The organism is Micromonospora noduli (assembly GCF_003264475.1).
In the GTDB taxonomy this organism is placed as follows: domain Bacteria; phylum Actinomycetota; class Actinomycetes; order Mycobacteriales; family Micromonosporaceae; genus Micromonospora; species Micromonospora noduli.
The window spans coordinates 56659-114329 of record NZ_PYAC01000005.1 but is presented as its reverse complement, the minus strand read 5'-3'; the positions used below and the strand labels follow the sequence as shown (position 1 = coordinate 114329).

The following is a 57671-nucleotide window of genomic DNA, read 5'->3' as shown; positions in this document are numbered from 1 at the left end:
CAGGCCGTGCACGGCGGAGAGTACGTGGTCGACGCCGGCCTGGTCAGCCAGAGCTGAGCCTTCGCCGCCCGTCCGAGATGTTTCGGGCGGGCGGCGATCCGGACAGATGGCAGCGGCTGCCGATCGCCGTGCCGTCCAGACGGCTCCCATCGACGCCGAGTTCGGCACCTGGCGCCGGGAGCCGACGTAGATATCCTCTTCAGGTGCTGGCCCGCGTGAAGATCGTTGACACGGGTCCGGCACTGCGAAGGGACTATCGACATGCCCCGTGTGGTACCGGCGGTCATCCGCGCCCTCGACGTCCTCGAACTGTTCCTGGACTGCCCCCAGCTGTCGGCCCGCCAGGTGATGGAGCGACTCGACCTGCCGCGCACGACTGTCCACGAGTTGCTCGTGACGCTCGAGGCTCGCGCGTACCTGATCTCCATACCGGGTCAGCCTGTGCAGTATCGGCTCGGCATGCCGCTGTTCCAGCTGGGCGCGGCGTTCGCGGGTCGGCTTGATCTGGTACGCGAGGCGCAGGGCGTCGCGCGGGACATGGCCGCCGCGTGCGACGAGGCGGTTCATGTGGCGGTGCTCGACGGCGCCGATGTCATCTATCTCGTCAAGTTCGACAGCACCCACCCCGTTCGGATGGTTTCCGGGGTCGGGCTGCGGCTGCCCGCTCACTGCACGGCCGTCGGCAAGGTACTGCTGTCGGCTCTCGGCCAGGCGGACCTGGACGCCGTCCTGCTGAAGGGCCCTCTGCCGGGCATGACGCCGGACAGCATCACCGACCCGGATCTTCTTCGTGAGCATCTGAACCGTGTCCGGGTGGAGGGTGTCGCTGTCGACATCGGTGAGTCGGACACCGCGATGCGCTGTGTCGCTGCGGGGATCCGGGACCATACCGGCACCATCATCGCTGGGATGAGTCTGTCCGCACCGATCATTCGTTGGACGCCTCAGGTGCAGGTGGAGTGGACCGGGCTGGTTCGCGAGGGAGCGGCTGTGCTGTCGACTCGAATGGGTTACCGGGCGCAACCTCGGTAGGCACCCTCCCGCTTTCGGTCGAAACAACATCGAAACATTGACATCGCTCATGGCACTGCCCTAGCGTCGCGACCACTCGATACGGTATATCGAACCTAGTTCGAAATCTCGAACGGCGGTGGTCCTGTGACCCGACCGAACTGGAACGCCAGCGCTGCTGCCTCGACCCGGTCGCCGATCGCCCCACCTCGTCGCGCTACCCGGAGAGCGCCATCCGACATGTCTCGGGTGGCTTCGACGAAGCGCGCGTGAGCGGACGTCCCACGATGACGGGCGGGCCCGCTCACCAGCGCAGGAACCCACGAAGGCACTGATCTCGACGGGCGTCCCTCGGTGGTCGCCGGCAGAAACCAACTGCAACACAACCATCGCGGTGTTCGCCGGCTAGGCCTTCGGCGTGCAGCCGCGCGCGGGAAAAAGGAGGCGGGTGTCCATGGAGGACAAGTCGGGGTGGTCACGGCGCGGCTTTCTGGGGATGGGGGTGGGGGTGCTCGGCGCGGCCGGTCTGGCCGCGTGTGGGGACGGTTCCGAATCGCCCACCAGAGTGCAGGCGGAAGTTCCGCAGGAGCTGATCGACGGCGCGGCGGCGATGAAGGGCTCCTCGATGGGCATGCTGTCGCAGAAGCTGTACTCGACGACTGCGAACGAAGCCCTCGACAGCTCGATCAGGAAGTTCGCCGACACCACCGGAACGAAGATCGAGAACAGTCTGGTCCAGGCCGACGCCGGTGACGTGGTGGCCAAGATCGACGCGGAGGTCAAGGGCGGGGTGGCCCGTGACCTGGCGTTCATGACCGACTCGCGGTTCGTCGCGCAGTTCCAGGCGCTGGGCGACCTGGAGGACGTGACGGACGTCGTCAAGGCGCTGACCGCCAAGTACGGCGAACCCTGCGCAGAGGCCAAGAACTTCTGCGTCTTCGACGGCAAGTGGTTCGCCATCCCGTACCACTTCATCGGGATCGGGTCGTTCCTGCGCAAGGACTGGATGCAGGACAAGGGCATCTCCCCCAAGGACATCTACAGCTGGGAGGAGCTGCGGGACCTGTGCCTGGAGATCTCCGATCCGGCCAAGCGCCGGTTCGGCTGGGGCATGACGGTGAACCGGTCCGGTGACGGCAACGGAATGATCGAGGCGCTGATCAACGCCTACGGCGGGTCGATCGCCGCGAACGACGGCCGGAAGGTCACCTTCAACTCACCGGAAACGGTGCAGGCGGTGACATTCCTCGGCGACATCTACACCAACCCCAAGTACAAGCGGATGTTGCCGCCGGGAATCGCCAGCTGGACCGACACCAGCAACAACGAGAACTGGCTCGCCGGGATCCTCGGTTACACCCGCAACCAGTTCAGCGTCTACGCGGACTCCAGGACCAAGAAGAACCCGGTGCACGCGAACACCCACGTGTTCTCCGACTGCATCGGACCGGCGACCGACAACCCGCTGCTGCTCGGCCAGTCGCAGGGCTTCGTCGTCTTCAAGGGCGCCAAGAACCCCGCGCTCGCCAAGCTCCTGGCCCAGTACCTGGTCAGCGCGCCCGCGCTGCTCGGGGTCGCGAAGGAAGCACCCGGCCTGGTGATGCCCGCCTGGGAGAAGGTCTGGGACGCCGACCCGTTCTTCACCAGCGGCGACCCGGCGTTCCCCATGCTGCGCAAGATCACCGAATTGAAGCTGCCGCTGAACACGAAGAACGGCCTGGCCTTCCCGCAGAAGGCCAGCGCGGGCCAGCAGGCGGTGGGGTCGGCCTACGTCCTCACCGACATGATGCAGCAGGTCGTCCAGGGAACGGCGCCGGCGCAGGCCGTGACGGCCGCCCACGCGAAGATGGTGCAGATCTTCAACCAGCAGGGGCTGCCGCAGTGAGCTCGGTCCGTCCTGCGCGGGTCCCGACGGCGAGGAAATCCCCGCCGTCGGGACCTGGCTCCCTCACCGCGGTCCAACGGCGGCTGGGTCGTGACTGGCGACTCGCGGCACTGTTCCTGGCGCCGATGGCCGTGCTGGTCGGCGGGCTCGTTCTCGTGCCGATCGCCCGATCGATCATCACCAGCACCACCGAACGGCACGGGCAGGACAGCGTCTTCGTCGGCCTGGACAACTACCTCGCGCTCGTCGGCGACGACCAGTTCCACACCGGCGTGGTGAACTCGTTCGTCTTCACCGCGTACGCCGAGGTTTTCAAGGTCGTGCTGGGGTTGGCCGCGGCCCTGCTGCTGCACCATCGCCGCCGCGGGCGGGCCGTGCTGGCCGGGTTGCTCCTGGTGCCGTGGGTGGTGCCGACGGTGGTGACGGCGTTCAGCTGGCGTGCGCTACTCGACCCGATCTTCGGCAGCGTCAACACGCTGCTCACCGCCACCGGAATCGGGCCGCTGCTGGCCAGCGCCCACCTGGTCGACAGCTGGCCCGCGGGCTGGCTGTCCGACCCGTCGCTGGCCATGCCCTCGGTGATCCTCGTCAACGTCTGGAAGGGAGTGCCGTTCTTCACCGTGTGTTTCCTTGCGGGGTTGAAGGCCATCCCGGCGGACCTCTACGAGGCGGCGACCATCGACGGCGCCTCGGCGTGGCAGCGGTTCAGAAGCGTGACGCTGCCCGGACTACGCCACGTGATCACCGTGACGGTGACCCTGTCGTCGATCTGGACGTTCAACAACTTCGACCTCGTCTGGTTGCTGACGCAGGGCGGCCCGGGCGACGTGACAGCGCCGTACGTGCTCATCGCCTACTCGAAGGCCATCCTGCAGCTCCAGTACGGCGCGGGCGCGGCGGTCACGCTCGTCATGCTGCCGATCATCGGCGGGCTGGTGTTCGTCCTGGTCCGGTTGTTGCGCCAGGACACCAACATCAAACTGCCCCGGCGACGCCGGGCGGCGCGGTGGATCGGGACACAGCGGTGGGCCGCGACGGCGCGGAAGGCGCTGCCGTGGGTCGTCGCCGCGCTGGTCACCGGCCTGCTGGCCTGGGCGTCACCGCAGATCTTCTGGAAGGCGGCGGTGGTCCTCGGTGTGATTCTGCTGATCGCGGCGGGGGTCGGCCGGGTGGTCTCGACCCTCCAGTCCCGAGGTGGTCGCCGTTCGTCGTCAGCGGTGTCGGGCCTGGGTTCGTGGGCCGCGCTGGCCGGCCTGCTCTTCTTCGTGCTGGGCCCGCTGTACTGGATCGCCGTCACTGCCTTCAAGTCCGAGGGCCAGGTCGTCATGCGTACCGACGACCTGTGGCCGACGCCGTGGACGCTTGAGCAGTTCGGCGCCCTGTTCGACAACCAGCCGTTCGGCCGCTGGTATCTGAACACCCTGCTGGTGTCCGCGGCGTCGACAGCTGTGGCACTGGTCTGCGCCGCCCTGGCGGGGTACGCGCTGGCCCGGCTGCGGTTCCGCGGGGCGCAGGGCTTCACCGTCACTGTGCTGCTCACCTACGTGATGCCGGGCGCGCTGCTGTTCATCCCGCTGTACCAGATGCTCATCGGCGCCCGGCTCACCGACTCGTTGTGGTCCCTGGTGGTGACGTACCCGACCTTCACGCTGCCGTTCGCCACCTGGCTGCTGGTGGGGTACTTCTCGTCGATCCCCATCGAGTTGGAGGAGGCCGCGCTGGTCGACGGTTGCAGCCGGATCCAGGCGTTCGGCCGGGTGGTGCTGCCGCTGGCCAAGCCAGGGCTGCTGGCGGTCGCGCTCTTCACCCTGACCAACGCCTGGAACGAGTTCCTCTTCGCCTTCGTGTTCATCACGAAGGACGAGTACAAGACGCTCCCGGTGGGGATGCAATCGATGATCGCCGGAGACGTCGTGCCGCAAGGACAACTCGCCGCGGCGTCGCTGCTCGTCAGCATCCCCGTGGTGATCATGTACGCCCTCGGGCAGCGCTTCCTGACCGAGGGGCTCACCGCGGGCGCGGTGAAGGGCTGATCGGGGCCGTTAAAACGATGGCCCCACCGGCAACGCGTTCCAGCCGCCGCATCTCGATCAGCGCTGCTCTCTCGAGATGCGGCGGCGGACCGGACCATCCGCTAGTCGGTGCTGACGAGTAGGGCGCCACTCACGGTGTCCACATACCAGCGCTGGTACTGCTCCAGCCGCCACCCGCGTTGCCGAACGAGCCAGTCGAAGTTGCGGACGTCCTGAGCCAACCAGAGGATGTCGGCCACCTGCTCGACGTCCAGGTCAGGGCGAAGGCCGCCCGTGCCGACGAGTTCCGCGGCGAACATGGCCATTCCGCGGCGACGGTCGTCGATGTTCTTGCGCCAGATCTCGGCGGCGTCCGGGTCGGCCGTGGCGGCTCCGGCCAGCGCGAGCATCACCTGGGCCTGCCGGGCGTTCACCTCGGTCAGGTGCTGGGCGTAGCGCGCGAGCTTGGCGCGGGGGTCGGCGAGCGCGCGGATCTCGGCGACGAAGGGCCGGTCCGGCAGAGCCACCGGTTCGTCGTCGCCGGCCAGGGTGACGTCGACCAGTTGGGACAGCAGTTGCCGCTTGCTGCCGAACACCGCGTACAGGGTCTGGACAGCGACGCCGGCCTCCACTGCGACAGCGGTCAGCGGCGTAGCCGCATAACCGGGGTCGACGAACAGCCGGCCAGCCGCTTCGAGGATTGCCCGCCGGGTCTGTCGAGCCTGCTCCTGTCGGCGGGAAGAGTCGTAACGCCTCTTGACAACCACCCGTCGAGTGTAGTGCTCTATTCGATAGAGCTTAACTCTATCGAGAGGTGGCGGCCATGCCGTTCGGTGTGTTGCAGGAGATGCCCGGCGTCAGCGAAGCGGAATACCGGCAGGTCGAACGGCACCTCGGCCCCGACCGGCCGCTGGGCCTCGTCGCCCATGTCGCAGGGCCGACCGAGGACGGCTGGCGGATCATCAACATCTGGCAGGACGAAGCGGCGTTCCGCCGGTTCCAGTCCGAGCGACTGGTCCGGGCTGCGGGCCTGGCGGCACAGGAGGACGGCTTCGACCCGACGAAGGCAGCCCACTTCCGCTCGATGAGCGTCGACGGCACCGAGATGCCGTTCTGATGGCCGACACCGCCAGCCTGCGTTCCCGCAACGCTGCTTTCTGGGCGGGGGCAGCAACTGGCTGGATTCGCCACGCCGACAGACAGGACGAGGTCGGTCGGCCGCTGGGCGCACCGGCGATGGATCGACTGGCCGCACGGCCGGGCGAGCGGATCCTCGACGTGGGCTGCGGCTGCGGCGGCACCACCGCCGAGCTGGCCACGGCCGTCGGCGAGACCGGCGCAGCCGTGGGTGTCGACCTCGCTGAGGCGATGGTGACCACAGCCCGGCAACGGTTCCGTCCGGACCGGTACCCGGGCATCCAGTTCCACGTGGCCGACATCGAGACTGTCGATGTCCTACCGGGTGGCCCATTCGACGCGGCGTTCTCACGAATGACCCTGATGCTGCTGGCGGATCCGGTCGCCGGCTGCGCCACGATCCGGCGATCGCTGCGAACGGGCGGACGCCTCGCGGCGACAGTTTTTCGCGACGGAAGCGTCAACCCGTGGCTGTCCGCGGCGATGCTGGGCGCGGCACCGCACCTCGGGCCCCTGCCTCCGCTACCGATAGGTGACGAGCCTGGTCCACACTCCTTCGCCGACCCCGCGCGCCTCGCCCGAGTCCTCACCAGCGCCGGCTTCACCGCCGTCACGATCAGCGAGTGCGATGTCGCCCTGGAGGCTCCAGACGACGCCGACGCGGTAGCCGAATGGCTCATCGAGGTCGGCCCCGCCGGTGCCGCGTACCGAATTTCTGCACCGGACAGGCAGGCTTCGGCCCGAGCCGGGGCCGTCCGGCTGCTTGACCGGTTTCGTGGACCCGGCGGCGGCCACCGGCTGCCCGCCGGCCTCTGGCTCGTCACCGCGACAGCGGCGGCCTGACCGCCGTCGCCCGCACAGCTCAGCGACGGCCAGCCAGCCGCTTCGGCCCGTTCACGGGTCATCCACAATCAGCACCCACGTCAGGAAAACGCTTGATGAGAACGATCCGAACGCTCGCGCCGGCCCTCTGCCTCGTGCTGGCTCTGACGGCGTGTACCGACGCCGACGCACCCTCGCCCACCGGGGCCGCGGCGCCGGGCACCCCCACCGTGACCAACGCCGCGACCGACCCAGTCCGTGCGGCTCCGACAAACGGCTCCGCCCCTGCGTCGGCGGAGGAGGTGTGTGCCTACCTGGATGGCCAGTTGCCGACGCTGAAGGGGATCGGGTCCGAGACGGGCGCGATGGCCAACCTTACGGTGAACCTCTATTCCTGGTACGAGAAGCAGGGTCCCGTGCCGACCGGCCGCCAGATCGACGACCAGACCCGGCTGGAATGCCCGGCGACCCGGACCGAGGTGCTGAAACTCGCCGGCATGGAGAGCTTCGAACGGCTGTAGCCGCCGCGGCTACCAGGCCATGTTGATGGCGCGCTCGAAGTTGACGTAGCCGGCCCGGGCGAAGGCGTTCGCCATCGGGGCATTGCCCAGGTCGGTGGCGGCGCGGATGCGTGGCACGTCCTCCTCGGCCAGGATCCGGGTGCCCTCGGCGAGGAGGCCGTCGACATACCCCCGACCCCGGTGCTCCGGGACGACGCCGAGGTAGGCGATCACCGGGTGGTAGGCGTTGCGGGCCGGGACGACGAACCCGACGGGCTCGCCGTCTTCGCCCAACGTGCCGATGCGCCACCACTCACGAGGGCTGGAGTACGTGGCGAACTCCTGCTCGTAGTGCTTGACCGCGGCCTCGTGCGGGGACATCTGCGCCAGGTCGCCACGACTGTGCGCGTCCAGGGTCCCGTCCAGGGTGCGGGTCATCAACGCGATCAGCTCGTCGGTGTCGCCGACCGGGCGGAAGGCCAGGCGTCGGTCGGGCGTCGGTACGCCTGCCGCCGGGTTCCACTCCAGGCGGAGCCGTTCGACAGTCAGGTGCGCGCCGGTGTTCTCCAGTACGCCTATCCTCAGTCGCACCGCCCGGTACGCGTCCGGGTCCTCTCGCCAGTCCGCCGGAATGAAGCGGCCGTATTCGGGAGGGACCGCGCCGGGTGCCAGGACCTGCTTCGCGGCGGTCTCGTACAGCGCCTGTGCCACCTCGGTCAGGTCCTCGGCGGTGTCGTCGACGTCGAGGATGTCCAGCAGCAGCGGAGTGTCGTCGCCGCTGCGGCCCCACCAGGCGACCCTTGCCAGCAGTCGGTCGCCGCGCACTGCCACCCACATCCACTCCGGTCGGCGGCGCTTGTCGGCAAGGTCGTCGTCGAGCTCGTGATTGATGGTGTACGGCAGACGGTTGAACAGGGGGATCTCGTCCGGCCCGGTGATGGGACGGATCGTGACGGTGTCATGGGACGTGCTCATGCGGGCTCGTTTCCGGTCTGTGTGCGCGTGTAGGTGAGGAAGAGAGCGCCACTGTCCAGAACGGTGTGGTCGGTCAGGCGCCAGGTGCGTGGTGTGAAAACGGCGTCGCGGCCGAAGAGCGGGATGCCGGCGCCAATGGTCAACGGGGCAAGCTTGATGATCAGCTGGTCGATCTCGGGGTAGAGGGCACCGGCCAGTGCGCCGCCGCCGATCACCCAGACGTCCTTGCCGTCGTGCCGCTTCAGCTCTCGTACGGTGGCAATCGGGTCTTGGCCGATGACCTCGACGGCCGGGTCCGGGCTGCTGCCCAGCGTGCGGGAGAACACCAGGTGGCGCAGGTGCGGGTACGCGTCGGTCACGCCGGCCTTCAGGCCCACCTCGTACGAGTGGCGCCCTTCCAGCACAGTGTCGAACCGGCTGCCCTGGTCGGTGATGCCGAACGCCTGTCGGGCCGGACCGGGGAGCGTCTCCGGATATTCGCTCACGAGGTGGTGCAGGTAGTCGTCCGGGACGGGCCAGAACCCGCCGGGGCCGGTGGGGTCGGCGCCGTCGGGACCGGCGATGAAGCCGTCCAGGGTGGTGGCGATGTAATACACGAGCTTGCGCACGACGATCTCCTCGTTCAGGCTGCCGGATGCTGTTCGGCGACGACGTCCTTCAGCCTGCCCGGCGCGGCACCGGGCTACAAGATCACAACTGGTAACTTGCCATAACCCTTCGCTAATGGGTGGATCGGGAACAGTACATGGAACTCCGCGACATCGAGATCTTCCTGACCCTGGCGGAGGAACTGCACTTCACCCGCACCGCCGAGCGGCTGCACGTGACCCAGGCCCGGGTCAGCCAGGCGATCAAGAAGCAGGAACGTCGGATCGGCGCCGCGCTGTTCGAGCGGAACAACAGGCAGGTGACGCTCACACCGATCGGGCAACGGCTCTTCGACGACATTCAGCCCATGTACCGAGGTCTGCACGAGGGGATGGACCGGGCCAGGCTCGCCGCCCGCGGCAAGACCGGGGTGCTGCGGGTCGGGTCGATCGCCGTCAACCTCCACGATTTCCGCGAGTTGTTCGACGGGTTCGCCAAGGACCACCCTGAGTGCGAAGTGCAGCTCCGGCATGTCGACTTCGGCGATCCCTTCGGTCGGCTGCGCGCCGGTGACATCGACGTGCAGATCGTGTGGCTGCCGGTCAAGGAGCCGGACCTCACCGTCGGCCCGGTGATCTACACCGAACCCATAGTGCTGGCCGTCGGCGCAACCCACCGGCTGGCCGGCCGCAAATCGGTCTCCTACGAGGACCTGGCGGACGAGACGGTCATGGGCGGGGCCCGGCCGGACTACTGGCGGGAGATCCTGGTGCCCGTACGCACACCCAGCGGACAGTTGATCCCGATCGGCCCGTCGGTCTCCAACTTCCAGGAGATGATCCCGATCCTCGTCACTGGTGAAGCCGTCTCGCCCGTGCACGCCCAGGCCGCCCGCTACTACGCGCGGCCGGACATCGCCTACGTGCCCATCCACGACGCCCCGCCGGGTCGGTGGGGGCTGATCTGGCGTACCGGCAGCGAGACGGAACTCATCCGGTCGTTCGCCAGCGCGGCGCACCACCTCAGCGTCATCGAGTAGCCCGGCTGACACACCCCTGCCACGTGGTACGAATGCCGCAGAGCGCGCATAACCCCACAGGACGGGCGAGCCGATGACGACGAGTAGTGCGGGCAAGCTGCTGCGGAAGCCCGGGGATCCGCAACGGGCCACCTTCCTGGAGCTCTTCTTCGATCTGGCGTTCGTCTACGTGCTCACCCAGCTCGGGCGGGTGCTCAGCCAGGACCTCACCTGGCGTGGCACCTTCCACACGCTGGTGCTGCTGCTGGCGGTGTGGTGGGTCTGGTGCAGCACGGCGACGGTCCCGGACCGGTTCGACCCGCAGCGGCCGACGATTCAACTGCTGGTCATCGCGACTCTGGTCGGCAGTCTGCTGATGGCCGTCGCGCTACCAGATGCCTTCGGGGCGCAGGGCCTGGTCTTCGCGGGCGCGTACGTCGCCGTCCAGGTCGGTCGCAGCATCGGCCTTCTCATCGCACTGCGGGGCCACGAGCTGCAGCGCGGCGCCCTACGGGTGGTCATCTGGTTCTGCGCATCCGCTGTGCCGTGGATCGCAGGGGCACTGGCGCACGGCACCACCCGGGAGGCACTGTGGGTGCTGGCGGTGGCCATCGACTATCTGGCGGGAAAACTCCGCTACCTGACACCCGGCCTGGGCCGCTCGCCGCCGTCGGAGTTGCCGAGCGCGGCCGAACACCTGGCCGAGCGTCACCGACAGTTCTTCATCATCGCGCTGGGCGAGATGATCCTGGTCTCCGCGTCGACCCTCGGCGGCAGCGGCTTCGCACCCGACCGGACCACGGCGTTCCTGGTGTCGATCGCCGCCACGGTGCTGCTCTGGCGCATCTACATCTACCGTGCCGGGGAGTTGTCGGCGTCAGCCATCGCCAACTCCCGCGATCCAGCCCGCCTTGGACTGTCGGCGTTCTACGCCCACCTGGTCATGGTGGCCGGTGTCGTCGTCGCAGCGGTCGGCGCCGAACTCGTCATCGCCCATCCGTCCGGGCATCCTGAACCGGCCTGGATCGCGATCATCCTCGGCGGACCGGCGCTGTTCCTGGCCGGGCGCTCCCGCTTCGAGTACGTGGTCTTCAGCCGGGTGTCCCGGGACCGGCCCATCGGGCTGCTCGCCCTGGCCGCCCTGACGCCGTTGATGCTCCTCGTACCGCCGATCGTGGCTGCACTCGCCGCCGCCGTGGTCCTGGCCGGGGTCGCCATCTCGGACGCCGGCCATACGCGGGGACGCCCACCTGAGCCACCGTCGCCACCTGGATAGCCAGCCGAGACCACACCGGACCAAGTTCCGTCACCGTCGCAGCTGCTTCTCGAACCAGTGGTGGGCGTAGCGCTCGGTGTTGTACGCCTCGATCTCCCGGTAACCCGTCGCCCGGTACAGGGCGATCGCTTCGGTGAGGTTGCGGTTGGTGTCCAGCCGGACCGCTGTCGCACCGCGCTCGGCGGCGTACCGTTCCAACTCGCCCAGCAGCCGCCGCCCCACGCCGAGCCCACGTACGGTGTCGGCCACCCACACGCGTTTGATCTCGGCGGGCGCGTCGGTGTGGAGTTTGACTGCGCCGCAGCCGATCGGTTCGCTGTTGAGGGTGGCGAGCAGGAGCACCCCGTTGGGCGGGACGAGCGCTTCGTCGTGGACCGGGTTGCTCAGTTCGGGGTCGAACCCGTCGTCGAATCGTCGCGCGATGTCGCGGGCGTAGGCCCGCAGGCACGCGCGGGCTCGCGGGTCGCCCGGCGGGCATGGCTCGATGACGACCATCGAGCCGATGAGCAGCCGTTCGACCTCGGCCATGGCGGTGACGAGTCGTTCACGGCGGTGTTCGGTGAGCGGTTCGAGGATCGAGGCGGCGAGATCGTCCGACCGCTGGTCGAGGTCGGCCCACTGGGTCCGGCCGGCGTCGGTGAGGGTGGCGATGCGGACGCGCCCGTCGCCGCCGGTCTCGTCGGTTGGTCCCACAGCGACGAGGCCGTCGTTCTCAAGGGTGCGCAGGAGTCGGCTGAGATATCCGGAGTCCAGGCCGAGCCGGGCCCGCAGCGCGGCGACCTCGGCACCGGCGGGGCCGATCTCCCAGAGCAGCCGGGCCTGCCCCAGCGGGCGTCCCTGGGCCATGTACTCGTCGTCGAGCGCACCCACCCGTTGGGTGACCGTCCGGTTGAACCGCCGCACCGCGGCGATGAGAGCCGAGTCCATATACCTGACTTTAGTCAGGCTTATTGACTACGCGCCAGCTCGGTGGCGGTAGGACCGAATGCCGGCGTGGTCCAGGACGACCACCACGAGCACCACCCCGGTGGCGACCGCGCTGACCACCAACAGCGGCAGCCGCAGCACGGCCGCCGCAGCGGCCAGCACGAACAGGGCGGCGACCCGGGGCCAGGAGAGTCGCCGGTGGATCGCCGCCGAGAAGAGGATCCGCCCGACGAGGAACAGCGTCGGGCCGCTCAGGATGACCAGGACCGCTGTCGTGTCACCGGTCTCCATGGGGTGGGCGATGCTCAGTTCGGCCCCGACGGCGGTGACCACCAGCCCGGCGATCATCACCAGGTGCAGGTATCCGGTGATGACGCCGAGCCGGGCCGGGTCGGCGCGCTCGATGGCCGGGCCGAGGCGCTGGCCGGCGGGCGTGACGTAGAGCAGACCGATCAGCACCGCGGTGGCGAAGACCAGCAGGAACGCGACAGTCTGCGGGAAGTGAAGGTCGGTGCCGGCGTACGAGAGGCCGGCGACCAGAACGAGTTCGCCGAGCGCAATGATCATGATCTGCTGGTACCGCTCGGCGAAGTGCTCACCGGCCAGGTGCAGCTCCTCCCGCCTGGTCCGGCCCATCCCCGGCGTGGGCCAGCGGAGTCGCGGACCGGTGAGGTCGAGGGCGAGGGCGAGCAGCCAGAGCGGCACCCGCCACTGCGGCAGAAACCCACCGGCGAGCCACGGCACGGCGGAGACGCTGAACCAGCAGAGGATGCGCAGCGTCCGGATCTGCCGCGGGTGACCTCGCAGCCCGACGGCGGTGACCACGCCCCGGGCGATGTGCACCGAGACGTACGCGCCGGCGAAGAGCAGGCCCCGCCCGTCCAGCGCCTGCGGGATCGCCACCCCGGTCAGCAGGCTGCCCAGCGCGGAACCCACCAACAGCCACCGCACCGCCGGGCTCTCCGGGTCGTACCAGTCGGCGAACCAGGTGGTGGGCACCCAGATCCACCAGACTCCGGTCAACAGCACGGCGGTCCGCAGCGCACCGGCCAGGGTGAGGTCGTGCAGCAGGTGGGTGGCCAGCTGACTGAGGGCGAGCACGAACGCCAGATCGAAGAACAGCTCGAGGAACGAGGCGCTCAGCGGCGAGTCACCGCCCCGCAGCAGCCGTTCGGGTCTGCTCGCCATCGGCGCTCCTCCCGCCGGCGCACGCCCTGCGTCCGTCGTACCACCCGACGCCGGCCACCGGAGGCGAAAGCGCTGTCAGCGGCGGACGCCGACCCCCGCGTACCCGTGGGCGTCCACGGTCTCCGGCTCGCCGTCCGGTCGCCACCGGGTGGTGGCGACCAGGCCGGGTTCCACCAGGTCGTACCCGGCGAAGAAGCGTGCCGTCTCGGCGCGCGTGCGGGGCACCAGCGGTGCGCTGCTGTTGCGGTAGACGGCCTGGCCGCGCTCGGCCAGCTCCGGCGAGATGCCGTCCAATGTCAGGTGGGACAGCACCAGGTGACTGCCGGGCACCGTGGCGTCGCGCAGCCGGGCGATCGCCGCCCACGGGTCGTCCTGGTCCGGCACGAAGTGCAGCACCGCGAGGAGCAGCACCGCCACCGGTTGGTCCAGGTCGACGGTGGCCCGCACGTCCGGGTGGGCCAGCAGTTCGTCCGGCCGCCGCAGGTCGCCCTGGACGACAGCGGTGCCGGGTACGCCAGTCAGCAACTGCCGGGCGTACCCGACGGCCACCTCGTCGTAGTCGACGTAGACCACCCGCGCGTCGGGCGCCACGGCCCGCACCACCTCGTGCACGGCGTCCTGGGTGGGCAGCCCAGCGCCGATGTCCAGGAACTGGCGTACGCCCTGCTCGGCGGCGTACCGGACAGCTCGGCGCAGGAAGTGCCGGTTGGTCTGAGCGGCGACCCCGGTCTCCGGGAAGATCTCCAGCACCCGGTCGGCGGCGGCCCGGTCGGCCGGGAAGTTGTGGCTGCCCCCGAGGAAGTAGTCGTACATCCGGGCGACGTTGGGTCTGGTGGTGACGTCAGGTACCGGCTGATCGGTCATGCGGGATCCCTTCGGCGGCGGGCGCGGAACTCGATGTCTAACACCCGCGGCGATGACCCGCTGACCCCTCGTGTCGTTGATCCGGCTGCGCCCATGGTCACCGCTGACCACGGTGGGGGCACCGACTCAACGAGGAGGGACGCCGATGACCGCTCAGCGCGAGACCGTGCAGGTCGACCACGACCTGTTCCGCGCCGTGTACGACTCGCCCGCATCACTGCCCGGCCGACACCGCTGGACCACCCCCGAGTCGGACGTCCGGCGGCTGGAGAAACTGCTCGGCATGCCGGCGCGCAGCATCGGCGCCCCGCTCTGGGTCAGCGGCGACGAACCCGACTGCCCGAAGTGCCGCCGGCGGGTCACCTGGTACGACATCGTCTCGTCGGCGCTCTCCGGCCTGCACGACAAGGCCATGATCGCCACGGTCATCCTGGGCGAGCGCAAGTACGTCAACACCGAGATCCCGGATGCCATCGCCGGGGTGCGCTGCTCCGACTGTCACACAGCGATCGACGGTCTGCGCAGCTTCAAGTGCCACAACTGGGCATACGCCTTCGAAGCGCTGGAGGCCGTCCGCGAGCGGATGGCCGGCGGTCCCGCCCCGACCTGAGCCAGAGCCCGCGCCGACCTGAGCCGAAGCCGCGGCAGCCTGAGCCGGTCGGGGCGGCTCAGTCGGCTGAGCGGCGGGTGGGACGGCGGCCGGGCGGGGAGGGCGGCTCCGGGCCGGCGTCGGGCACCGGCGGCATCGGCCGGGTGACCGGCTCGGCGCCGGTGACCCGCAGCGACTCGCCGTGGTGCCACAGCTCGATCTCGGCATCGGGCGCGGCGTCGGGCAGCTCGTAGCGGGCCTCGGCCGGAGTCAACGTGACCCGCAGCCGGTGGCCGCGCCAGCGCAGGCTGAACGCCAACCGGTCGATCCGACGCGGCAGCCGGGGGTCGAAGGAGAGCACCCCCCGGTCGTCGCGCAGCCCACCGAAGCCCTGCACCAGCGCCAGCCACGCGCCGGCCAGCGAGGCCAGGTGCAGCCCGTCGGCGGTCTTGTCGCCCAGATCCGCCAGGTCCTGAAGGACAGACTCGGCGAACAGGTCGTACGCCAGATCCAGGTGCCCGACCTCGGCGGCCAGCACGGCCTGCGGTGCCGCCGACAGCGACGAGTCGCGGACCGTGCGGGCCTGGTAGTAGGCCAGGTTGCGGGCCTTCTCGTCGGCGGTGAACTCGCCGGGGCAGAGCTGCATGGCCAGCACCAGGTCGGCCTGCTTCACCACCTGCTTGCGGTACAGCTCCAGGTACGGGAAGTGCAGCAGCAGCGGGTAGTCGTCCTCACCGGTGTTCGCGAAGTCCCACTCGGGTTGTTCGGTGAAGCCGGCGGCCTGCTGGTGCACCCCACGCTCGCGGTCGTACGGGATGGCCATCGCGTCGGCGGCGGCCCGCCAGCCGGCCACCTCGTCGCGGTCCACGCCGAGCCGGCCGGCCAGCTCGGGATGTCCCTCGGCGGCGTCCGCCGCGCCGCGCAGATTGCGCTTCGCCATCAGGTTGGTGAACACGTTGTCGTCGACCAGCGCGGCGTACTCGTCCGGGCCGGTCACCCCGTGCAGGTGGAAGTCGCCCTCGACCGACCAGTGGCCGAAGCCGTGCCAGAGCCGGGCGGTCTCCACCAGCAGTTCCAGCCCCGCCTCGGCCAGGAACCGCTGGTCGTCCGTTGCCGCCAGGTAGCGCAGCACCGCGTCGGCGATGTCGGCGTTGACGTGCAGCGCAGCGGTGCCCGCCGGCCAGTAGCCGGAGCATTCCCGGCCGCCGATGGTGCGCCACGGGAAGGTCGCGCCGCTCAACCGCAGCTCGGTGGCCCGCTCCCGCGCCTCCGGGAGGTGGGCGTGCCGCCAACTCAACGCCGAACGGGCCACCGCCGGGGCCAGGTAGGTGAGCACCGGCAGGACGTAACTCTCGGTGTCCCAGAGGACGTGCCCGTCGTAGCCGTTGCCGGTCAACCCCTTGGCCGAGATGGTGCGGTCCGAGTCCGGCCGACCGGCCTGGATCAGGTGGAACATCGCGAACCGAACGGCCTGCTGAAGCTCCGGATCGCCGTCGAGCTGCACGTCGGCGACCTGCCAGGCCGCATCCAGGGCGGCGCGCTGGTCGGTGAGCAGGGCGTCGAAGCCGTCCGCGCGCGCCGCGTCCGCCTCGGCGGCGACCAGGGCGGCCAACTCGTCGGCGGGCGTCGCGTCGACCGCCGCCCACTCGTAGGCGGCGAACTTCGTCAGCCGCAACCCCTCCCCCGGGTGCAGGCGACCCTCAACGGTCAGCCGTACCCGGTCCGGGGTGCAGTCACCGCTGGTCGTCACAGTGCCCGGCCCCTCCAGCAGGTGACTGACCGCGACCGCGACGCGCTGGCGGCTGCGCTCGGTGCGGTGCACCAACACCCCGTCGAGGCCTGTCGCACGGTACGTCTCGGCGGTCAGCGGGTCGGTGGGCACCGAGGCGGCCCGGGGGTCGTCCGAACGCTCCGGCACCTTCTCGTTGGCCAGCAGGTCCGAGGAGACCCGCAGCTCGACGGCGGCGTCCAGCGGCTCGACCTCGTACCGGACGGCGGCCACCGGACGACGCGGCAGGGACACCAACCGGGTGCTGCGAATGCGTACGCCCCGCCCGGCCGGTGAAATCCACTCGGTCTCCCGGCGCAGCACGCCGGTACGCAGGTCGAGTACCCGTTCATGGCTGCGCAGCGTCCCGGTCCGGAGATCCAGCGGCTCGTCGTCGACCCAGAGCCGGATCAGCGCGGCGTTCGGTGCGCTGATGACGGTGTCGCTGGCCGGCGGAAACGCGTACCCCTCCTCGGGATAGCTCAGCTCGCGCCGCTCGTGGAAGCCACTGACGTAACTGCCTGGCATCCCGCACGGAGCACCCTCGTCGAGCACCCCACGCCAACCGATCCACCCGTTGCCCAACGCGAAGATCGACTCGGTTTCGCCGAGCCGGTCCACGTCGGCCGCCGTACGCCGGATCCGCCAGGTCTCCTCGTCCGCCGTAGCGGCGGTGGACTGCGGTTGATCGGTGGCCGAACCGGTCTGCACGAGGCCTCCTGTCGATGTCGACGTCCTGCGACAGCCAACCAGAGGCGGCTGTGCGAATCCTGGACGAAGGTCTGACAGACCACCCGACCTTCGACAGCAGCGATGCCCTCTGGCGCGTTCCTAGGGTGTGCCCAAGGTGAACAGGGTATGAACGTGAAGTGAGGTGATGCATGGTCAACAACGGCAGCACGGACGTTCCGGAGATCAGCGCCGAGTGGTACCGCGACGTCGTCGACGCCGCAGCCGGCAGCCCAGAGCCGGTGCAGTGGTTCGTCGGACACGCCACCGAGGGGGTGATCCTGCTGCTCGGCGCGCTGCTGGTGATGGCCGCGCTGAGCCGCCGGTCCGGCGGCCCGCACGACCGGGCACTCGCCCTGATCTCGCCGGTGCCGGCCCTCCTGGCGTACGTGGGCAGCGAGTTCTTCAAGACCGTGGTGGACCAGGACCGCCCCTGCCGAACGATCGGTCGGGAGATCATCGCTGGCGCCTGCCCACCGCCGGGCGACTGGTCGTTCCCGAGCAACCACGCCACCATCGCCGGCGCGCTGGCGGTCACCACGCTGCTGCTCTCCCGCCGACTCGGCCTGATCGCGCTGCCCCTGGCCGCGCTCGGCGCCTTCTCCCGGGTCTTCGTGGGCGTGCACTACCCGCACGATGTGATCGCGGGAGTGCTGTTCGGCGCCCTGGTGGCCGTGGTGGTCACCCCGTTGCTGGCCCGCCCGACCAGCGAGGTCCTCCGCCGCCGCGCCAACCGTCCCGACAGGCCGGTCGCCAAACTGGCCAGCCGCTCCCGCCCCTGACCACCGACGCCCGATGCCGGCGGGGCGGCGGGTCAGGTCGCCAGTAGGAGGGCGGCCGTAGTGCCGAGCAGCAGGAACGGGCCGAAGGGCAGGTGGGTGCTCCAGTTGGCGCGGCGGGTGGCCAGCAGGCCCAGACTCACCAGGGCGGAGAGCCCGAAGGTGAGCACCAGGCCGAACAGCAGCACCGGCCAGCCGTGCCAGCCGAGCAGCGCGCCGACGCTGAGCGCCAGCTTGGCGTCGCCCAGTCCGAAGCCGCGGCGGCCGAGCAGCAGGGCGGTGCTGGCGAAGAAGAGCGCCAGCCCGGTGCCGCCGATGACGGCTCGCAGCCAGTGCCCCGGGTCGGCGTCGAGCGCGGCCACGCCGAGCAGCAGCCAGGTCCCGGCCGCCGCGGGCACTGTGAGCCGGTCCGGCAACCGGTGCACGGCCAGGTCGACGAGGATCGCCGGGATGGTCCAGCCGAGCCACCAGATCAGCGCCGGCAGCGCCCCGCCCGGCGGACCGGCGAGCGCCAGCAGCAACGCCGCCGCGAGCACGGCCAGCTCGACGGTGGCCGGCGGTTGGCCGACCCGGGCGCGGCAGTGACCGCACCGGGCTGCCGGGCCCAGCGCAGGCCAGGGGCGGGTCAGGCCGACCGGCGCGCCGCAGGCGTCGCAGCCGCTCCGGCTGGGCAGACCCGGGGGTACGGCGTAGCGCAGCGCGGCCAACCGCATCAGCGGGCTGATCGCGAGAATCGCTAACACTGTCGAGACCCGGGTGCGTGTCACCGCCGAGGCGAGGCCCGCCGGTCGTTCGCTCGGCGGAGCAGGGGTTGCCTGGCGGACGGGTTCCGTCGCATCACCTGACGGCGGGGGTGCCGGGCTCCGATCGGGTTGGTCCTCCCGACCGGGGATGGCCGCCGGGGGGCCGGTCAGCGCCATGTCGCCTCCACTGCGGCCAGCTGCCCCCTCGCGATGGTGAACACGGATCGTGATTGAACGCTCGCTGTGGTGTAGCGGATGGCGCGGAAAGCGACCTGCCGACCGGAGCCGGCGCGGGCGCTTTCGACCGCTTCCGAGTCAGGCGCGCCGTTGGACGAGGCGGCCCGCCGACAGGGTGCCGATGCCGGCCGAATGCCGGGATGAGACCGCGATGTCCCACTCCCGGGACCGGTGGCGAGACTCCGGTGGACCCATCCGGCCCGAAGGTGCCCCATCAACAACGACAGTTCCCTCGCCCATTGTCCGGGGAGCAGTCTGGACACCCGCCACCACCACCTGTCATCACGCTGAGTGTTCGCTTGAATTGCCTCTGTTGCATCGGCGAGCGTCAGCCTATGCTCGCCCCTTGGGTGTGACGCAAGCCTCACCTTCACCATCGGACGACACAGGACCCCGAATTTGTAGAAGATCCGTAACGGTGAATGCAGAAGCGCAATGAACGGCTCCGGATGTGCTGATCCGGGCGCGCTTCCGCATGCCCGACGGCGGTGAACCGTCACCGCCCCGGGCGACCACGAGGAGGCTCGACGGTGCGCGGACGGCAGCTCAGAAGAGCGGCAATCTGCCTGCTGGTGGGCGTGGCGGCGATGCCGGTCACCGCCTGCGCCAGCGGACGGGAAACGGTCGAACGGCCGACGGAAGTCCGCGACAACGGACCCCAAACCGATTCCGACGTCGAACGACGCGCTGCCGAAAAGGCGGCACTTGACGCGTACTCCGGGTATCTCGCGGCCTCGCGCACGGCGGGTCTGCGCAGTGATCCGCGTTCGCCGGAACTGTCCCGGTTCCTCGGTGATCCACTTTTGACCCGGGTTCGGGTGTCCATTCGCGAGGCTAAGGAGCACGGCGCTATGCGTACCGGGACGTTCAAGTCCGACCCGACCGTGACCGCCGTCAGCCTGGACGCGAAGCCGGCAACCGTGGAGATCCAGGACTGCCTGGACACGACCGGCTACCGGCTGGTCTACGCCAAGGACAAGCGCTCGGTCCCGGGCAGCGGTGGCGGCAGACACCTCTCCACCGCCACCGCGACCCGCTATCCCGACGGTCGCTGGCTGATCAACTACGGCGCTACGCACCGGGACCAGCCGTGCTGAGCCGGGCCGCGACAACCCGACGGGCGCTCGCCGGGCTCGCCCTCACGCTCCTGCTGGTAGTCGGTGCGGCCCCGCCGGCCACCGCCGCCCTACGGGCCGACCCGGGAGCGGGCTGCCCACCCGACCAACCCGACTGCAGCGTCTGGGACGACGAACCCGGCAACCCCGGTGATCCTGGCGGCGGCGGGGACAACGGTGGGGGCGGGGACGACGGCGGCGGTGGCGGTGGCGGCGTCTGCCAGTGGAACGGGCGGACCATCCCCTGCTACGACGAGGACCTGGGCTGGTTCAACAACGGCGACGGGTGCTACTACAAGCCGACCGAGGGGCCGGTCGAGCCCCCCGAGGGTGAGCAGTGGTACCTGCAAACCTGCAACGGCGGCGACCTGGGTGCCCAGGACGTGGTGTCGTTGGCCGATCCGCCGGCCGGCTTCGGCGCGCCGCCCAACCCGGAGGAGCTGGCCCGTCGCGCCCTGGCGTCGATCAGTCTGTTGCCCGCCCGGCTGAAGGTGGCACCCCGCAAGAACATCGGCCCCGGCCTGGTCGGCCTGCCCGTGTGGATGTGGGCAACGCCGGGAAGGAACTACTTCGGCCCGATATACGCCGACGAGTCCGACCGGGGTTTGACCGTCTACATCGAAGCGAAGGTCGACCGGATCGTCTGGGACATGGGCAACGGCGAGAAGGTCACCTGCGACGACGCCGGCACCGAGTACAAGGCCACAGGCACGCGGGCGGGTGCCACCTCCCCGGACTGCGGCTACGACGAGGGCTACCCGAAGGCAGACACCTACGACGTCACCGCCACCACGCACTGGACGGTGAGCTGGTGGACCAACAGCGACGCCACAAGGCGGGTGATCCCGCAGACCCGGAGAAGCGGCATCGTGCAGATCAGGATCAACGAACTTCAGGTGGTCACCAGATGAGCCTCGCGACGCGCAACGGGACCCCGTCGGTGGACGCTCCCGTCAACCCGCCCACAGTGGTCCGCCAACGCCGGGTCCGTCCCGGGCTGCTCGGTCTCGCCGTCCTCCTGATCGCGCTGGGCGGGCTGGGCGCGGCCTTCGCGGTCACCTCGGTACGGGCCACCGGCAGCTATCTGGCGGTGGCACGACCGGTGGAGGTGGGCCGGGAGATCAGCGCAGCCGACCTGGTCACCGTGCAGGTCGCCGGCGGTCAGGGGTTGCGCCCGGTGCCCGCCGCACGGCTCGACGAAGTGGTCGGCAAACGGGCTGCGGTCGCCCTGCTTCCGGGCACGCTGCTCACCCTGGGACAGATTACCGACGACCCGCTGCTCGGCCCCGGACAGCAGCAGATCGCGCTCGGCCTGAAGACCGCCCAGGTGCCGGCCCGCGAACTGCACCCCGGCGACAAGGTCCTGCTGGTCAGCACTCCGGACAACGATGCCGACGCAGACGCGGCCGCCGCCGGCACCCGGTTCGCGGCCACCGTCATCGACATGGTCAGCCCGGCCAACGACGACAAGGTCCTGTACCTGGCGCTACTGACCCGTGATGTGCCGGCGGTGGTGGCGCTCGCCGCACAGGAACGGCTCGCCGTCGTACTCACCGAGGCGGCCTGAGGATGGCGATCATCGCGCTGGTGTCCGCGAAGGGTTCGCCCGGCGTCACCACCTCGGCGCTGGCCTGTGCGCTGGCCTGGCACCGGCGGCTGGTGGTCGCCGAATGTGACCCGGCCGGCGGCTCGATCCTCGCCGGATACCTCGGCGGCCAGCTGGACGGCCCGCGCGGCATCGGAGAGCTGGCCGTCGGCGAGTTGCGCGACGGCAACCTGGAGACCGCGTTCTGGTCCCAGTTGGTCGACCTGGACGCCCCCCGCCGGGAACGGCTGCTGCTGCCCGGCCTCGTCGACCCGGCCCAGAGCGGCAGCGTCACCCCGCTCTGGCAGCGCTTCGCCGACTACTTCGACGCCCTCGACCGCGGCACCCCCGGCTACGACGTCCTTGTCGACTGTGGTCGGCTGCACGTGACCGGGCCTCCGTGGCCGGTGCTGCGGGCCGCCTCAGTGGTGCTGTTGGTGACCCGGGCGAACCTGCCGGACCTCTCCGGCACCCGCGCTGTGGTCACCGCGATCGAACGGGACTTCGCCGAGCACAGGGTGCCCCCGGGCACCCTGCGGCTGCTGCTGGTCGGCGATGGGCACGGGCGGGCCGAGATCAGTCGTGCCCTGAAACTGCCGGTCATCGCACGGCTGCCGCACGATCCGCGTACCGCCGGGGTGCTCGCCCTGGGCGGGACCGTGCGGGCCGGTCGGCCGCTGATGCGCGCGGCGGCCGCGCTGGAGGTCCCGATCGGGGCGCTCCTGGAGCGGCGACGGGCCCGGTTGGCGTGGCCAGTGCAGCAGGGGGTGCCGGATGCGGTTTGAGCCGGTCTCCACCGATCCACGCCAGCAGCCACCGGCCGTGACCTCCACCGCGCCGCCCCTGGCCGTGCCGAACGGCCGGCACCACCAGTCCGGGCCGCAGCCGCAGTCGACGCCCGCGGCCAGCCCGCCGCCGGAGTCGCCGCCCCGGGCCCGGATGGACTTCCAGGTGGTCCGGGAGCTGCGCCGGGAACTCACCGAACGTCTCACCCTCTGGCAGCGCGGCCGGGAGTTCACAGTCGACGAGGAGGACACCGAGCGGGCCCGACTCGCCGTCACTGTGGTCGCCGCGTACGCGGACTCGGTGCGCCGGGCCGGCACGCCGATGGCCGCCGGCGATGAACGCCTGCTGCTCGACCAGGTGACCGCCGAGCTGGTCGGGCTCGGGCGGCTACAGACGCTGCTGGTCGACGACACCATCGAGGAGGTGCACATCCTCGGCTGCGACCAGGTACGCATCACCCGGCACGGCGGTGGGGTGGACTGGGCCGAGCCGATCGCCGACAGCGACGCCGAGTTGGTGGAGATTCTTCAGGCGGCGGCCCGTCGGGCGGGCGCGACCGAGCGGTCCCTCTCGACAGTGAAGCCCACCCTCGACCTGCAACTGCCCGACGGCAGCCGGCTGGCAGCGGTGTTCCTGGTCAGCCACCGCCCGTACGCGGTGATCCGCAAACACAACACCCTGGACGTGAGCCTCGACGACCTCGCGGGCGCCCGAGGTGACCTGGACGAGATGATCGATCCGCTGCTGCGCGACTTCCTCCGCGCGGCGATGCGCGCCGGTCTGAACATCATGGTCGCCGGGTTGGCCGGCGCCGGAAAGACCACTGTCATCAGGGCGCTGATGAACGAGATCCCGCCCGACGAGCCGTACGTGCTGCTGGAGGAGAGTCGGGAGCTGCTCCCGGCCCGCCGCCGGGAGCGGCACCGGGCGGTGATGAGCTTCGAAGCCCGGGAGGGTCACGGCGAGCGTGGCTTCGACGGCCGCCCAGCCGGTGAGGTGACCATCGCCGACCTGATCCCACTGTCGCTGCGGATGGGGGTCCTGCGGATCATCGTGGGCGAGGTTCGGTCCCGGGAGATCGTGCCGATGCTCCAGGCGATGACCACCAGTCGGGGATCGATGTGCACCATCCACGCCCGTACCGCAGCCGGTGTGGGTGAACGGATCGTCGAGCTGGCCCTGGCGCACGGCCGCGAGATGACCGTTGACCAGGCTCGTCGGATGGCCGGCAACGCGCTCGACCTGATCGTCTACGTCACCATCGAGGACGAGACGGCGATCGGCGGGCGGAAGCACCGGTTCGTCTCGCATGTGGAGGAGGTGATCGGGGCCGGCGAGGCCGGTCGGATCACCACCACCACTGTCTTCGGGCCGGGCCCGGACGGTCGTGCGGTCCCCCGGCACCTGCCGGAGCGGGTCCGCGACCAGTTGCTGCGGGTGGGTTACGACGCGCGGCTGCTGACCCGGTGGGTCGAGGCCGGTGCCGGTGCCTGGCGGCGGCCTCGGCAGACCCGACTGGCCCGGCGGTGATCTGATGCTCGACAGCCTGGAACTGATCGCGGTGGTCTCCGGCGCCGCCTGTGTGGCCGGGCTGCTGCTGGCCGTGGTCGCGCTGGTCGGCACCCGTCGACCCCCCGGGCCGCGGCCGGGCAGCGGGCCGGGGCTGAGCCGACTGTGGCGCGGGCCGGGCAGCACTCCGGCCGAGCACCGGGCCTATCAGGCGCTGCTGGTGGCCGCGCTGGCCGCCGGCGCGTTGGCGTTCCTGCTGACCGGGTTGCCGGTGGTGGGCCTGCTGGTGGCGGTGGCGGTGCCCGGCACCCCGTGGCTCTTCGGGGTGGGCAAGGCCGAACAGCGGGCGATCGCCCGGATCGAGGCGGTCGGCGAGTGGACCCGCCGACTCAAGGACGTCTCCGGCACCGGGCAAGGCCTCCAGCAGGCGATCATCGGCACGATCGGCAGCGTGCCACCCGGCGTCGAGGACGAGGTACGGCTGCTCGCGGCCCGCCTCCAGGCCGGCTGGATGGCCCGCTCCGCACTGCTGGCGTTCGCCGACGAGATCGCCGACCCGGTCTGCGACCAGGTGGTCGCGGCGCTGATCCTGCACCTGTCGGACCGGGGTGAGCGGCTGGGTGACGTGCTCGGTTCGATCGCCGGCGCTGCGTCCGCGGAGGTGGCGACCCGTCGGGAGATCGAGGCCAAGCGCACCCAGCCCCGGTTCGCGGTCCGCTTCCTCACCGGGATGACGCTGGCGACCCTGGCGTACGGGCTGATCAACACCGAGTACATCAGGCCGTACGGCACACCGGTGGGTCAGCTGGTGATGGCCGCCCTCGGTGCCGCCTTCATCTGCCTGCTGGCCTGGGTTCGGTCGATGAGCCAGCCGCAACGGCCGGCCCGGTTCCTGCCGGCGCCCAACCCCAGCGAGGTGATCGCGTGAGCGCGAGGAGCGCAGCGCGGCGGAGGCCCGCAGTCGCGAACGAAAGGCGGCTCCCATGATCGTGAACTGGCAGTTTGCCCTCGCGGTCTGCGGTGGTGCCGGGATCGGTCTGGGTGTGTTCCTGGTCGTCCGGGAGTTGGTGCCGGCGACACCGGCGCTCGGGCCTGCGCTGCGCCGACTGCATCAGCCGCCGGGCACCGGCCAGGTGGCCACGGCCGCGTCCCGGCGGCTTGACTGGCTGACCGGGATGTCCCGCTGGTTGCGGCCGCCGCAGATGCAGCTCGCCCTGATCGGTCAGACCTCCGAGCAGTACGCGTTGTCGGTGCTGCTCTCCGCGCTGATCGGCTTGGCCACGCCGACAGTGCTCGGGGTGGTGCTGTGGGTGCTCGGCATCCCGTTCCCGCTGGTCGTGCCGGTGCTGGGCAGCCTCGGCCTGGCGCTGCTGGCCGGCCTGATGGCGCACCGCGCCGTGCTGACCAGGGCCAACGCCGCCCGCGACGAGTTCCGCCAGGCCGTCTGCACCTACCTCGACCTGGTGGCGTTGCAACTCTCGGCGGCGCACGGGCCGGTGCAGTCGCTGGAGCGGGCGGCGGCGGTCTGCGACGGTTGGGTGTTCGACCGCCTCCAGGAGTCGCTGCGGATCGCCCAGATGCAGATGCACGCGCCCTGGGACGAACTGCGCGACCTCGCCGACAAGATCGGCATTCCGGAGTTGGGCGACGTCGGCGCGATCATGCGCTCCTCCGGCAGCGAGGGCGCGCAGGTGCACGAGACGCTGCGCAGCCGGGCCGACTCGCTGCGCGACCAGATCCGCACCGACAACCTCGCCCGCGCCGAAGGGGTGACCAGCAAGCTCGACATCCCGGGCGCGCTGCTCGTCTTCGTGCTGCTCGGGTTCGTCCTCTATCCGTTCATCGCCCGTGTCTGACCCCTCCCCCTTGAAGGAGAACGCCATGTCCATCCTCAGCTATCTGCACGTCGTGGTGACGACGCGCCTGGCCGAACTGCGCCGGGACGGTGAACGGGGCGACAGCCCGGTGCCCACCGCGGTGATCATCGCCGGCCTGGTCGCCGTCGCCATGGCCGTCACCGCTGCGGCCCTGATCAAGGCCAACAACTGGATGACCGGCATCCCGGATTACACGAAGCCGTAGTAGCCGGCATGAGTCGACAGGCGTTCCCGAGGTGGCACCGGGCGGTCACCGCCGCCCGGCGCCACCTCGCGGCCGGCGACCGCGAGCGGGGTGCCAACCCGGTGGAACTGGCGGTGATGATGCCCCTGATCCTGGTACTGCTCTTCGCCTCGATCCAGGTCGCGGCCGTCTTCCTCGCCCGCTCCACCGCGTTGAACGCCGCGCAGAGTGGCGTGAACGCGCAGCGGACGTACCAGGCGAGCGACGGCGCCGGGGTGGACAGCGCCTCCCGCTTCCTGAGGGCCTCCGGCGGTTGGCTGGTGGGCTGGGACAGGTCCGGTCCGACCTGCGTGACCACCGCGACCGACGTGACCTGCACGGTGAGCGGCCGGTCCCTGTCCGTGGTACCGGGCGTGGACTTCGCAATACAGCAGACTGCCCACGGAACGGTGGAGAGGGTGACCCCGCCATGACCCGTACCGCCGAGCGGGGCTCGGTCTCCATCGAGGTGGCGGTGCTCGCGCCCGCGTTCATCGCGCTGATGGTGCTGGCCGGCGTGGTCGGGCGCAGCGCGGTTGCCGCGGAGGCGCTCGAAGCGGCCGCGCACGACGCCGCCCGGGCCGCCTCGATCTCCCGGAACTCCGACGTCGCCAAAGAAGAGGCGCGGGAGGCTGCCCAGAAACAGCTGGACTGGCACGGCCTGGCCTGCGCCAACGGCCTGGACCCGGAATTCACCGGCAAGTCGCCCGGCAATGAGTCGAGCTTCGACAAAGCCTTCAGCAGCACAGTCGGTACGAACGCCACGGTGACGGTGACGATCAGCTGCCGCGTGTCCTTCAAGGACATCACCCTCGACATCCTGCCCGGGATGGAGAGTGAACGGCTGATCTCCGCGCAGTTCACCTCCCCACTTGACCGTTACCGGAGTCGGCAATGACGGCCACCACGTCGGCTGCCAGTCCCTTGCGGGCAGGTGAGCACGGCCGGGTGAGCATCTTCCTCGCGGTGACGATGGTCGGCGTACTGGCCATCATCGGCCTCTCCTTCGACGCCGCCGGGCAGCTCCGCACCCTGCAACGCGCCCAGAACCTGGCCGCCGAGGCGGCCCGGGCCGGCGGTCAGGCCATCGACCGGGCCACCGCCATCGAGGGCGGGCCGAAGCGGATCAATGAGCCGGAGGCGCGCGATGCGGTCGCCAACTACCTGGACGCCGTGGACACCGCCAGCCACACCGTGAACTTCCCCGAGGTCGACGGGGAAACCCTGATCCGGGTGACCGTCTCCATCACCTACCACCGCTCGATGGTCGGACCGTTCGTCCAGGAGAAGACGGTCACCGTCACCGGCGAGGCGACCGCGCGTGCCATCACCGCAACACCGTAGGAAGGAAGGCAGCCATGCCCGTATCGGGTGGGTCCGTCGTACGGCGGACCGGACGGATCCTCACCGGCATCGGCGCGCTGGCCGTGCTCCTGGTGCTGCTGGTCGGCGCGCCGATCGCGCTGCTCGCCTTCGCCGGTAACCCTCTGCCCGATCACCTCCCCACGATCAGCGAGGTCGGCACCGCGCTGACCAGCCGGGACGACGGTCAGCTCTTCCTGCGGGCGTTGGCTGTGGCCGGTTGGTTCGGCTGGGCCACGTTCGCCTTCTCCGTCCTCGTCGAGTTGGGTGCCCAGACCCTGCGCCGGCCGGCGCCGAGACTGCCCGGGATGGGCCGCCAGCAGAAGGCCGCCGCTGCGCTGGTCGGCTCGGTCGCGCTGATCCTGGTGGCCAGCCCGGCCGCCGCCAGCGCCGCGGCGGTCTACGGAACTCCGGTGTACGCGAGTCCGAGCGCAACGGCCGTCACCACCATGGCCGCGCCGACCCGCGCCGTGACGACACCGGACACGGCCGCGCCGGTGTACCGGGTGGCACGGGGCGACTACCTCGGAGAGGTGGCCGAGCGGTACCTGGACGAGTTCGGGGACTACCGACAGCTCGCCAAGCTGAACAAGCTCGACGACCCGGACCAGATCCGCCCCGGCCAACTGCTCCGACTGCCCACCGAGGCCGCCGACCAGGGGGCCCGGCGGCACGCCACCGGTCGGCTGGTCGACCGGCCCGCAGCGCCGAAGCCACCCGCGCCCCGGCCGGCGCCCGAGCGCGCCGCACCGCCGCGGGTGGCCCCGGCACCACCCAGTGGTACGGAGTCAGCGGGCCAACCACCAGCGATGACGGTCGGTGCAGCCCGGGCCGGTGCCGCCGATGGGGTGAACCGTCCGCTGGCGGTCTCCGCCGTACTGGCGGTGGCGAGCATCGTCGGCGCCCAGATCGGCGCGGTCCTGGGGCTGCGCCGCCGTCCAGCCACCGCCGGGGCGGCTCCCCGACTGGCGGCGCCCTCCCGCACATCCCGGGGCGGCGCGGGCCGAAGCAGCGGAGGCGCGGGCCGAAGCAGCGGAGGCGCGGGCCGAAGCAGCGGCGCGGGCCGAAGCAGCGACGCGGGCCGAAGCAGCGACGGCGCAGGCCGAAGCGGCGGCGCGGGCCAAGGCAGCAGCGGCGCGGGCCGGCGGGGCAGTGGTGGGGCGGCCGGGAGCGGTGCCGCCTGGGCTGCCAGCCGGGCGGCGGCGGCCATCGAAGCGCCGGCGACACCGCACGGCGGCGGGGCGCCGGGCGGGAACGACTTCGCACCTCGCAGCGGCGGAATGACATCCACCGGCAGTGGGGCGGCACCTACCGGTAGCGGGGCAGCACCAACAAGCAGTGTGGCGGCACCCGCCGGAAGCGGAATGGCTTTCCCTGGCAGCACGGCGTTCCCGGGCAGCGGGATGGCTCTCTCCGGCGGCACGGCACCCCCCGGCGGCGGAATGGCGACCGCCGGCCCCGGGGGCTGGAGTGGTGACGACGGCTGGGCCGATGCTGGTGGTGAGGGCGGGCTGTTCGACGGCGGGCACGGCCTCGACTCCGTACCGGACGGTCCGCCGGTCGGCCGACACCGACGCACCTGAGCGGGCCCGCACGACCTGTTTTCTGCGCCGCCCTGCGGAGGCTCCGCAAACTCAGGCAGGGTCATGCCGGGTGCCAGGCCGGCGACTCGGCTGGCCATCGAATGCCGGACCGGTTCCTCCAGGTCGCGCCGATTCGCGGCCGCGACGGTCTGGTCACGCCGCCTAACGGGAGCGGCCGGGGCAATGTCTCGAAGAGCGATATACCTGTGAGTCATTTTTATGACTCACAGGTATGAGCGTCGAGGACGTACTGCCTCCGAGGCGCGGAGCATCAGCGCCGGGATGGCACAGCGCGACGCGGGGTGGCAAACAGCGACGCGGGGTGGCACACAGCGACGCGGGATGGCAAACAGCGACGCCGAAGGCACCGCAGGCCGGTCAGGATGGGCCGGTCAGGGCACGCAGTCGGGGCAGGCCGGTCAGGGCAGGCGGGTCTGGAGCACGCCGTTCTGGATCCGGGTGGGCAGGATCTGCTGGTCGTTGCCGGACGGCCCCTGCACGACCTCACCGCCGTTGAGCCGGAAGGCGCTGCCGTGCCACGGGCAGACCACGCAGGCGTGCCCGTCGATCTCCTGCACCTCACCCTCGCCGAGCGGTCCGCTCTGGTGCGGGCAGCGCTCCAACATCACGGTCACCTCGTCACCGTGCCGGTAGAGGATCACCGAGATGTCGTCATCCACCTCTCGGGTGATCAGGGTGCGTTGCGGCAGCGTGGCCATGTCTGCCAGCGAGTGCCAGCCATCGGTCATCCGGTGCAGCTCGGAGATGCTCTGGTTGACCTGCGCCCCCTGCTTGTACGCCAGGTGACCCCCGATGTACGCGCCAAGGCTCACCGTGGAGAGCCCGAGGAAGCCGAGGGCGCGACCCATGCCGTGGCGGCCGGACAGCCGGGCGGCCAACGAGCCGGCGTAGAGCGTCATGCCGACGGTGTTGGCGGCGGCGTGCACCAGGCCGACCCGGCGCTGGTCCCGGGCGAGTGCTGCCCAGTCGTTCAGACCGGCGACCGCCGCTGGCAGCGCGCTGACGGTGCCCAGACCGACCAGCACGGTGGCGGGCCGGCGCTGCCCGGGCATGAGGTCCAGCACCGCGGCGCTGATCCATGCGCCGACCGGCACCTGCACCATCGCCGGGTGCAGCGGATGCCCGAGGGTCACCCCGTGCAGCAGGTCGCGTAACCGGCGTGGACGCAGCGTCCCAAGGACGACCTTCTGCAACCGGTCACCCGCGCGGTCCAGCCGGGAGTCCTGCTCAACTTTCGTCAAAAGTGCTCGCACGAGTACCGACTTCCCGGCGATCGCCGTCGCAAACCGGTCGGCCGCGACAAACCTGCCGCACCACTCACGCCGCCGATCTTGTAGTTTCTGCTCCGATAATCCGGGACAACAGCCGCGAACCGGCAACCGGAAGTGCAAGATCGACGGGGATTGTGGGGGTGGGGCGGGCCCGGCATGCTGGCGGGATGGGTGTGCGGGTGGAGCGGGTCGGGGCGGTCACCACGGTGGTGTTGGACCGGGCGGACGTTCGGAACGCCGTGGATGGTCCTACGGCTCGGGCGTTGGCCGACGCGTTCCGGGCCTTCGACGCCGACCCGGACTCTTCGGTGGCAGTGCTCTGGGGTGCCGGTGGCACGTTCTGCGCCGGCGCCGACCTCAAGGCGATCGGCACACCGAGCGGCAACCGGGTGGAGCCGGAGGGGGACGGCCCGATGGGTCCGACCCGGATGACGCTCAGCAAACCGGTGATCGCGGCGATCTCCGGCTACGCGGTGGCGGGCGGGCTCGAACTGGCGCTCTGGTGCGACCTGCGGGTCGCTGAGTCCGACGCGACGCTCGGGGTGTTCTGCCGCCGCTGGGGAGTGCCGTTGATCGACGGCGGCACCGTCCGGCTGCCCCGGTTGATCGGCGAGAGTCGGGCCATGGACCTGATCCTCACCGGCCGCCCGGTGCCGGCCGACGAGGCGTACACGATGGGGTTGGTCAATCGGTTGGTGCCACCCGGCCAGGCGCGGGCCGCGGCCGAGGAGCTGGCGGCGGCGATCGCCCGCCATCCGCAGACCTGCCTGCGCAACGACCGGGCGGCGCTGCTGGCCGGTGCGGGACGACCCGAGCCGGAGGCGCTGGCGACCGAGTTGGCGTACGGGATGAACTCGCTGGCCACGGACGCGGCGGCCGGCGCGGCCCGGTTCGCGGCGGGCGAGGGCCGACACGGCGCGACGCCGCCGGGAGGGTTGCACCCCCCGACGGCGTCGGCTACCGGCTAGCTCAGTTGCGGTTGATGGTGAAGGTTGTCGTCGGGTTCTGGATGTCCACCGCGTTGTTGCTCAACCGGAGGTTGTTGAAAGTGACCGACCCGACGGCCGGCCCCTGCCCAGCCTCCGGCATCGGGTTCGCCCAGATGGCGAAGCCGGACTTCGCGTCGTAGGCGTCCCCGCTCTTGCGGGCACCGCTGATGGAGATGTTCGTGAAGACCGTGTCGGTGATCGGGTTCTGCGGCTGCCCGCCGACGTAGTTGGTCTGGAACATGATGCCGCTGTAGGTCGGATCGATGATGTCGACGTCGCTGACCCGGATGCCCTGGAACACCTTCGAGGCGGAGAAGACCCAGATCGCCGGGAAGGTCTGTGAGCCCCAGAAATGCCCACCGGCCCGCACGATCGAGATGTTCTCGAACCGGGTGGGCGGGCTGGCGCCGAAGCCGTTCATCGGATAGCCGAAGTCGAGCGAGCTGATGGTGATGCCGGAGTAGACCAGGGTGTCCGCGATGTAGATGTTGCGGAACGTGTTGCCGTAGCCGCCGTACACGGCGACACCGGCAGCCCGCCAGGTCAGGGTCGAGGTCAGGTTCTCGTAGACGTTGTCCTTCATGTCGGCGCCGCCCGCGTCGATCGCCGAGAACAGCGCGAAGCTGTCGTCGCCGGTGGCCCGGGCGTCGTTGTTGCTGACCAGGTTGTTGGTGCTCCCGTTGGTCATGTTGATGCCGTCGGCGAACATGTTCCGGATCCGGGAGTTCTTGATCGTCATGTAGTCGGTGTTCGCGCCCCAGTAGAGGCACACCATGTGCTCGTTCCAGATGTTGTCGATCACGATGTTCGACACGTTGGAGAAGTCGAACACCTTGCCCGGGCCGTCGATCCGCGAGGTGTAGTTGCCGAAGTACGCGAAGTTCTTGAACGACGAGTTGGCCGCCGAGTTCTCGGCCCGGAAGCCGATGTCGGTGTTGTCCTGGCCCGACGGCGCGTTGAACCGGGTGTACCAGGGGCCGGCGCCGGTCACCTGGACCGCCTTGCCGTACACCTGGAACTTCGACGAGGTGGAGTAGTTACCGGCCGGCAGGTACACCCCGATCAGGTTGCCGGTGGTGTCCATCCGCACCCGGTCCAGGGCGTTCTGCACGTCCTGGTGGGTGAAGCCGGTCGGCGTGGTGTAGCGCGCCGGGTCCGGGTTGGCGATCGGTGCCACCTGCTCGGTGTTGATGAAGTCGATGGCGTACGTGGTGGTGTTGGCCGGGTCCTTCTGAAGGCGGATCCTGCTGCCGGCCGGAACTGTGGAGTTGAGCATGACGTTGGCTTCGTCGTAGATGTGCCGCGGACCGCCCGCGCTCGGCGAGTTGCCCGGGCTGGTCTCGTTGCCGTAGAGCCAGGCGTACCGGGACGTCAGGTCGATGGCCTTGTGGAACGTGCCGTTGACGTAGACGTTCAGTGTCGAGTTGATCCCACCGCCGCCCGGTGCGTCCGGGATGGAGAAGCGGGTGACCAGCGTGTTGGTGCTGGCCCGAGTGGTGAACTCGACGTAGCTGCCGTTCGAGATGAGGGTCACCGCCCGCCGACCGGACGCCTCGCCGGCCAGGTCACCGACCTCCCGGTTCGGTCCGACGACGGCGGCGCCGCCGCCGATCACGCCGTCCTCAGCCTCGTACATGTCGTACGGCATGTTGGCGCCGCGACCGACGAAGAGCGGCCGGTCACTCGTGTTGTTGGCCTGCTTCACCGGCAGCTCGTTGCCGTCCACGGCGAGCACCACCCGGACTGTGTACTTGCCGTTCGCGGCGGTCCAGGTGCCCAGGCTGATCGGGCCGACAGTGGCACCGGCGTTGATCACGCCGGAGTGCGAGCCGGTCAGGGTACGGACCACGGTGCCGGACTCGTTGAGCACGGTCAGTGTGATGCCGTGCGCACCGGAGGCGGAAACCTGGTTGCCGGCGTTGCGGATGGACACGGAGAAGGTCACCGTATTGCCCGCCGACGGGTTGCCCGGCGACCAGGCGACCGCCGAGGCGACCAGGTCGGAACTGGCGACCGCGGCGACGACCAACGGGCTGGGGTTCGTGTAGCTGTTGTTGGTGTCGTCCTGCTCGACGACGGTGTTCGACTCGTCGACCTTGGCGCTGAGCGGGTAGCTGCCCGAGTCCCGGGTGCCGATGCTGGCGCTGACAGTGGTCGAGGCACCGGCCGCGAGACCGCCGACCGAGGCCGTGCCCACTCGGGTGGATCCCAGGTAGAAGTTGACGTTTGTCGCGCCGGAGGCCGCCGAGCCCGCGTTACGCACCGTGGCGGAGAGCGTGATGGTGCTGGTCTCCACTGGTGCGGACGGGCTGAACGACATACCGGTCACGGTCAGGTCCGGGTTCGGCGCCGGGGTGCCGAAGACCTGGAACTCGGCCACCTGACCGGCCGGAGCGCCGGTGTTCGAGGCGATCGAGAGCCGTACGTCGGCCGCCGCGCCGGAGACCGGGATGGTCACCGTGTTGCCGCTGCCCGGGTTGAAGCTGTAGTTCGCCGCGCCGACCAGTGTGGTGAAGTTCGACGAGCCCTGGTCCCGGCCGAGCACCGTGATGTTCTGGGTACGCGCGCCCCACGCCGAGTCCGGGTTGAGCTTCACGACGACCTGGCTGAGGCTGGCGTTCGCGCCGAGCTGCACGGTCAGCGTGCTCGGGTTGCCGTTGCCCTCCCAGTAGGTGGCCACGTTGTTGTCGTTGGCGTTGGTGGCCACGAACGTGTGCACGAACCCGGAGGCGGTGATCGGCTTGCCGATCGCCAGGTTGGAACCGGTCGGCGGGTTGCCGGTGCCGGTCCGGGTCACTGTGTTGCTGTTCGCCGACTGGTTGCCGGCCGCGTCCTTGGCCCGCACGTAGTACGACACCGTGGCACTGGTCGGCTGGCTGTCGGTGTACGTGAGCGTCGAACCGTTGACGCTGCCGCGCAGCGCGCCGTTGGCGTAGACGTCGTAGCCGGTCACCCCGACGTTGTCGGTCGACGCCGACCAGGCGAGCCGGATCTGCCCACTGGCCGGCTGGGTGTAGGCCAGGTTGCCCGGCACGCTGGGCGCCTGGGTGTCGGTGCTGCCGGTGGCGCCGTAGACCTCGACCTCGGACAGCTGGGCGGCCGGCCAACCGGTGTTGCCGGTGACCTGCACGCGTACGTAGCGGGTGCTGGCGGCGGTGAAGCTGACGGTCGCGGTGTTGCCGCTGCTCGGGTTGAAGGTGTAGCCGGCGGACGCCTTCAGTGTGGTGAAGGACGAGCCGTTGGTCGAGCCCAACACTGACAGCGTCTGCGTACGGGTCTGCCACTCCGACGCGGGTGGCAGCTTGAGCACCACCCGGTCCACGCTGACAGTGGCGCCCAGGTCCGCCTGGATCCACTGCGGGAAGGCGTTGTTGGCGCTCTCCCAGTAGGTCGACGCGTTGCCGTCGTTGGCGTTGCCCGCCACGTAGTTCTGGTTGTAGCTGCTGGCGGTCATGGTGGCGGAGAGCCCGGCGAGCATGGCCACGCGGGCGGCGGCCGCGGACGGGTCGGCCGCCGGTGCCGCGCTCGCCATGGGGGTGACGACCGGGGCTGTGGCGAGGAGCATCCCGGCGAGCGCGCTGGCGAGCATCCGACGGCGGCCGGTTCGGGCGGTGCGGGGGACGGTGGTGGGCGCGCCGGTTGGCGGCGTGCCTCGTCTGGTGCCAGTCCTGGACATGGGGTCGCTACACCTCTTTCGGGGGTGGGTGTGGGTGCGTTGCCCGGTGACGGGTGCAGGGGTACGCCCGTCGTTCCGCGACAGGTGGGGGACGGTGCGGGTTGGGGACGGGGTCGGACGGCTGGCGCGGCGTTGCGCCGGGGCGCCCGGGACCGGGTGCCCCCGCCCGGTCCGGGCGGGGGAATCCGACCTAGCTGGAGTAGACCTCGAACTCGCTGAGCTGGCCGGCTGGCCAGCCGCTGTTGCCGGTGACGGTCAGCCGCAGGTACCGCTGGGTGGTCGCCGTGAAGGTCACGGTGACCGTGTTGCCGCTGGCCGGGTTGAAGCTGTAGCCGGCGGACGCCTTCAGCGTGCTGAACGTCGAGCCGTTCGTGGAGCCGAGCACCGCCAGCGTCTGCGTACGCGTCTGCCAGGCTGATGAGGGTGGGAGCTTCAGCACGACCCGGGACACCGACCGGTCGGCACCCAGGTCCACAGTCAACGACTGTGGGAACGCGTTGTTGGCGCTCTCCCAGTAGGTGTTCGCGTTGCCGTCCACCGCGTTGGGGGCGGCGTACACGTCGGAGTGGCTGGTCTCGGTGATCGACCGTCCGGCCGCCAGGTTGCCGCTGGGCGGCGGGGTGGTCGGGGGCGGCGTGGTCGGCGGTGGCGTGGTCGGCGGTGGCGTGGTCGGCGGTGGCGTGGTCGGCGGCGGGGTGGTCTGGGTGCCGCCGTACACCTCGACCTCGGAGAGTTGCGCGGCCGGCCAGCCGGTGTTGCCGGTGACGGTGACCCGGATGTAGCGGCGGTCACCGGAGGGCAGCCCGATCGACACCGTGTTGCCCGTACCGGGGGTGAAGACGCGACCGGCGGACGACGCCAGTGTGGTGTACGACGAGCCGTCGGTGGAGCCGAGCACCGACAGGGTCTGGGTGCGTTGCTCCCAACCGCTGGGCAGCTTGAGCGCCACCCGGTCGACCGACCGGGAGGCACCCAGGTCGATGGTGACCGACTGCGGGAAGGCGTTGTTGGCGCTCTCCCAGTACGTCGACGCGTTGCCGTCCACCACGTTTGCGCCCGTGTAGTTCTGGTTGGTGCTGGTCGCTGTCGTCGGCCGGCCCAGCGCCAGGTTCCCACTGGTCGGGGGCGGGGTGGTCGGGGGCGGGGTGGTGGGCGGTGGGGTGGTGGGCGGCGGCGAGGTGGGTCCGCCGCCCCACTGGGGGTTCGGCCACGGGCCGCAGTACGGGGTCGGGGTGTACCAGCCGGAGTTGCCGGAGCCCTGGGTGATCTGGAAGCCGGCGCCGACGCAGTTGTGCATCGGGTTGCTCTGCGCGATGTTGGTGGCCCGCACGTTGGTGAACGACACCTGGCTGTTCGCCTGCACCTGGAGCGCGTACGTGCCGGCGCCGTCGATCCGTACGTTGTTGAGGTTGATCCCGTTGGTCTGGCCCTCGATCCAGTGCAGCGCCGCGTACGAGCTGTCCAGGATGTCGGTGTCGGTGATGTTGATGGTGGGGTTCTGGAACGCCTCGTTGAGCGCGGAGAACCAGATCGCCCCGACACCGAAGTTCCAGTTGTAGTCCGAGTTGCCGTTACGGATCAACGTGTTCCGGGCGATCGTCCAGGTGCCCTGGACTCCGGTGGCGCCCTGCACGCCGGGGTAGCGGTTCGCGACGTGGATGCCACCGCCGTTTGTCAGCGAGTCGGCCGTCACGTTATCGGTGATCTTGATGTCCCGACCGCCGTAGCTGACCAGGTGGTTCGCCAGCAGGGTCACCCCGATGGTGTTGCGGGTGAAGGAGTTGTTGACGTTCGGCACGCTCTGCGCCCACATCGCCAACGCGTCGTCACCGGTGTTGCGGACGAACGTGTTCGTCACCGTCGAGTTGGTGACGCCGGTGTGGAAGTTCACCCCGTCAGCGGTCTGGTCCAGGATCCGGCTGTTGCGGATGGTGAAGTTGTCCATCGGGCCGTCCATCCACGCCCCGACCTTTGTGTTCTCCAGCCAGAGGTTGTCCACCACCGAGTTGGTCATCGCCCCGCCCAGGGCGTTGACCTGGTCGTCGTCGACCCGTTCCCGGATGTCGCCGATGATGGCGAAGTCCCGCAGCGTGACGTTGCGGCTGGGCCCGTTCGCCTCGTGTGTGCGGACCGGGCCGGTGTAGCCGCCACCGGGGACGTACTTGCCGTAGATGCCGACGGACCGGTTCCGCTCGGTGGGGTGCCGGCCGCCGAGCACCGAGTACCAGGGCCCCGCGCCGCGCAGCGTCACCCCGTCGACCACCACGTGGTCCCAGAGCGTGAAGGTGCCGGTCGGAATCCAGACCGCCCGGCCCTGGGCCTTGCCGGCGTCGACCGCCGCCTGGAACTTCGCCGTCGAGTCGGTGGCGCCACTCGGGTCGGCGCCGAAGTCGGTGACCACGTCGAGCACACCGGAGGGCTTCGTGATTGCCGGGGCGACCAGCTCGAAGTCGGCCAGGTCGATGGTGAATGTGGGCGACTGCGCGGTCGAGGAGACCTGGAGCCGGATCTTCGTGCCGGCCGGCTGGGTGCTGCCGAACAGCGCCCGGGTCTCGTCGTAGAAGTGGTGCGGGTTGGTGTCGCCCGGGTTGTTGTTGAACGGGTACCCGCCGTAGTACCAGCCGTACTTCGACGTGACCGCTACCGACTTCAGCAGCGCACCGTTGGCCCGCAGGTCGATGGAGGCGTCGCGGCCGGTGCCGGCCGGGCTGTCCGGCAGGCTGTAGCGGAAGGTGACAGCGTTGGCCGGGGCGGTGAGGGTGAACTCGACGTACTCGCCGACAGCGTCGAGGGTGACCGCCTCCCGGCCGGACGCCTCGGACGGCAGCGTGCCGTAGCGCCGGTCCGGGCCGATCTTCGTGCCGTTGTGGGCGGTCTCCTCCGCCTCCTGCTCGACGAACGGAACGGTGGCGCCCCGGTTGGGGATGTCGAAGGGGGACAGCCCCGCCGCCGAGGCCGGGGTCGCGGTGCCGGTCACCGCGAGGGCGGTGACCGAGGTGGCGGCGAGCAGGGTGGCGGCGATGGCGGCCAATCCTGCCCGGGCCGGGTGTCGAAGGTGGTGCGGGGTGCCGGTGGTGTGGTTGGCCATGAGCTGCGCTCTCCCTTTCGTCAGGCAGGCCAGATCCCCCCGTGTCGGTGCGGTGTCGCGCGTCCCCCCTCGGTTCTCCCTTCCTGGTTGGCGTGGTGCCGGCGGCCGGGACGGGCCGCCGGCACCACGGCGAGCAAAGTCAGGTCAGGCCGGGCCGTCCGCCCCGCGCGGCCCGTCGGTGGATTCGGCGGTACGCAGCCAGACCGCTGTGTCGGATGGCAGCAACCCGTCGTCGAGCGGCCCGCTGGCCAGCAGCAACTCCCCCTGAGCTGGCATCGGCACCGGCGCGGCGGAAAGGTTGACCAGGCAGGTGAAGCCGCCGCCGCGGCTGAACGCCAGCACCCCGTCCGGGGCGGGCAACCAGGTCAGCTCACCGTCGCCGAGCGCCGGGTCGGCCTTTCGGGCCTGGATCGCCGCCCGGTACAGCTCCAGCATCGAAGCCGAGTCGCCGGTTTGCGCGCTGGCCGTTCGGTCCTTCCAGTCGGCCGGCTGCGGCAGCCAGGGCGCCGCGGCACCCTCGGGGCTGAACTCGAACGGCGGCTCGTCCCCGGCCCACGGCAGCGGTACGCGGCAGCCGTCCCGACCGGGGTCGATCCGGCCGGACCGCTCCCACATGGGGTCCTGCCGCATCGCGTACGGGATGTCCTCGACCTCGTAGAGGCCCAGCTCCTCGCCCTGGTAGACGTAGGCGGCACCGGGCAGCGACAGCGAGAGCAGCGCGGCGGCGCGGGCCCGGCGGGTGCCCAGCTCCAGGTCGGTGGGGGTGCCCTCGCGTTTGGCGGCGAAGCTGAACCGCGTGTCCGCGCGACCATAGCGGGTGACGTGCCGGGTGACGTCGTGGTTCGAGAGCACCCAGGTGGCCGGCGCGTTGACCGGCGCGTGCGCGCTCAGCGTCCCGTCGATGCTCTCCCGCAGCGCCGCGGCGTCCCAGGCGCAGCCGAGGAAGTCGAAGTTGAACGCGGCGTGCAGCTCGTCCGGGCGCAGGTAGTTGGCGAACCGCTGCCGGTCCGGCAGCCACACCTCACCGATCAGCGCCCGGTCGGCGTACTCGTCGGCGACCCGACGCCAGCCCCGGTAGATCTCGTGCACCCCGTCGAGGTCGTGGAACGGGTGCGGTTGGTCCTCGCGGACCTCGGGCAGTGTTCCGTCCTTGACCAGGAGCCCGGCCGAGTCGATCCGGATGCCGTCCACGCCCCGGTCGAACCAGAACCGCAGGATGTCCTCGAACTCCTCCCGCACCCGGGGGTGGTCCCAGTTGAAGTCCGGCTGCTGGGGGGCGAACAGGTGCAGGTACCAGTCGCCGGGGGTGCCGTCCGGGTTGGTGGTGCGGGTCCAGGTCTCGCCGCCGAACTCGCCGATCCAGTCGGTGGGTCGTTCGTCGCCGTTGGGACCCCGGCCGGGCCGGAACCAGAACAGTTCCCGTTCGGGCGCGCCGGGTCCGCCGGCGAGCGCCGCCTGGAACCAGGGGTGCGCGTCGGAGCAGTGGTTGGGCACCACGTCGACGATGGTCCGGATGCCCAGCGCGTGCGCCTCAGCGATCAGCGCCTCGACCTCGGTGAGGGTGCCGAAGACCGGGTCGATGTCGCGGTAGTCGGAGACGTCGTAGCCGGCGTCCGCCATCGGGGACGGGTACCAGGGGCTAAACCAGATCGCGTCGACGCCGAGTGCGGACAGGTGGTTCAGCCGGGACCGGATGCCGGCGATGTCACCGATGCCGTCGCCGTTACCGTCGGCGAAGCTCCGGGGATACACCTGGTAGATCACGGCTCCACGCCACCACGGACTTCTGTCAGCTGTGGACACGAGCACCTGCTTTCTGCGTCAGTACGTCGGCGGGTTCGCCGGACCTGGTTATGTGTCGGGCGAACGGTCGTTGTTCGCCGCGCGGGAGGACCGGTGGTCACTAGCCCTTGATGCTGCCCGTGGTCAGACCGGACATGATGTTCCGCTGGAAGATCAGGAAGATGATGACAGTGGGGATCGCGGCGATGACCGACGCGGCGATCACCACGTTCATCGGTGTGCCACCGGCGAAGGCGTAGATGCCGACGCTGACCGTCCGGGTCTCGGGTGACGGCATGACCAGCTTCGGCCAGAGGAAGTCCTTCCAGACCGCCGTCACGGCGAAGATCGAGACGACGCCGAGGATGGGGCGCGACAGCGGCAGGATGATTGACCAGAGCGTGCGCAGCGACGTCGCCCCGTCCATCAGGGCGGCCGCCATCAGCTCCTCGGGGATCGAGTCGAAGAACCGCTTCAACAGGAAGATGTTGAACGCGTTGGCGACCAGGGGCAGCCAGATCGCGAACGGTGAGTCGAGCAGGTTGATGTGCACGATCGGCAGGTCGATCACCGTCACGTACTGCGGGACGATGAGGACCATCGCCGGGATCATCAGCGTCCCCAGCATCAGGGCGAGGATCACGTTGCCGAAGATCGGTCGAAGCTTGGACAGCGAGTACGCGGCGGCGGTGTCGAAGACGAGTTGGAACAGCACCGCGCCGATGGCGTAGTAGAAGGTGTTGAAGAGCAGCTTGGCGAGGGCCAGGTTGTTCCACGCGTCGATGTAGTTCTGCGGCTGCGGGTCCTTCGGGAACAGCGACGGTGGGGTCTGCGCGATCTCCTGGCCGGACTTGAGCGCGCCGGTGACCATCCAGTAGAGCGGTCCGAGGAAGACGAGCGTGAACCCCGCCACGACCACTACCAGCAGCGTCCAGTAGATGACCCGGCCACGCCCCCGGCTGAGCTGGGATTGGGAGATGAGGGTCCGGGTTCCGGAATCCTGTGCCATTCCTCGCCGTCCTAGTCCTGTTTCGCAGTCAGCCGCACGTACACGGCGGAGAAGCCGGCCAGCACCACGAGCATGATCACGCCCAGGGCGGCGGCGCCGTTGAGGTCGTTCTGGAAGAACCCGTGCTGGTAGATGAGGTACGCCACCGAGGTCGCCGAGTCCTCCGCGCCCGCGCCGTTGGCGAGGATCAGTGGCTCGATGAAGAGCTGCATGGTGGCGACGATCTGCAACATCGCCAGGAGCGCGAGGATCAACCGGGTCTGCGGGATCGTCACGTGGACGATCCGGCGCCAGATCCCGGCGCCGTCGAGCTCCGCCGCCTCGTACAGCTCACCAGGGATGTTCTGCAACGACGCCAGGTAGATCAGCACTGCGCCGCCCATGTTCATCCAGGTCGACGCGAGCACCATGGCCGGCATCGTCATCTCGGGCGACTGCATCCACTGCGAGGTGGGCAGGTGCAGTGCCTTGAGGATCGCGTTGAAGAGCCCGGCCTCGCTCGGGTCGTACGCGTAGAACTTGAAGAGGAACAGCGCGGAGGCCGGCGGCAGCATCACCGGTAGGTAGACCAGGATCCGCAGGTACCCCTTGGCGTGGCGGAACTCGTTGAGCAGGATCGCCACGAAGAACGGCACCACGTACCCGAGGGCCAGCGCCAGGACTGTGAAGTAGAAGGTGTTCTGCCAGGCCGTCCAGAAGCTGGGGTCGGCGATGATGCGGGAGTAGTTGTCCCAACCCACCCAGGTGGTCTCGCCACGCCGGGTCCGCTGGAAGCTCATGATGATGCCGCGGACCATCGGGTACCAGGAGAAGACGACGAAGCAGAGCACCGCCCCGATCAGGAACGCGTGACCGGTGAGGTTGTCCCGTACCTTGCGGCCGAGGCTGGTGCGCTGTGGCCTCGCCGAGTACGGCGACGGCGGGCGGCCCGGTTTCCTGGGGGTCTCCGGGACGGTGGTGATCGCCAAGGCAACTCCTGGGTGAGTCGGTGACGTCGAGATGTGGTGCGAGTGGCGTGGGGGTCGGGTCGGCGTCCCGACCCCCACACGATCGGTCAGCTCTCGGCGGCGAGGAGCTGGTTGACCTTCTCCTCGGCGGTCTTGAGCAGTGCGTCGATGTTCGAGTTCGGGTTGGTCAGCACACCCGACATCGCGGCGTCGAGCACCGCGTAGACGGCCTGGGCGTTACGCGGCTCACCCTTGATCGGAACCGGGGTCGCCTCGAAGAGCGCGAAGTTCGCCGTGTCGACGTTCGCGTTCGCCTTACGCAGCTCCAGCTCCTGCTTCTGCGCGTCACTGCCGTTGGCGAAGAGCAGCGGCTGGGGCAGACCCACCGGGTAGTTCTGCGGCTTGGCCCGGGCGTAGTCGAACTGGCCCTTGCCCGGGGTGAGCTTCTGGTACGCGATCCACTTCAGACCGGCCTTGACCTGCTCGGGACTGAGGTCCTTCTTGAAGAAGTAGCCCTCGCCGCCACCGAGCGTCCCCTTCGCCGCGCCGTCCTGGCCGGGCAGCGGGGCCATCGCCCAGTCCTGGAACTTGCCCTGGAACTGGCTGACGATCGCCTGGGTGGCGTCCGGCGCGCCGATGAACATGCCGACCTTGCCCGCGCCGGCGTTCGTCAGCAGGTCGCCCCACTGGAGCAGCTGACGGGCGCCCATGCTGTTGTCGCCGTACCGCATGTCCTTGAGGTTCTGCAGGACCTGCTTGCCCATGGCGTTGTTGAAGTCGGCCTTCTTGCCGTCCTCGGTCAGCACCCGGCCGCCCTGCGAGTAGAGCAGGGAGGTGAAGTGCCAGCCGCCGGTGTTGCCGGCGCTGTACTCGGAGTAGCCGGCGATGCCGTTGCCGAGAGCAGAGATCTTCTTGGCGGCGGCCCGGACCTCGGCCCAGGTCTTCGGCGGGTTGTTCACGTCCAGCCCGGCCTGCTGGAACAGGGCCTTGTTGTAGAGCAGGCCCATGGAGTAGTTATCCACCGGAACGGCGTAGAGCTTGCCGCCGTCGGTGAAGACCTCCTTGAGCGCCGGGTCGACGCTGTCCCAGGTGGGGATCGTGTCCTTGTTGACGTGCTCACTGATGTCCATCGCCTGGCCGGAGTCGAGCACCTGCTGGAGATCCGTCATGTACCCGTAGAAGACGTCGGTCACGGTGCCGCCGGCGAGGCGGGCGGTGAAGTCCGGCGGGTTGTTGCACTGCTCGCCGACGCTGACGCTCTTGATGGTGATGTCCGGGTTCTGCTTCTGGAACTCGGCGACGTCGTCGTTCCAGTTCTTCAACAGCTCTTTCTGGGCGCCGACCGGCTGGCAGTCGACAGTGATGGTGACCTTGCCGCCGGCGTTCGAGCCCTTGTCGTCGCTCTTCGTGGAGCATGCCGTGAGGCTGAGCCCCAGGCCGGCCACGAGCGCAACCGCCGCAGCCTTTCGGTATTGCGGTACGGACATCTGTCCATCCCTTCGGGAACGGGTGTCTCCAATGACCTTCGCTGATCTGCGGTGATACGACCTGACGCCCAGTAGCTGCGTCGGAGCCAGGTGTGAGTGGAGTCACTGTAGCGAGGCCGACTCATTTCGGCAAGGTATCGACCCTGTTCCGAAAGGACACGACGTGATGACGACAGATGTTGGCAAGGAGCTGAAAGCGGCCCGGTTTGCCGGCTATTGATCCCTTATGGCCGGTCATTCGGCCCGGTCGATGCTGACCGGGACGAGCAACGACGAAAACGGCCGCCGACCGCGAGAGGCGGTCGACGGCCGAAGCGTCGTTCGGTGTGGTGTCTAGCGGCCGGGGGCGGGTGCGGTGGAACCCCGCACCACCAACTCCGGCTCGAACAGCAGCTCGTCCTGAAGGACGCCGGCACCTTCGATCTGGGTGACCAGCAGATCCACTGCGGCCTGCCCCATCGTCTCGATCGGCTGCCGCACGGTGGTCAAGGGCGGATCGGTGCACGTCATGAAGGCGGAGTCGTCGAAACCCACCACCGACACGTCGGCCGGCACCGAACGGCCCAGCCGGCGGGCCGCCCGGATCGTGCCCAGCGCGAGCACGTCGCTGGCGCAGATGATGCCGGTCACGCCCCGCTCAACCAGCTTCGTCGCGGCGACCCGCGCACCCTCCATCGAGAAGCTGGAACGCTCGACGCACTCGGCGTCGCCCTCGTCCCAGCCGGCGGCTTGGACCATCGCGTCAAGCTTGCGCCGCGACGGCACATGCCCCTCCGGGCCGAGCACCATGCCTATCCGTTCGTGCCCGAGCGAGCGCAGGTGCCCGTACGCCTGCTCCACCGCCACCGCGTCGTCGGTGGAGACCCGGGGAAAACCCAACTCGTCCACACCGGCGTTGACCAGCACGACCGGAAGCCCACGGTCGGTCAGCCGACGGTAGTGGTCGTGTTTGGCGTCGGCGAGCGCGTACGAGCCGCCGGCGAAGATCACCCCGGAGACCTGGTGGTCGAGGAGCATCTCCACGTAGTCCATTTCGGAGACCCCGCCGATGGTCCGGGCACAGAGCGCCGGGGTGTAGCCGCGCTGGGCGAGAGTGCCGGTGACCACCTCGGCCAGCGCCGGGAAGATCGGGTTCTGCAACTCGGGCAGCACCAGCCCGACCAGCCGGGCGCGTTCGCCGCGCAGCTTGGTCGGCCGCTCGTAACCGAGCACGTCCAGTGCCGTCAGCACGGCGGTGCGGGTCGCCTCGGAGACCCCGTCGCGGCCGTTGAGCACCCGGCTGACGGTGGCCTCGCTGACGCCCGCCTTCTTGGCAACTTCCGTCAACCGCTTGGTCACGGTCGCAATCGTACGTCACCTGAGTGAAAGAAATGAACAGCAAAATGCCTGCCGCTTGCTGGCGGGCTGCCTGATCGACTCGGTTTCATTGATATCGCGGTGTCCCGGTGCCCCGGATACCGCGACTTCCTGAAACGCGAGTGGATCGTGCCCAGCCACCGCGCGCGGGGGACACCGCGAGGCGCGGTGTGCGGGGCGTCGACGGGGCTGGGTCAGGACAGGTCGCGTAGGGCGGTTTCGATGGCCCGGTGAAAGGTCGGATACGCGTAGATCATGTGCCGGAGCTGACTCAGGGGCACCGCCGCGTGCACCGCCACCACCAGCGCGGACAGCACCTCACCGCCGGCCGGGCCGGCCGAGGTCGCGCCGATCAGCACGCCCTGGTCGGCGTCCGCCACGAGCTTGATGAAACCGTCGTCGCCGACCCGGTGAATCCAGCCGCGGGTCGAGCTGGCGAGCTTGGTGAAACCCACCTGCACGTTGATGCCGCGTTCGCGGGCCTGCTGCTCGGTGAGCCCGACCGCGCCGATCTCGGGATCGGTGAAGGTCACCCGGGGCAGCGCGCGGTAGTCGGCTCGCGGGACGGTGCCGGCCGATCCGCTCGATCCGCTGGCGGCCAGCGAGCTGGACGCGCCCATCGCTCCGCCGACCACGCTGGACGTGCCGCTGGCGTCCGCCCCCGCCTTCGCCTGCCGGGCGCGGGCCAGGATGTCGGCGATCACGATCCCCGCCTGGTACATGGCGATGTGCGTGAAGGCGCCCTCGCCGGTGATGTCGCCGACCGCCCAGACATGGTCGGTGACGTGCAGACGGTCGTCGACCGGGAGGTAACGCAGGCTGGCGTCCAGACCGATCGTGTCCAGGCCCAGCTCGGCGAGGTGAGCCTTCCGCCCGGTCACCACCAACAGCCGGTCGGCGGTGAACTCGGCGCCGCCGCCGCGCAGTGTGAACCTGGTCCCGTCGTGCTCGACCCGTTCGGCGCGTACCCCGGTGTGGATCTCCACGCCGTCGGCGCGCAGCGCCGCCGCGGCGACCTCGGACGCCTCGGGTTCCTCGATGGCCAGCACCCGGTCGAGCGCCTCGACCACTGTGACCCGGACCCCGAAGCGGACGAAGACCTGCGCCAACTCCAGGCCGATCGCGCCGCCACCCAGCACGAGCAGCGACTCCGGCAGCTCCTCGACCTCGATCGCCTGGTGGTTGGTCCAGTACGGCGTGTCGGCCAGGCCGTCGATCGGCGGCACCGACGGACGGGTACCAGTGCCCAGCACCACCCCGTGTCGGGCCTCGAACACCTGGTCGCCGACGCGAACCCGGCGCGGACCGTCGAGCCGGCCGCTGCCCCGCACGAGTCGGCCACCCTTGCCGACGAACCGCTCCGCCGCGACCGTGTCGTCCCAGGTGTCGGTGGCTTCCTCGCGGATCCGCTTCGCCACCGGCGCCCAGTCCGGTTCGACCTGCGCCGTCCCGGCGAGCCCGTCGACCCGGCGAGCCTCGGCGAGAGCGTTGGCGGCTCTGATCATCATCTTGCTCGGGATGCAGCCCCAGTACGGGCACTCCCCGCCGACGAGATCCCGTTCGACGCCGACGACGTTCAGGCCGGCCTCGGCAAGTCGCTCAGCCACCTCCTCGCCGCCAACCCCGAGCCCGACCACGACCACATCCACCAGCTCCGGCTCCGCCACACCGAACAGCATCCCCCAGCGACACCACCCCAACCACCGGGGTCGGCGGAAAAGTCGGCACGCGCACCGGCCCGGACGCCTTACCGTGGCCGGATGCACGCACGCTTCGCCCCGGTCCGGGACTGCTTCCACGACCTGCTCGCCTCCGGCCGGGAAACCGGCGCAGCCCTGACCATCTGGTACGACGGGCAGCAGGTCGTAGACCTCACCGCCGGCTCCCGCAGCGGCCACGGGCCGGGCGGCGAGCCGTGGCTGCCGGACACGCTGGTGAACGTCTACTCGGTCGGCAAGCCGGTGGCCGCGCTCTGCCTGTTGCTGCTCGTCGACAGGGAAACTGTCGATCTCGACGCGCCAGTGGACCGGTACTGGCCGGAATTCCGCACACCCGCCACAGCGCGTCAGGTGTTGTCGCACACCGCCGGGCTGCCGGCCTTCCCGGTGCCCCGACCGGCCGCCGCGGTCGCCGACTGGACGCTGCTCACCGGCGACCTGGCCGCCGCCGACCCCGAGTGGTCGCCGGGCACTGTCGCCGGGGAACACGCCTGGACGTACGGGCATCTGGTGGGCGAGGTGGTCCGCCGCGTCGACGGACGGTCGGTGGGCCGTTTCCTGGCCGAGGAGATCGCCGACCGGTGGCAGCTCGACCTCGGCTTCGGGTTGACCGAGGCGGACCAGTTGCGCTGCGCGGACCTTCGGTACGGCGACCCGGGATGGCCGGCCCGGGCGCTCGGTGAGCCCGGCTCGATGCGGGCGCGGGCGATGGGCAACCCGACCGGTGGGCTGGACCTGGCCGTGCTGAACAGCCCGCTGTGGCGGGGCGCGGAGGTGCCTGCTGTCAACCTGCACGCCACGGCGTCCAGCCTGGCCCGGCTCTACGCCGGCCTGCTGGCCGGTGGTGTCCTGGACGGGGTTCGGCTGTTCAGCCCGGAGCTGGTGGCGGAGGCGACAGGGGTCCAGTACGACGGACCGGACCTGGTGCTGGACCGCGACGCCCACTGGACCCTGGGCATGCAGTGGGAGCCGGACGGCAGCTGGGGCATGGGCGGCATCGGCGGCAGCAGCGCGTGGGCCGACCCCGAGCGGGGCTACACCTTGGCGTACGCCACGGCGCACCTCGCCGAGCACGACCGGGTGGACGAGCTGGTCGAGGCGTTGCACTCGGTGCTCTGATCAGCGCAGCCAGACGGGGTCGGTGCCCGGTACCGAGAGGGGCGGTGGGTAGTCGAGCGTCTGGCGCAGGGCCTCAGGCAGCCGCCACGGTTGGTGGACGGCCCTGCCCTGCACTGTCGCCAACTCCGGCACCCAGCGGCGCACGTAGTCGCCGTCCGGGTCGTACCGTTCGGCCTGCCGGACCGGGTTGAACCCCCGGTAGGGCTTCGTGTCGTTGCCGGTGCCGGCGACCCACTGCCAGTTGCCGGAGTTGTTCGCCACGTCCCCGTCGAGCAGCCAGCGGAAGAACACCGCCACCCCGGACCGCCAGTCCTGCCCGAGGTGCTTGGTCAGGTAGCCGGCGGTGATCAGCCGGGCCCGGTTGTGCATCCACCCCTGCGCCAGCATCTGCCGCATTCCGGCGTCGACGATCGGCATCCCGGTGCGCCCCTCCGTCCAGGCCGTCAACGCGTCGTCGTCGTAGCGCCACTGCTCGGTGGCACCCCGCCGGTACGCCGCTGTCGAGATCTCCGGGAAGGCGGCGGTGACCTGGTAGTAGAAGTCCCGCCAGCAGAGCTGCCGGACGAACGGGCCGGACCTGTCCCCGGCGCGGTTCGCCACCGCCAGCGGCGACACGCAGCCGAAGCGCAGGTACGGGCTGAGCCGGGAGGTGTCGTCGCCGGCCATGTCGTCGTGCTGATCGCCGTACCGGGTCAGGTCGGGCAGCCAGTCGGTGAGCCGCGCCTGGGCGATCCGTTCGCCGCCGATGGCCGCGTCCGGCGAGTCTCCGGCCGGCAGCGCCGGCAGCCGGTCCACGCGTACCTGATCGGGCAGCGCGATCCGGCGCGGCGCGGCCAACTCCTCGCGCCACCGGTTGGCCGCCCAGGCCCGGTGGTACGGGCTGAACACCCGGTAGTGATCGCCGCTGCCACCGGGCCGCAACGCGCCCGGCTCGACCACTGTCAACCCGGGAAACAGTCGCAGGCGCAGCCGATGCCGCTCGCACTCGGCGCGCAGTCGCCGCTCCCGGCGGACGGCGTAGTGGCTGACGTCGGCAGAGAGCGCGACGGCGGTGGCACCGACCTCGTCGGCCAGCCGGATCGTCTCGGCCACCGGGTCGCCGTGCCGGACCACCAGGTCGCCACCACGCTCACGGAGTTGGTGGCGCAGGTCGGCGAGGGCCTGGTGCAGGAAGCGGGTGCGGTTGGCGGAGAGGTCGGCCAGCGCCGGGTCGAGCACGTACAGCGGCACCACCTGGTCGAAGGCCGCACAGGTGGTGGCCAGCGCCGGGTGGTCGTGCACCCGCAGGTCGCGGGTGAGGAGCACGATCGCCGTGCTCGCGGTCACCGGCTCTCCGGCTGGATCGTCGGCCCGGGGATGACGACCGGCGTACCGGTCGAGGTGAGCAGGGCCCGCGCGGCCACCGCCATCCGTCTCCGCTGCGGCACCAGGGCCCGCCGGACGAAGACGTCGTAGTCCTGCGCGGCCACCTCGTCGAGGATGCCGCCGTAGAGCGCGTACGCGGTGCGCATGCAGGCCTGCGAGGCGGGCGCCAGCATGGTGATGCCCGGTGCGGCAGCGGCGTAGTGGGCCTGGGCGCGGGTCACCTCGTACTCGATCAGCTCGCGGATCCGGGGGGTGACGCGGCCCCGGGCGCGGGCCTCGGCCAACTCCTCGCGGGTGACCCCGAACTTCGCCATGTCCTCGTCCGGCAGGTAGGTGCGGCCCCGGTCGAGGTCCTCGGCGACGTCCCGGATGAAGTTCGTGAGCTGGAAGGCGAAGCCGAGTTGCCGGGCCGGCTCCCGGGCCGCCACCGGGTCCGAGCTGCCCAGAATGGGCAGCATCATGGTGCCGATGACCGCCGCCGAGCCCTCCATGTAGTCGAGCAGGTGGTCGTAGGTCGGGTACGCGGTGACGGTCAGGTCCATCGCCATGCTCTTCAGAAACGACGCAAAGTCGTCCCGGTCGAGATCGAAGACGGCGATGGTGTGCAGCACTGCCGGCAACAGCGGGTCGTCGACCGGCGCGCCGTGCAGACCGGCCACGAACTGGCTGGCCCAGCGGTCCAGCAGAGCGGCCCGCTCGGCCGGCGGCAGGTCCTCGGTGCTATCGACGATCTCGTCCGCGTACCGCGTGAACCCGTAGAGGGCGTGTACATGTCGTCGTTTCCAAGCGGGGAGCAGACGGGTGGCGAGATAGTAGGTGCGGCCGTGGCGTTTGTGCAGCTCACGGCACCGGTCATAGGCAGCGGTGAGATCAGTTTCCACCGACCCTCCTCCATTTATCGACGCACCAATCGACGCAACCCGTAGCCTAGGGTACGCTCAGCCGCATGGCCAACGACGCAGTTGCGGGCAACGTGACCCGCGTGGCGCCGACAGGGCCGGGGGACGGGGACGATCCGGTCCGCGCCGTTCTGGCCGCTTATACCCACGATCTGGTCACGGCGGTCGACGAGACCCTGGACACCTTCCTCACCGCCGAGGTCGACACCCTCAACGACATCGATACGTCGATGGGCAGCTTCGCCGCCACCGCACGGGAAGCCGTCCTGACCGGCGGCAAGCGGATCCGGTCCACGTTCGCCTACTGGGGGTGGCGCGGGGCCGTCGGAGGCACCGCGGCGCTGCCACCCGTGCTGCCCGCGCTGGCCGCGCTGGAGCTGCTGCACACCTTCGCGCTGGTGCACGACGACGTGATGGACGCGTCCACCACCCGCCGCGGCCGGCCCACCGCGCACGTCGCGCTCGCCGAACAGCACGTCGCCGCCGGCCACCGAGGTGATCCCGGCCGGTTCGGTGAGGCCGTCGCCGTGCTCATTGGCGACCTCTGCATGGTCTGGGCCGACCAGCTGCTGGCCCACGCCTCGGTGCCGTCGACGCGCCTCTTCGAGGTGCGCCGCTGCTACGACCAGATGCGGGTCGAGACGGTCGCCGGGCAGTATCTGGACGTGCTCGGCGAGAACGACCCGGCGAGCTGGTCGGTCGACCGGGCACTACGGGTGGCCCGCTACAAGACCGCCAGCTACACCGTCCAGCGACCGCTGCTCTTCGGCGCCTGCCTGGCCGGGGTGCCCGCCGACGACCCGCTGGTCTCCGCGTACACCCGCTATGGCCTGGCCGTCGGCGAAGCGTTCCAGCTCCGCGACGACCTGCTCGGCGTCTATGGCGACCCGGCGGCCACCGGCAAGCCGGCCGGGGACGACCTCCGCACCGGCAAGCCGACCACGCTGCTCATGCTGGCCCGTGAGCTGGCCACGCCGGCCCAGCTCACGGCGTTGGAGCGGGCCGCCGACGGATCGGTCGACACGCTCGCCGGGCTGGTCGCCGAGACCGGCGCGGTGACCCGGGTGGAGCAGATGATCGCCGAGCGGGTCAGCGACGCGCTGGCCGCGCTCGACGCCGCACCCGTGGACCAGACGGCGCGGACCGCGTTGACCGGTCTGGCCACCGCCGCTGCCAACCGGCGGGCCTGATGAGCGACTTGAGCAAGGAGGTGGTCACGTGCGGACGGTGACAGGACGGACGGACCGGGTGGTGGTCGTCGGGGCCGGGCTGGGCGGGCTCGCCTGCGCGCTGCACCTGGCCGGCAGCGGGCGACAGGTGACAGTGCTGGAGCGCGAGCCGGTGCCCGGCGGGCGGGCCGGGCGCCTCGGCGTGGACGGCTACGAGTTCGACACCGGCCCGACAGTGCTCACCATGCCCGACCTGATCGCCGAGGCGCTCGGCGCGGTCGGCGAGGAGCTGCACGACTGGCTGGACCTGACCCCGCTCGACCCCGCCTACCGGGCGTACTACCCGGACGGCTCGACCCTCGACGTGCTCACCGACACCACCCGGATGGCGGCCGAGATCTCCCGGGTCTGCGGGCCCCGGGAGGCCGACGGCTACCTGCGGTTCGTCGAGTACGCGCGAGAGCTGTGGCGGTTGGAGCGCACCGACTTCATCGAGCGCAACCTGGACGCGCCGACCGACCTGATCACTGGCAACCTGCTCAAGCTGCTCAGCGGCGGGGCATTCCGGCGCCTCCAGACGAAGATCAACCAGTTCTTCCGGGACCCGCGTACCCAGCGGATCTTCTCCTTCCAGGCGATGTACGCCGGCCTCGCGCCGCACGACGCGCTGGCCATCTACGCGGTCATCGCGTACCTCGACTCGGTGGCCGGGGTCTACTTCCCACGCGGCGGCATCCACGCGGTCTCCAGGGCGATGGCCGGCGCGGCCGAGAAGCACGGCGTGCAGATCCGGTACGACACCACTGTGACCCGGGTGGAGACCGTGAACGGCCGCGCCACCGGCGTACTCACCGCCGACGGCGACCTGGTGCCGGCGGACGTGGTGGTGCTCAACCCCGACCTGCCGGTCGCCTACCGGGACCTGCTCCCCGCCGCGCCGCAGCGTCGGCTCACCTACTCACCGTCCTGCGTCGTTCTGCACGTCGGCTCCCGACAGGCCTATGCGAAGATCGCCCATCACAACATCCATTTCGGACGCGCGTGGAAGGGCACCTTCGATGAGGTCATCCGACGGGGTGAGCTGATGACCGATCCGTCGCTGCTGGTGACCAACCCGAGCCGGACCGACCCCGCGGTGGCCCCGCCGGACCGACACACCTACTACGTCCTCGCCCCGGTGCCCAACCTGCACCGGGCGCCGTTCGAGTGGCGCGGCGACCTGACCCAGCGCTACACCGACCAGCTGATCGGCACCCTGGAGGAGCGCGGCTACGTCGGCTTCGGCGCCGGGGTCGAGGTGCTCCGGGCGATCACCCCCGCCGAGTGGGAGGAGCAGGGGATGGCCGCCGGCACCCCGTTCGCCGCCGCCCACACCCTCTTCCAGACCGGGCCGTTCCGCCCGTCCAACCTGCACCGCGACCTGCCGAACGTGGTCTTCGTCGGCTCCGGGACCCAACCCGGCGTCGGCGTACCGATGGTGCTCATCTCCGGCAAGCTCGCCGCCGGCCGGATCACCGGGGAAGGCCGATGAGCAGTCGTGAGAAGCACCTCGTCGAACTCGTCGACGAGACCGGCACGGCCCACGGCGAGACGACCGTCGCGGCCGCGCACCAACCACCCGGGCAGCTGCACCGGGCCTTCTCGGTGTTGCTGGTGGACCCGGACGGCCAGGTGCTGCTCCAGCGCCGAGCCGGCGTCAAGACCCGGTTCCCTCTGCGCTGGGCCAACTCCTGCTGCGGCCACCCCCAGCCCGGCGAGTCGCTCGCCGAGGCGGCCAACCGACGGCTGAGCGAGGAGTTGGGCGCGGGCCCGGTCGAGCTGACCGAGGTCGGCATCTACGTCTACTACGCAGAGGACCCGGCGACCGGTCGGGTCGAGTTCGAGTACGACCACGTACTGCGAGGCGAGTTCCTGCCCGGCGCTCCGCTACTGCCCGACCCGGACGAGGTCGCCGAGCTGCGATGGGCCGACCCCGCCGCGCTGGAGACCGAGTTGGAGCTCGACCCCCGGTCGTACGCGCCCTGGCTGGGCGGGGTGGTGAACCGGCTGCTACGCCCCGCGGAGTCCCGGTCGGGCGCAACCGGCCCGGCCATGACGCCGCCCGGATCGCCGGCGGATGACACGGCGGAGCGGTCGGGTGGTCGATGAGGCGCTGAGCGCGGGCGCTGTCGCACGTCGGTTGGGGGTCGCGGTGACGACCCTCCGCACCTGGCACCAGCGCTACGGGCTCGGGCCCAGCGAACACATCCCCGGTCACCACCGCCGGTACACACAAAGTGATCTGGCCCGTCTCGAGATCATGCGACGGCTCACCGCCGAAGGGGTGAGCCCCGCCGAGGCGGCCCGCTGGGCCCGCCAGGCACCGGACCCGACGCCCAACGGCACCGGCACCGTCGCCCCCGCCCGCATCCTCCCGGCCGGCCGTGACGGCGGCGGCTCCATCCCGGTCGGCCGTGCCGGCCCGGCGGCCCGCGGATTGGCCCGGGCCGCCATGCGACTGGACGCGGCGGCGATCAGCGAGACGATCGCGCACACCCTGGCCGCCAGCGGGGTCGTCGCCACCTGGGAGGGCCTGCTGCGCCCGGTGCTGGCCGGCATCGGCGAACGGCACGCCGCCACCGCCGGCCTGATCGAGGTGGAACACCTGATGTCCCGCTGCGTCTCGGAGGCGCTCGCGGCGGCCAGTCGGGCCAACGTCCCCACCGGGCCGGCCCGGATCCTGCTCTCCTGTGCCGACGAGGAACAGCACACGCTGCCGCTGGAGGCGTTGGCGGCAGCTCTCGCGGAGGCCGGTGTCAGCTACCGGATGCTCGGCGCCCGGGTGCCGGTGGCTGCTCTCGTCGAGGCGGTCAACCGGACCGGACCGGCCGCCGTGGTGCTCTGGTCGCACACCCGGGCCACCGCCGACCCGACCCAACTCAGCGCGCTGCTCGCCGCCCCCCGACGCCCGCTGCTGGTGCTCGCCGCCGGCCCCGGCTGGCGAGCCGACACGCTGCCCGCCGGTGTGGTGCGGCCGGTCGACCTGGCCGAGGCGGTCTCGCTCTCCGCCGCCGTCCGCGACTCCCTGGACCAGTCGAGGCGTGATTGATCGCACTGTCGCCGAATCGCGGCGTGAACTACCGTCGGGCGGGTCCGCCTACCCCGACCCTCCGGGAGCGAGCAGATGCAAGCCCGCGCCATCCTGGCGTCCGTCCTCGCCGTGGCGCTGGTCCTTTCCGGCTGTGCCCAGCCGGAGCGCACCATCGCACCCGCCGGCGCTCCACGGCCGGTGGAATCGACCACGCCGCCCACCCCCACACCGCACCCCACCGTCACCAAGCCGGCCAAGCCGCCACTGCGGCCGCTGCCGGCCAAGCTCCCCTCCGGTCTGGGACGCAACACCGGCGTACGCCCGGTGGCCCTGACCTTCGACGACGGGCCCAGCCCGGCCTGGACACCAAAGGTGCTCGACCAACTGAAGGCCGCCAAGGTGACCGCGACCTTCTGCGTCGTCGGTCGCGAGGTGCAGCGTCACCCGGAGTTGGTCCGGCGGATCGTCCGGGAGGGACACCAGCTCTGCAACCACAGCTGGCGTCACGACCTCGATCTTGCCCGTCGACCTGTCGGCGAGATCCGGGCCGACCTGGACCGCACCAACAAGGCCATCAAGAAGGCCGTTCCCGGGGCGAAGGTGTCGTTCTACCGGCAGCCGGGCGGCCGGTGGACGTCGGAGGTGCTCGGGGTGGCCAAGGACCTCGGCATGCGTCCGCTGCACTGGTCGGTCGACCCGCAGGACTGGGACAAGCCGACAGCGGCCACGATCGGCAAGCGTGTCCACGCCGCCACCCGGCCCGGTGCGATCGTTCTTCTGCACGACGGCGGCGGTAATCGGGCCGCGACACTCGCCGCGTGCCCGAAGTTGATCGCCGACCTGAAGAAGCGCTTCGGCATCACCCGACTCCGCTAGAACCGCTCTGACCTGCGGTTATAGCCCGTCCCAAGCCCTTGCCGACACCGATTTTGTCGACCGACGGAGCATCACGTATGCTTTCCAAGCCTCCGGCGGGGCCGGATGGGAGCAAGTCCGCTTGAAGTTGCGAATGTGCAATGATGGCGGGGCCGCCCTCATCGTCTAGCGGCCCAGGACGCCGCCCTTTCAAGGCGGTAGCACGGGTTCGAATCCCGTTGGGGGCACGACCGGCGAAAGCCGGAGCAAGGCAAGACCGGCGAAAGCCGGAGCAACACAAGCTAGGTCCTGTGGAGCAGTTGGAGTGCTCGCCGCCCTGTCAAGGCGGAGGTCGCGGGTTCAAGTCCCGTCAGGACCGCAGCGCTGACGCCGCGCCCCGCGCGGCGTTCTGCGTATCGGAGCAGGTCGCCTTGCCGCCGGTTCGTCCGGTTGCCGGGTAACATGAGCCGAGCGACACGGCCAGGTAGCTCAGTTGGTACGAGCGTCCGACTGAAAATCGGAAGGTCGGCGGTTCGACCCCGCCCCTGGCCACATAGCCTTTCGCCGGGCTAGCAGGGCGGTGACCAGCGGAAACGCGGTCGCCGCCCTTTGCGTTGGCGGGCTCTTTCATTGATAAGGGTTCCCACGCTCGTGCGCCCGCGCTGCGCCCATGGGCGCACGATGCCACTTAAGCGTCAGGAAGATTACGGAGAGCAATTGGGGTACCTGCTCCCTATCCCCTCGCCATGAACCGGCTGCCCGCGCTGTGGCCCCCGATCTCTCGTTTGGGTGGTTTGGCCGTCGTCGTGGTACTCGGCTGCTAGGCGAGGATCTTGCGGGCGCGGGGACGCGTCCGCGCATGCTCACCGTCGACCTTGACCGGGTATGGGCTTGCGATCACTCCAGCGGGGGCAGGTACGACCACAAGTAGGTAGCGGAGGGCGTTGTCGCGGCGAGTGCGCACCTCTCGAGGACCCAGGCGCACCCGGTCACCCGTTCGTTGACCGTGACACCCGCTACGCAACGGCCGGTGCGCAGATCCCAGACTCGTACGGTGTGGTCCCAGCCGCCGGTCGCGACCAAGGACCCGTCTGGCGAAATCGCGACCACCTCGATCGGTTCGGTGTGGCCGGTGAGCACATGCACCGTGGTGCCTGTCGCGACGTCCCACACGCGGGCGGTGTGATCCCAGCTACCCGACACGATCAGCGCGTCGTCCTGGGCGATCGCGAGGGTGCGGACCATGTTGGTGTGCCCCGTAGCACGTGCCAGGCCTCTCCCGAGGGCATTCGCCACAGCCGGATCACGCCTTCGTCGTCCGAACTGGCGAACCATCGAGCGGCGGAGGAGACGGCCACAGCGTTCACCCATTTGGTATGGCCGGTGCAGGTGGCCAGCGGGGCTCCGGTGCCGGTATCCCAGACTCGGACCAGGGCGTCATGGCCGGAGCTGGCGAACCATCTGCCGTCGGGAGCGAGGGCTAGGGAGCTGATTCGGTCCTGGTGCCCCTGCCAGGCGCGGGTTTCGGTGAACCGCTGCGGATCCCACAGCCGTAGGTAGCCGTCGTAGCCGCCGGTGATGATCACTTGGTCGGTGGCGGCCAGCGACTCGATCTCCGGTCGGAGGGTGCCGAGGTGGCGCCCGGTGCCCGTGTTCCAAACCTCGGCGACGCAGCCCGGGCCCACGGCACCTAGCCGCTGGCCCTGGTCCCATACCGCGACCGGGCGCAGCTCACCACCGGCGCAGCCGATGCCCCAGCCCTGCCTAAGACCGGGGTTGAGGCAGCAGGATGATCGATATAGTCTTACCGGCATTGACGGCAGCTCATAGGGTTGTCGTGCACAACCATCAACGGGGAGAATTGTGAGAATCAAGCGACTGGCGGCGGTCGGTTCCGTCCTCGGGCTCGGCATCATGATGACCCTTCCTGGGGTCGCCCATGCAGACTCGGGCTGCGCTTACGAGGGCAGTGATCGAGCGTGCTTCATCAATCTCTCTGGTGGCCAGTCCGACCTTGAGGTCTGTGACAACGAGGCCGACGGCAATGGCGTGTATGCCTGGTTCTACACCAACTACCACACGTACTCGGTCAAGGTCGGCGACGGTAATGGAAGCAGCGCTGGCTGCGGGAAGCTTCGCTGGAACCACGGGGTCTTCCAGGTGAAGATCTGCGAGGATGACCTGGGCGAGGACACCTGCCGCTATTACCTCTAGGACGGCATGCAGATCTCCTCGTCGGGTGATTGCAAGTCGCTGAGCTACCAGTGCCCTGGCCTGGATGGCCCAGCCCGACGAGGAGATTTGCCGTCGCACCCCATGCATTGTCGAATGTCCTGGCCATGGCACGCCGTTCTTAATTGGATGCCAGATCGAGCTAACCAGCGGCGAGCAAAGCGATCGTTGCTCGAAGGCAGTCTTTCGCCAGTCACGACCTTGAACCATTGCAACCACCGGATCATGTCACTTGACTCATTACACGTCCGGCTTAGGCGAGCGGAGGTGATCATGGGAATCATTGGCGATTACTGGGCCGGGACGCTTCAGCGACTCCAGGCCGAGGTGAACATGGCAGCCGCGGCGGCCTCGTCCGACTCGGGCATCAGGTGTCCGTAGATCTCGCTGGTCACGGCCAGGGTGGCATGCCCGAGCCGGCGCGACACCACTAGCGGCGGCATACCCCGGGCGAACATCCACGTCGCGCACGAGTGCCGCAGCCGGCGCGGCCCACCGTCGGGAACCTCCAGACGCAGCACCGCTGGGCA

Annotated in this window: 52 protein-coding genes, 3 tRNA genes and 1 pseudogene (1 of these 56 running past the window's edge); 34 read left to right on the top strand and 22 right to left on the bottom strand. The window is 70.2% G+C overall.

Annotated features, from left to right (window positions below; all coding sequences use genetic code 11):
• From MED15_RS08765 to MED15_RS08750, 4 genes are all read left to right on the top strand, one after another.
• Positions 1-57 carry the end of an SdrD B-like domain-containing protein gene (locus MED15_RS08765; RefSeq protein WP_112603291.1) on the top strand. It extends 846 nt beyond the left edge of the window, so the window shows 57 of its 903 coding nt (coding positions 847-903); its start codon lies beyond the left edge, outside the window; its stop codon occupies positions 55-57.
• Positions 58-261: 204 nt separating this feature from the next.
• A complete protein-coding gene (locus MED15_RS08760) occupies positions 262-1032 on the top strand; it encodes an IclR family transcriptional regulator (protein WP_112586309.1) in 771 nt (256 codons plus the stop codon).
• Between the two features lie 433 nt (positions 1033-1465).
• Positions 1466-2896 (top strand): extracellular solute-binding protein, encoded by a 1431-nt coding sequence (locus tag MED15_RS08755; RefSeq protein WP_112733764.1) that lies wholly within the window; start codon positions 1466-1468, stop codon positions 2894-2896.
• Positions 2893-4929, top strand: a complete 2037-nt coding sequence (locus tag MED15_RS08750) for an ABC transporter permease (protein WP_112725790.1) — start codon at positions 2893-2895, stop codon at positions 4927-4929. Before MED15_RS08755 ends, MED15_RS08750 begins: the two co-directional genes overlap by 4 nt.
• A 101-nt stretch (positions 4930-5030) precedes the next feature.
• On the opposite strand, the gene MED15_RS08745 is transcribed toward MED15_RS08750, so the two are convergent.
• Positions 5031-5675, bottom strand: coding sequence for a TetR/AcrR family transcriptional regulator (locus MED15_RS08745; RefSeq protein ID WP_244220416.1), 645 nt, complete (start codon positions 5673-5675; stop codon positions 5031-5033).
• Between the two features lie 56 nt (positions 5676-5731).
• Here MED15_RS08745 and MED15_RS08740 point away from each other — a divergent pair, with 56 nt between their 5' ends.
• The 3 genes from MED15_RS08740 to MED15_RS08730 all read left to right on the top strand — a co-directional run bounded on the left by MED15_RS08740 (position 5732) and on the right by MED15_RS08730 (position 7388).
• Positions 5732-6025, top strand: coding sequence for a hypothetical protein (locus MED15_RS08740; protein ID WP_112586303.1), 294 nt, complete (start codon positions 5732-5734; stop codon positions 6023-6025).
• Positions 6025-6888, top strand: coding sequence for a methyltransferase domain-containing protein (locus MED15_RS08735; RefSeq protein ID WP_112586301.1), 864 nt, complete (start codon positions 6025-6027; stop codon positions 6886-6888). The genes MED15_RS08740 and MED15_RS08735 overlap by 1 nt, the downstream gene beginning before the upstream one ends.
• A 95-nt stretch (positions 6889-6983) precedes the next feature.
• The gene (locus tag MED15_RS08730) at positions 6984-7388 is read left to right on the top strand and encodes a hypothetical protein (protein WP_146758853.1); all 405 of its coding nucleotides are present in this window, start codon (positions 6984-6986) and stop codon (positions 7386-7388) included.
• Positions 7389-7397: 9 nt separating this feature from the next.
• Here MED15_RS08730 and MED15_RS08725 read toward each other — a convergent pair whose 3' ends face one another.
• A complete protein-coding gene (locus tag MED15_RS08725) occupies positions 7398-8342 on the bottom strand; it encodes a GNAT family N-acetyltransferase (protein WP_112735302.1) in 945 nt (314 codons plus the stop codon).
• The gene (locus MED15_RS08720) at positions 8339-8950 is read right to left on the bottom strand and encodes a dihydrofolate reductase family protein (protein WP_112586295.1); all 612 of its coding nucleotides are present in this window, start codon (positions 8948-8950) and stop codon (positions 8339-8341) included. Before MED15_RS08720 ends, MED15_RS08725 begins: the two co-directional genes overlap by 4 nt.
• Positions 8951-9087: 137 nt before the next feature.
• On the opposite strand from MED15_RS08720, the gene MED15_RS08715 reads away from it, so the two are divergent.
• Positions 9088-9969, top strand: coding sequence for a LysR family transcriptional regulator (locus tag MED15_RS08715; protein ID WP_112603333.1), 882 nt, complete (start codon positions 9088-9090; stop codon positions 9967-9969).
• 73 nt (positions 9970-10042) lie between these two features.
• Positions 10043-11224: a low temperature requirement protein A gene (locus tag MED15_RS08710; RefSeq protein ID WP_112586291.1), complete on the top strand. Its 1182-nt coding sequence runs from the start codon at positions 10043-10045 to the stop codon at positions 11222-11224.
• Between the two features lie 30 nt (positions 11225-11254).
• On the opposite strand, the gene MED15_RS08705 is transcribed toward MED15_RS08710, so the two are convergent.
• From MED15_RS08705 to MED15_RS08695, 3 genes are all read right to left on the bottom strand, one after another.
• Positions 11255-12151 carry a helix-turn-helix domain-containing GNAT family N-acetyltransferase gene (locus MED15_RS08705; RefSeq protein WP_112735300.1) on the bottom strand — a complete coding sequence of 299 codons (897 nt, stop codon included), beginning with the start codon at positions 12149-12151 and terminating at the stop codon, positions 11255-11257.
• 27 nt (positions 12152-12178) lie between these two features.
• Positions 12179-13339: a low temperature requirement protein A gene (locus MED15_RS08700; protein ID WP_112735298.1), complete on the bottom strand. Its 1161-nt coding sequence runs from the start codon at positions 13337-13339 to the stop codon at positions 12179-12181.
• Between the two features lie 75 nt (positions 13340-13414).
• On the bottom strand, positions 13415-14203 hold the full coding sequence (locus MED15_RS08695) for an SAM-dependent methyltransferase (RefSeq protein ID WP_112733752.1): 789 nt from the start codon (positions 14201-14203) through the stop codon (positions 13415-13417).
• Between the two features lie 145 nt (positions 14204-14348).
• On the opposite strand from MED15_RS08695, the gene MED15_RS08690 reads away from it, so the two are divergent.
• Entirely contained in the window at positions 14349-14813 is a 465-nt protein-coding gene (locus MED15_RS08690) for a hypothetical protein (protein WP_112586282.1), read from the top strand.
• 58 nt (positions 14814-14871) lie between these two features.
• On the opposite strand, the gene MED15_RS08685 is transcribed toward MED15_RS08690, so the two are convergent.
• Positions 14872-17271, bottom strand: a complete 2400-nt coding sequence (locus tag MED15_RS08685; RefSeq protein WP_112735296.1) for a glycoside hydrolase family 65 protein — start codon at positions 17269-17271, stop codon at positions 14872-14874.
• Positions 17272-17441: 170 nt separating this feature from the next.
• Between MED15_RS08685 and MED15_RS08680 the strand changes: the two genes are divergently transcribed.
• Entirely contained in the window at positions 17442-18071 is a 630-nt protein-coding gene (locus MED15_RS08680; RefSeq protein WP_112735294.1) for a phosphatase PAP2 family protein, read from the top strand.
• 32 nt (positions 18072-18103) lie between these two features.
• On the opposite strand, the gene MED15_RS08675 is transcribed toward MED15_RS08680, so the two are convergent.
• The gene (locus tag MED15_RS08675) at positions 18104-18781 is read right to left on the bottom strand and encodes a prepilin peptidase (RefSeq protein ID WP_244220421.1); all 678 of its coding nucleotides are present in this window, start codon (positions 18779-18781) and stop codon (positions 18104-18106) included.
• A gap of 797 nt (positions 18782-19578) precedes the next feature.
• On the opposite strand from MED15_RS08675, the gene MED15_RS08670 reads away from it, so the two are divergent.
• The 12 genes and pseudogenes from MED15_RS08670 to MED15_RS34130 all read left to right on the top strand — a co-directional run.
• A complete protein-coding gene (locus tag MED15_RS08670; protein WP_112586273.1) occupies positions 19579-20145 on the top strand; it encodes a hypothetical protein in 567 nt (188 codons plus the stop codon).
• Positions 20139-21074 carry a hypothetical protein gene (locus MED15_RS08665; RefSeq protein WP_112586271.1) on the top strand — a complete coding sequence of 312 codons (936 nt, stop codon included), beginning with the start codon at positions 20139-20141 and terminating at the stop codon, positions 21072-21074. The genes MED15_RS08670 and MED15_RS08665 overlap by 7 nt, the downstream gene beginning before the upstream one ends.
• A complete protein-coding gene (locus MED15_RS08660; RefSeq protein ID WP_112586269.1) occupies positions 21071-21730 on the top strand; it encodes an SAF domain-containing protein in 660 nt (219 codons plus the stop codon). The genes MED15_RS08665 and MED15_RS08660 overlap by 4 nt, the downstream gene beginning before the upstream one ends.
• 2 nt (positions 21731-21732) lie before the next feature.
• Positions 21733-22533, top strand: a complete 801-nt coding sequence (locus MED15_RS08655) for a CpaE/TadZ family protein (protein WP_112586267.1) — start codon at positions 21733-21735, stop codon at positions 22531-22533.
• Positions 22523-24064, top strand: coding sequence for a TadA family conjugal transfer-associated ATPase (locus MED15_RS08650; protein WP_112586265.1), 1542 nt, complete (start codon positions 22523-22525; stop codon positions 24062-24064). Before MED15_RS08655 ends, MED15_RS08650 begins: the two co-directional genes overlap by 11 nt.
• A gap of 4 nt (positions 24065-24068) precedes the next feature.
• Positions 24069-24971, top strand: a complete 903-nt coding sequence (locus MED15_RS08645; RefSeq protein ID WP_112731513.1) for a type II secretion system F family protein — start codon at positions 24069-24071, stop codon at positions 24969-24971.
• A gap of 55 nt (positions 24972-25026) precedes the next feature.
• The gene (locus tag MED15_RS08640) at positions 25027-25899 is read left to right on the top strand and encodes a type II secretion system F family protein (protein ID WP_112586263.1); all 873 of its coding nucleotides are present in this window, start codon (positions 25027-25029) and stop codon (positions 25897-25899) included.
• Between the two features lie 25 nt (positions 25900-25924).
• Positions 25925-26125, top strand: coding sequence for a hypothetical protein (locus tag MED15_RS08635; protein WP_112586261.1), 201 nt, complete (start codon positions 25925-25927; stop codon positions 26123-26125).
• 8 nt (positions 26126-26133) lie between these two features.
• Positions 26134-26577, top strand: a complete 444-nt coding sequence (locus MED15_RS08630; RefSeq protein ID WP_112586259.1) for a TadE/TadG family type IV pilus assembly protein — start codon at positions 26134-26136, stop codon at positions 26575-26577.
• Complete coding sequence (locus MED15_RS08625; RefSeq protein ID WP_112586257.1) at positions 26574-27041, top strand: TadE/TadG family type IV pilus assembly protein; 468 nt, start codon at positions 26574-26576, stop codon at positions 27039-27041. The genes MED15_RS08630 and MED15_RS08625 overlap by 4 nt, the downstream gene beginning before the upstream one ends.
• The gene (locus MED15_RS08620; protein WP_112735291.1) at positions 27038-27487 is read left to right on the top strand and encodes a pilus assembly protein TadG-related protein; all 450 of its coding nucleotides are present in this window, start codon (positions 27038-27040) and stop codon (positions 27485-27487) included. Before MED15_RS08625 ends, MED15_RS08620 begins: the two co-directional genes overlap by 4 nt.
• A gap of 14 nt (positions 27488-27501) precedes the next feature.
• Positions 27502-28485 (top strand): annotated as a pseudogene (locus MED15_RS34130) (LysM peptidoglycan-binding domain-containing protein); the annotation flags it as partial.
• 1022 nt (positions 28486-29507) lie between these two features.
• On the opposite strand, the gene MED15_RS08605 reads toward MED15_RS34130, so the two are convergent.
• A complete protein-coding gene (locus MED15_RS08605; RefSeq protein WP_112586253.1) occupies positions 29508-30362 on the bottom strand; it encodes a Rieske (2Fe-2S) protein in 855 nt (284 codons plus the stop codon).
• A gap of 185 nt (positions 30363-30547) precedes the next feature.
• Here MED15_RS08605 and MED15_RS08600 point away from each other — a divergent pair, with 185 nt between their 5' ends.
• Entirely contained in the window at positions 30548-31348 is an 801-nt protein-coding gene (locus tag MED15_RS08600) for a crotonase/enoyl-CoA hydratase family protein (RefSeq protein WP_112732925.1), read from the top strand.
• Position 31349: 1 nt separating this feature from the next.
• On the opposite strand, the gene MED15_RS08595 is transcribed toward MED15_RS08600, so the two are convergent.
• The 8 genes from MED15_RS08595 to MED15_RS08560 all read right to left on the bottom strand — a co-directional run bounded on the left by MED15_RS08595 (position 31350) and on the right by MED15_RS08560 (position 46393).
• Complete coding sequence (locus MED15_RS08595; protein WP_208646596.1) at positions 31350-35045, bottom strand: galactose-binding domain-containing protein; 3696 nt, start codon at positions 35043-35045, stop codon at positions 31350-31352.
• Positions 35046-35235: 190 nt separating this feature from the next.
• A complete protein-coding gene (locus MED15_RS08590) occupies positions 35236-38133 on the bottom strand; it encodes a galactose-binding domain-containing protein (protein WP_112735287.1) in 2898 nt (965 codons plus the stop codon).
• Positions 38134-38277: 144 nt separating this feature from the next.
• Entirely contained in the window at positions 38278-39897 is a 1620-nt protein-coding gene (locus MED15_RS08585) for a glycoside hydrolase family 13 protein (protein ID WP_244220415.1), read from the bottom strand.
• Positions 39898-40036: 139 nt separating this feature from the next.
• Entirely contained in the window at positions 40037-40924 is an 888-nt protein-coding gene (locus MED15_RS08580) for a carbohydrate ABC transporter permease (RefSeq protein ID WP_112586245.1), read from the bottom strand.
• Between the two features lie 11 nt (positions 40925-40935).
• Positions 40936-41892 carry a carbohydrate ABC transporter permease gene (locus MED15_RS08575; protein ID WP_112586243.1) on the bottom strand — a complete coding sequence of 319 codons (957 nt, stop codon included), beginning with the start codon at positions 41890-41892 and terminating at the stop codon, positions 40936-40938.
• 86 nt (positions 41893-41978) lie between these two features.
• The gene (locus tag MED15_RS08570) at positions 41979-43358 is read right to left on the bottom strand and encodes an ABC transporter substrate-binding protein (RefSeq protein WP_112698779.1); all 1380 of its coding nucleotides are present in this window, start codon (positions 43356-43358) and stop codon (positions 41979-41981) included.
• 333 nt (positions 43359-43691) lie between these two features.
• Entirely contained in the window at positions 43692-44696 is a 1005-nt protein-coding gene (locus tag MED15_RS08565) for a LacI family DNA-binding transcriptional regulator (RefSeq protein ID WP_112602161.1), read from the bottom strand.
• Positions 44697-44908: 212 nt separating this feature from the next.
• Positions 44909-46393: a dihydrolipoyl dehydrogenase family protein gene (locus tag MED15_RS08560; protein WP_167457629.1), complete on the bottom strand. Its 1485-nt coding sequence runs from the start codon at positions 46391-46393 to the stop codon at positions 44909-44911.
• Between the two features lie 81 nt (positions 46394-46474).
• Here MED15_RS08560 and MED15_RS08555 point away from each other — a divergent pair, with 81 nt between their 5' ends.
• Entirely contained in the window at positions 46475-47551 is a 1077-nt protein-coding gene (locus MED15_RS08555; RefSeq protein WP_112735285.1) for a serine hydrolase domain-containing protein, read from the top strand.
• On the opposite strand, the gene MED15_RS08550 is transcribed toward MED15_RS08555, so the two are convergent.
• Both MED15_RS08550 and MED15_RS08545 read right to left on the bottom strand, forming a co-directional pair.
• Positions 47552-48877 carry a cryptochrome/photolyase family protein gene (locus tag MED15_RS08550; protein WP_112735283.1) on the bottom strand — a complete coding sequence of 442 codons (1326 nt, stop codon included), beginning with the start codon at positions 48875-48877 and terminating at the stop codon, positions 47552-47554. It abuts the gene before it with no gap.
• Positions 48874-49797 (bottom strand): phytoene/squalene synthase family protein, encoded by a 924-nt coding sequence (locus MED15_RS08545; protein ID WP_112602158.1) that lies wholly within the window; start codon positions 49795-49797, stop codon positions 48874-48876. The genes MED15_RS08550 and MED15_RS08545 overlap by 4 nt, the downstream gene beginning before the upstream one ends.
• Before the next feature lie 65 nt (positions 49798-49862).
• Between MED15_RS08545 and MED15_RS08540 the strand changes: the two genes are divergently transcribed.
• The 8 genes from MED15_RS08540 (at position 49863) to MED15_RS08505 (ending at position 55461) form a co-directional block, all read left to right on the top strand.
• On the top strand, positions 49863-51005 hold the full coding sequence (locus MED15_RS08540; protein WP_112586231.1) for a polyprenyl synthetase family protein: 1143 nt from the start codon (positions 49863-49865) through the stop codon (positions 51003-51005).
• A 28-nt stretch (positions 51006-51033) separates the two neighbouring features.
• The gene (gene crtI, locus MED15_RS08535; protein ID WP_091395988.1) at positions 51034-52515 is read left to right on the top strand and encodes a phytoene desaturase family protein; all 1482 of its coding nucleotides are present in this window, start codon (positions 51034-51036) and stop codon (positions 52513-52515) included.
• Entirely contained in the window at positions 52512-53132 is a 621-nt protein-coding gene (gene idi / locus MED15_RS08530; protein WP_112735281.1) for an isopentenyl-diphosphate Delta-isomerase, read from the top strand. Before crtI ends, idi begins: the two co-directional genes overlap by 4 nt.
• Positions 53122-54072: a MerR family transcriptional regulator gene (locus MED15_RS08525; protein WP_112735344.1), complete on the top strand. Its 951-nt coding sequence runs from the start codon at positions 53122-53124 to the stop codon at positions 54070-54072. Before idi ends, MED15_RS08525 begins: the two co-directional genes overlap by 11 nt.
• 75 nt (positions 54073-54147) lie before the next feature.
• Positions 54148-54930 carry a polysaccharide deacetylase family protein gene (locus MED15_RS08520; RefSeq protein ID WP_112735279.1) on the top strand — a complete coding sequence of 261 codons (783 nt, stop codon included), beginning with the start codon at positions 54148-54150 and terminating at the stop codon, positions 54928-54930.
• 154 nt (positions 54931-55084) lie between these two features.
• Positions 55085-55157: transfer RNA gene (locus tag MED15_RS08515), tRNA-Glu, on the top strand.
• 57 nt (positions 55158-55214) lie between these two features.
• A tRNA-Asp gene (locus MED15_RS08510) sits at positions 55215-55288 on the top strand.
• Between the two features lie 99 nt (positions 55289-55387).
• Positions 55388-55461 (top strand) — tRNA-Phe (locus tag MED15_RS08505).
• Positions 55462-55806: 345 nt separating this feature from the next.
• Here the strand turns inward: MED15_RS08505 and MED15_RS08500 are convergent.
• Entirely contained in the window at positions 55807-56205 is a 399-nt protein-coding gene (locus tag MED15_RS08500; protein WP_425271076.1) for a WD40 repeat domain-containing protein, read from the bottom strand.
• Positions 56115-56723, bottom strand: a complete 609-nt coding sequence (locus MED15_RS34790) for a WD40 repeat domain-containing protein (protein ID WP_167457628.1) — start codon at positions 56721-56723, stop codon at positions 56115-56117. The genes MED15_RS08500 and MED15_RS34790 overlap by 91 nt, the downstream gene beginning before the upstream one ends.
• Positions 56724-56772: 49 nt before the next feature.
• Between MED15_RS34790 and MED15_RS33205 the strand changes: the two genes are divergently transcribed.
• Entirely contained in the window at positions 56773-57123 is a 351-nt protein-coding gene (locus tag MED15_RS33205; protein WP_167457627.1) for a hypothetical protein, read from the top strand.
• A gap of 326 nt (positions 57124-57449) precedes the next feature.
• Here MED15_RS33205 and MED15_RS08490 read toward each other — a convergent pair whose 3' ends face one another.
• Positions 57450-57662, bottom strand: a complete 213-nt coding sequence (locus MED15_RS08490) for a tyrosine-type recombinase/integrase (protein ID WP_112725805.1) — start codon at positions 57660-57662, stop codon at positions 57450-57452.
• Between the last annotated feature and the right edge of the window lie 9 nt (positions 57663-57671).

Bases quoted from the DNA above. Each gene is read 5' to 3' on its own strand.
- MED15_RS08760 (WP_112586309.1), top strand. From the start codon at position 262: ATGCCCCGTGTGGTACCGGCGGTCATCCGCGCCCTCGACGTCCTCGAA.
- MED15_RS08755 (WP_112733764.1), top strand. From the start codon at position 1,466: ATGGAGGACAAGTCGGGGTGGTCACGGCGCGGCTTTCTGGGGATGGGG.
- MED15_RS08740 (WP_112586303.1), top strand. From the start codon at position 5,732: ATGCCGTTCGGTGTGTTGCAGGAGATGCCCGGCGTCAGCGAAGCGGAA.
- MED15_RS08735 (WP_112586301.1), top strand. From the start codon at position 6,025: ATGGCCGACACCGCCAGCCTGCGTTCCCGCAACGCTGCTTTCTGGGCG.
- MED15_RS08730 (WP_146758853.1), top strand. From the start codon at position 6,984: ATGAGAACGATCCGAACGCTCGCGCCGGCCCTCTGCCTCGTGCTGGCT.
- MED15_RS08725 (WP_112735302.1), bottom strand. From the start codon at position 8,342: ATGAGCACGTCCCATGACACCGTCACGATCCGTCCCATCACCGGGCCG.
- MED15_RS08715 (WP_112603333.1), top strand. From the start codon at position 9,088: ATGGAACTCCGCGACATCGAGATCTTCCTGACCCTGGCGGAGGAACTG.
- MED15_RS08710 (WP_112586291.1), top strand. From the start codon at position 10,043: ATGACGACGAGTAGTGCGGGCAAGCTGCTGCGGAAGCCCGGGGATCCG.
- MED15_RS08705 (WP_112735300.1), bottom strand. From the start codon at position 12,151: ATGGACTCGGCTCTCATCGCCGCGGTGCGGCGGTTCAACCGGACGGTC.
- MED15_RS08700 (WP_112735298.1), bottom strand. From the start codon at position 13,339: ATGGCGAGCAGACCCGAACGGCTGCTGCGGGGCGGTGACTCGCCGCTG.
- MED15_RS08695 (WP_112733752.1), bottom strand. From the start codon at position 14,203: ATGACCGATCAGCCGGTACCTGACGTCACCACCAGACCCAACGTCGCC.
- MED15_RS08690 (WP_112586282.1), top strand. From the start codon at position 14,349: ATGACCGCTCAGCGCGAGACCGTGCAGGTCGACCACGACCTGTTCCGC.
- MED15_RS08680 (WP_112735294.1), top strand. From the start codon at position 17,442: ATGGTCAACAACGGCAGCACGGACGTTCCGGAGATCAGCGCCGAGTGG.
- MED15_RS08675 (WP_244220421.1), bottom strand. From the start codon at position 18,781: ATGCGGTTGGCCGCGCTGCGCTACGCCGTACCCCCGGGTCTGCCCAGC.
- MED15_RS08660 (WP_112586269.1), top strand. From the start codon at position 21,071: ATGAGCCTCGCGACGCGCAACGGGACCCCGTCGGTGGACGCTCCCGTC.
- MED15_RS08655 (WP_112586267.1), top strand. From the start codon at position 21,733: ATGGCGATCATCGCGCTGGTGTCCGCGAAGGGTTCGCCCGGCGTCACC.
- MED15_RS08650 (WP_112586265.1), top strand. From the start codon at position 22,523: ATGCGGTTTGAGCCGGTCTCCACCGATCCACGCCAGCAGCCACCGGCC.
- MED15_RS08645 (WP_112731513.1), top strand. From the start codon at position 24,069: ATGCTCGACAGCCTGGAACTGATCGCGGTGGTCTCCGGCGCCGCCTGT.
- MED15_RS08640 (WP_112586263.1), top strand. From the start codon at position 25,027: ATGATCGTGAACTGGCAGTTTGCCCTCGCGGTCTGCGGTGGTGCCGGG.
- MED15_RS08635 (WP_112586261.1), top strand. From the start codon at position 25,925: ATGTCCATCCTCAGCTATCTGCACGTCGTGGTGACGACGCGCCTGGCC.
- MED15_RS08630 (WP_112586259.1), top strand. From the start codon at position 26,134: ATGAGTCGACAGGCGTTCCCGAGGTGGCACCGGGCGGTCACCGCCGCC.
- MED15_RS08625 (WP_112586257.1), top strand. From the start codon at position 26,574: ATGACCCGTACCGCCGAGCGGGGCTCGGTCTCCATCGAGGTGGCGGTG.
- MED15_RS08620 (WP_112735291.1), top strand. From the start codon at position 27,038: ATGACGGCCACCACGTCGGCTGCCAGTCCCTTGCGGGCAGGTGAGCAC.
- MED15_RS08600 (WP_112732925.1), top strand. From the start codon at position 30,548: ATGGGTGTGCGGGTGGAGCGGGTCGGGGCGGTCACCACGGTGGTGTTG.
- MED15_RS08595 (WP_208646596.1), bottom strand. From the start codon at position 35,045: ATGTCCAGGACTGGCACCAGACGAGGCACGCCGCCAACCGGCGCGCCC.
- MED15_RS08590 (WP_112735287.1), bottom strand. From the start codon at position 38,133: ATGGCCAACCACACCACCGGCACCCCGCACCACCTTCGACACCCGGCC.
- MED15_RS08580 (WP_112586245.1), bottom strand. From the start codon at position 40,924: ATGGCACAGGATTCCGGAACCCGGACCCTCATCTCCCAATCCCAGCTC.
- MED15_RS08570 (WP_112698779.1), bottom strand. From the start codon at position 43,358: ATGTCCGTACCGCAATACCGAAAGGCTGCGGCGGTTGCGCTCGTGGCC.
- MED15_RS08560 (WP_167457629.1), bottom strand. From the start codon at position 46,393: ATGCTGTTCGGTGTGGCGGAGCCGGAGCTGGTGGATGTGGTCGTGGTC.
- MED15_RS08555 (WP_112735285.1), top strand. From the start codon at position 46,475: ATGCACGCACGCTTCGCCCCGGTCCGGGACTGCTTCCACGACCTGCTC.
- MED15_RS08540 (WP_112586231.1), top strand. From the start codon at position 49,863: ATGGCCAACGACGCAGTTGCGGGCAACGTGACCCGCGTGGCGCCGACA.
- idi (WP_112735281.1), top strand. From the start codon at position 52,512: ATGAGCAGTCGTGAGAAGCACCTCGTCGAACTCGTCGACGAGACCGGC.
- MED15_RS08520 (WP_112735279.1), top strand. From the start codon at position 54,148: ATGCAAGCCCGCGCCATCCTGGCGTCCGTCCTCGCCGTGGCGCTGGTC.
- MED15_RS34790 (WP_167457628.1), bottom strand. From the start codon at position 56,723: ATGCCGGTAAGACTATATCGATCATCCTGCTGCCTCAACCCCGGTCTT.